Source organism: Holzapfeliella floricola DSM 23037 = JCM 16512, assembly GCF_001436605.1.
Classification (GTDB): domain Bacteria; phylum Bacillota; class Bacilli; order Lactobacillales; family Lactobacillaceae; genus Holzapfeliella; species Holzapfeliella floricola.
In genome coordinates this window covers 57,672-106,543 of the sequence record NZ_AYZL01000010.1, presented here as the reverse complement: position 1 = coordinate 106,543, position 48,872 = coordinate 57,672, and the positions used below count along the sequence as shown (strand labels likewise).

The window sequence follows — 48,872 nt, the reverse complement described above, 5'->3', positions numbered from 1 at the left end:
CAACCTGACGACTTAATTACTATACCATGTTATCTTTTGCTTTGCAACTCTTTTTTTAATCTTTTTTGATTTGTTTGATTTGCTTAGCTATCGCTTTTCAACGACAAAGATTATCTTACCAGCTATCAACTAATTTGACAAGGGTTATTTTGAAAATCTTTTTAAAGCTTGATAAACCCAAGGGTTAATCTCTTCAGCAATCGTTGAAAATCCCAAATTCATTCGATAATCAGTCCAATAATGTTTGCGCTTACGGCGAGTTACTTCATTAGCATCTTGTAATACACGCACAGACAAACTAATTTGACGAGAGTATTCATCAATATCAATAATAACAGCTTTAATTACTTTGCCCACTTTAAATGCTTCTTCTACATTTGTCACAAATCCTTGTTTACATTCTGAAATGTGAATGAGACCTTGCTTATTATCTCCTAAATCGACAAATACTCCATACGGCTGAATACCATTTACTTTGCCTTCAACAACTTGACCTATTTTAAAATCCATTTATACAATTCCTTTCTTTACATTAATATCATGACAGATGTAATCTTATATTGGAAGACTAATTTATAAATAAGGTGTGTATATGATGACTAATTATGATGTTGCAATCATTGGGGGCGGCCCAGTGGGTATGTTCGCCGCTTCTTTTTCAGCCCTACACGGTGCTAAACCAATTCTACTAGAAAGCTTATCCGAAATTGGCGGACAACCAAAAATGATTTATCCAGAAAAAGATATCACAGATATCGCTGGTTTTAGCAGGATTTCTGGCGAAAAAATCACCCGACAATTGATTGAACAAGTGCAATCTTACGACATTGCTATCCAAACTAATTTTAAAGTTTCTACTATAGAAAGAGCCGACTCTTACATCTTAAAAAGTGAGCAAGGCGAATCCGTAAAAGCCAAATCCATTATAATTGCTACAGGTAATGGCTCTTTCAATCCCAAGAAACTGCCTATCAAAATCAAAGACACTACTATTGAAGACAAAATTCATTATACTGTCTCTGAGATTGAAACATTCACTGACAAAACCATTGCTGTTTTTGGTGGAGGCGACTCTGCAATTGACTGGGCTAATATGATTTCTGAGGTTGCTAAAAAAGTCTATGTCGTTCACAGACGTGATAGTTTTAGAGCGATGGCTTATAATGTTGACCAACTAAAAGCAAAGGAAAACGTTGAGTTTGTTACACCGTTTTTACCAAAAGACGTTGAACTAACCTCGACCAGTCAACTCGACTTCACTTTGAAACAACTCAAGCCTCAAACGGATCCTTACCATCTTATCTGTGACAACGCTATTGTTAGCTATGGTTTCAATACCACTAACCAGCTGCTTTCAGCTATTGACGTTGATACCGAAAGAGGCTTTATCTGTGTTGATGAAACAATGCAAACTAATTTACCACGTGTCTTTGCCATTGGAGACAGCATTACTCGTTCTGGCCACCTTCCATTGATTACGCTTGGATTTGGTGAAGCACAGGTGGCTGTCACAACACTAATGAAAGACTTATTTACAGATAATAATATGGCTGTTCACTCAACCAGCTTAAACAAACCACAATAACTCTCTTCATTAAAAACTGGTATACTAAGACAAGAAAACTAACATCTTAAGGAGTCCTTTATGCAACTGATTGATTTTATTTTGCACATTGACCATCATCTGGTTAATGTGGTGAACAGTCTTGGCATCTATAGTTATGTCATTTTGTTCCTAATTATTTTTATTGAAACTGGATTGGTCGTCTTCCCTTTCTTACCGGGAGACTCATTGATTTTTGCCGCAGCAGCAATGTGTGCCAATCCAAAATATTCACTCAATATTTTTATTTGTTACCTCATTTTCATTGTTGCCGCCGTACTTGGTGATAGCTTAAATTATGAAATTGGCCGTTGGTCGAGTGAAAAAAGTGAAAAGAGTCAATTTTTAAATCGATTTATCAATAAAGATAAACGACTAGCTGCCGAACACTTTTTTGAAAAGCATGGTGGCAAGACCATTTTACTAGCTCGATTTATTCCTTTTATCAGAACGTTCGTTCCTTTCGTTTCAGGGGCAAGTAAAATGTCTTATCCTCATTTCATCTTTTACAATGTCATAGGTGGCGTTTTATGGATTTCATTATTCTCAATTCTGGGCTATTTCTTTGGAAATATTCCACAAGTTCAAGACCACTTTTCGCTTATTGTCATTGCAATTGTCCTCATTTCTATTTTACCCATTGTTTTTATCTATTTCAAAAACAAAACAAAAAAAGCCTAACTCATCTGAGTTGGGCTTTTTTCTTTAGGGTAAACCATAATTGTACTTCATAAATTAACAGACCAATTGCAAATGTTGCCGCAAAGAATGTTTCTGGCAACACATTGATTATCGGATCTGTAGCTGGATCAAATAACCAGTCCTTATTACTAAACAATGTCTCGTGAAAAATGATAAAAAAGCTATCGAAGTTAAGGACTGCAAAAGGCACCACAATCAACGGCACAATCATACCTAAAATTAACACACTTTTAGATAATAATTTATCTTTTAGTATCCATCGATAAAAAATACCTAGCACAATGAAAACGCCTAATGCCAGTAAAAATAATACTTTCACATCTGCAAAATGTTGCGCCCCATTAACCGAAGTCGGAAAATCAGACATCTTTAGCACGGTTTGAAACGGCCAAAGCAAATAAATCATTAATTGGGTGTAGTTACCCATAATTGTTTCAGCACTAAAGCTAGTGATTTTAGTAATATCTGTTGTCTTCAAAAAGATATACAACAATGGGAAACTTGCAACAATAGCAAGTACCACAGCAGATGCTAATGAAAAAACAATAGCATACAAGCTTTTTAGCCAGCTCTTTACTGACACCATATTAAACTTCCCATTCAGACAAGGAATTAACAATATGTGTTGGTTTGTCTTTAACTGCTGCAATTTGTTCAGGAGTTGATACACCTGTATAAACTAAAATGGTATCTAGATGACTGTTAATCCCTGCCATAATATCAGTATTATAATTATCACCCACGACTGCAACGTCTGATTTATCCAATTGTAGTTGTTTCATCGCTAAATCAACTATGATTTTTTCAGGTTTTCCCATTACAACTGGTTTTTGTCCGGTAGCTGTTTCTACCATTTTCAAAATAGTTCCTGCTCCAGGAATTAGCCCTTCATGGCTTGGTAAATTAGTATCGGCGTTTGTCCCGATAAATTTAGCACCATTTGAAATTAATAATGTTGCTTTTTTGACTTTGTTGTAAGTTAAGTCTTGATCCATTCCAACAACAACATAATCAGGTGAGATTGGGTCATAAATGCATCCCGAATCTAACAATGAACGGTAAAGTCCCACTTCACCAATAATATAAACACGTGGATTTTCAATATCCTGATTTTGAATGTATTCGGCTGTTGCCATACTTGGTGTATAAATGTGAGTGACATCTGTATTCACACCATGTTTACCTAGTTTATCTACTACCATTTGTGGTGTACGTGTTGAGTTGTTAGTCAAAAAGATATGTGGAATATTTTTTTCTTGCAGGCGTTCAACAAACCTTTTTCCTGCTTCAATCGTTTCATTCCCACGGTAGATTGTGCCATCTAAATCAATTAAATATCCTTTATAGGTTTGGCTCATAGTCGTTCCCTCTTTCTTAGTACAAAGTTTTTTTGCGATTGTGTCTTTTTATTCTTAGTTCGATAGAACTTAGATTGCTTAACTTTAAGCTTTTGTTTAACGATTCCCGTTTTTTCTAAAACAAAGTAAGCTGCTCCCGGATTAACATATTCCATTAAATAGTCTTCAATTGTGTTGGCATATTGATCTAGGTGAGCTCGTTTTTTCTTACCAACGAAAAAACCCTTAAAGCGTAACTTATCATCAGCAATATCACCAACAACGTAATCATATTTTAGTAAAAATGGATCAAACCGCTCTTGCAACAATTCAACATCAATTGCATCATTATAGTTCATAGTAATATCATAAATCGCATCTTCAATTTTTAACTTATCATCTGACTGACGTTCAACGTTAGCCAGCTTATGATAGCGCTGTTTGACTTTTTCTTTTTCCTCTTTCACATTATCACCACTTATTCTTTTATAGGATAGGTTTCTTTCAAGTAATGGTTAACGCTGTCGCGCAAGAACTCGGGAAATAAAAATTCAACATCTCCTGTAATTTCAATTGTTGGGAAAAATGGAATAAAGAAGTAATGATCAACTGTCGTTAAAGTATAAATTTCTCCTAACTCTAGAGGCTTTCCTTTAACAAAGACCTGCTTGGTTTTTGCATCATACTCAATTCCTAAATATTTAATATCACCAAATATTTTCCCTCTAAATCCCATACCTTTCATTGGATAATGAGATAAGAACAGACGCATTTTTTCCATTTCACGAATTAATCGCCATAAATTATACCCGCTTAACTTCACACGAATCAAGTGCATTGGATGTGGCAACGATTGATGTAAATCATCATAAGTTATCATACCTGAGTTGAAAGGCGTAACTGCTAGTCCTGAATTCAAGATGGCTAAATCCGTTTCAGCTTGTTTAGCAACACCTTTTAGTAAAACTTGGTAAGTTTCTTCTGCATCTTCAAATTTTTGAGGCAATTCTGCTACTTTTTCTTTTTGTAGCTGTTTATGCCCTTTTGTTAACCACTCTTGTATTTGACCTTCATCGGTTCGTTTCTCAGATAAACTTTCAGTTGGAATTGTTTTGACTATTATGTTTGATACAGTGCCATCATCGGCAAAAGTCAGCTGAACATCCCCAATATTTTGACCATACTTACCTGCTGCTGCAAGCATTGTCCGGTTAACTTGTTCTCCTTGAGGAAGTAAGTGATGCGTATGTGAACCTAGAATTAAGTCAAGCTCAGGATAAGCTTTAGCCAGTCTTCTATCGGTTGGCAAACCTAGATGACTAAGCAAGATAATAGCCGACACTTTTTGCGCCTTCAGTTCAGCAATAACTCCAGGTAGCACCTCATCAACTTCTTTAATTGACCAGCCATTAGGACCATAGGTTAAAGGGTAACAAGCCGTCATACCAATAATACCAACTTTATGGTGGGCGTGTGTTTCCATAATCTTATAAGGTTGTGCAAATTTTGGGCGTTGACCATTTTTTTGATAAAGATTATCTAAAATAACATCAAATTGCGCATGGTCAAACAGATGCTGCAGTTGATCATGACTATTACCGATTCCTTCATTATTACCAATAGTTACAGCGTTATATCCAGCCTCATTCATCAAATCAATATTGATTTGACCATCTGTTGCTTCGGTTAAAGGATGCCACTTATCCATGAAATCGCCGATGTCAAATAATAATAAGTCAGGGTCTTGTTCCCTAGCTTGTTTAATATACCTTGATATTTTAGGCCACTCTTCAAAATGCGAATGTAAATCATTTGTATGGACTACTCTAATTTTTTCCAAAATTTGTCACACCTTTCATTATTCGATATTATTTGATTTCAAAATTGTCTCAAATGCCTCCTTAATTTTACCTTCTGGTTTTTGCCATTCTTCAAACTCCGTCAATTCTGGTCCAGGAAAAGTATAATTGTCATTAATATATTGCTCATACGTCACCAAGCTTGGTGACCTTGGTATATTCAATTGAACAATTCTAACTTCTTGGATTAGATTCTCTATTGCGGCTTTTTCAGCTCGACCATTCATCGTAATGTTGGCAATCTCGTAATATTTAGAACCATCATTGCGGGTTATTTGTTCTATTAAATCAAAATATTGATAATCTTGCATCGTATTCTCTTCCTAATTAGCTATCTTTTGTCTTAATTAACTCTAGTTTATCACAATCTATTTTTAACACACTAGGATTAGATGACTTAATCATTTTTATATTCCTCGATTAAATATATGTTAAAATATGATTAATACCTTAAAGGAGGAACTGATATGACTTTAAATTACAAAAAATTAGCTAAAAAATACGAAGCTGATTTACTTGAAGACTTAAAAAACTTAGTCGCTATTGATAGTTCAAGAGACGTTGAACACAAAACGGATGAATTCCCTCTAGGACCTGGTCCTGCTAAGGGTCTACAACAATACTTAGACTATGCTAAACGTGATGGTTTTACATTCAAAAACGTTGACAATCTAGCCGGACGTGTTGAATATGGTGAAGCAACTGAAGACGATGTTTTGGGAATTATTGCCCATGCTGACGTTGTACCTGCTGGTGATGGTTGGGATACTGAGGCTTTCACTATGATTGAAAAAGATGGCAAACTTTACGGTCGTGGAACAGCTGATGACAAGGGACCTGGTCTTGCTGCTTACTACGCTTTAAAAATCTTAAAAGATGAAGGCGTTAAGTTATCAAAACCTGTTCACTTTATTATCGGAACTGATGAAGAAAGTAACTGGGAAGGTTTAACTCACTACCTTAAATCAGAAAGACGTCCTGATATTGTCTTTTCTCCTGATGCAGAATTCCCAATCATCAATGGTGAAAAAGGTATTGCAACCTTTATTGTTGATTTCAAAACTAACACACAAGATGGCGATGTAAAACTCATTTCTTTTGCAGCTGGTCAACGTACAAACATGGTGCCTCATACTGCTTATGCCACTGTTAGTGGACTTGACTTTGCAAAAGTTGAAGCTGACTTTACTGAATTCTTAAAAGCTAACCAATTAACTGGGGATGCAACAGAAGAAAACGGTCAAATTAACTTCACTTTAACAGGTAAAGGTGCTCATGGTTCAGAACCTGAATTAGGTCGTAACGCTGCTACTTACTTAGCAGAATTCTTAGTTAACTTTGACTTCTCAGGTCAAGCTAAACACTACCTAGAATTCGCTGCTAATACTTTACATGAAGACTTCAAAGGTGAAAAAGCTGGAATTGCTCATCACGATGAACTAATGGGAGATGCTTCTTCTTCTCCTAACATCTTTGCTTTCAATGAAGACAACCAAACAATTGCAATCAACGTCCGTTACCCTCAAGGAACTAGCGATGACAAAATCACTGCTGGTTTACAACAAACTATCGGTGATGCTGCAACTGTTTTTGTTGATGGTCACGCTCAAGAACCTCACTACGTTTCAAAAGATAGTGAACTTGTACAAACATTGTTACGTGTTTATGAAAACCAGACTGGTAACAAAGGTCATGAACAAATCATCGGTGGTGGAACTTACGCTCACATTTTCGATAATGGTGTGGCTTTTGGTGCTCAACCAGAAACACAAGAAAATGTCATGCACCAACCAAATGAATATATGCTAAAACAAGCGTTATTCGATGCAGTTGCTATCTACATGGAAGCCATTTACGAATTAGCTAAATAAGCTATTGATTTAAAAGTCTTGGTAACAATCCAAGGCTTTTTTATATTGCCTCAAAAGCATGTTATACTAAAAACTCATTACGCTACTTGGGGGGGATTTATTATCACTTTAATTACTACACTCTTTTTTAATTACAAAGTAATTGATAAAAAATTGATTATAGAAGGAATCGTAGGACTGGGGATTATTTATATTTTGAATATGTTTACTTTTTCAAGTTTTTACCATCTTTACCCTTTAGCAATCAATGCTATTTTGTCAGGAATCAAAAAGTATTGGGATGATGAGGAAGATGCATTAGACTGTCGCATTTCTGATAAATATTACTTACGTCATCCCTTATTTTTTGTTACTGGGATTTTGACATTTCTTTGGATACCACTTTACTGGTGGCAAGTAGAAAATTTCTATATTCCACATAATGAAAATAATTCCATTACCTATATTTTTTTGATTATCTCTGGGGTTATATTTCTCTATAAGGGAACTGAGTTGATCAAAGACAATTAAGCTACTTTATAAATAACTAGGAGGATTATTATGAAAACAATTTTCAAAACTTTTTTTACGAACTATCAAATAAAAGATAAAAAATATATTATAGCTGGGGTTGCCATCTTATTGGTTTTTGGTATTCTTGACTATTTAACAGCTTATTCTTCAACATCTATCGTGATGTACTGTTTAGGGACATACGCTATCACATCAGGATTAATTAAAAAGAAAAGTGACTACTATCAAATTTCAAAAAATTATTATCTTAAAAATCCACTCTTGATTTTACTAAGTGTCATCTTTTTAGTTTCAATACCGCTATATTTACTTTTTGCTTATCAACATCTTCCTTTATTATCTTGGAGAAAGATTCTTGACCTATTATTCCTACTTACTTGGGCAATTTACTGTTTCTTAAGTGCTTTTTCATTCGGCAAGAACTAATTTAGGAGGACTTTCATTATGAAAAAAATTTACAACTGGTTATTTGCTAACTATAAGATTACGGATAAACCCGGACTTGTTGCGACCATTTTCTTAACCTTTGCTATCATTTACTTTTCAATACAGATGCATGACCTGTTTCTTTGGCCATATCCTATTATCTTGTTTTCATTATCACGATCTATCAAGCGTGATTGGTCTGATCAAAAAGAACGCTATCATTATCGCCTTTCAAAAAATCATTACATCTGTGAACCCGTTATATTTTGTTTAAGTGTCATAGTTTTGATGACAGGAGTTATTTATTGGCTAATGCTGCCAGACTTTAACATCTCAACAGTAACTGCGATGATGACAGTCATTAATACTTTAATTTATGGTACTGTTACTTTATTTACCAGCATTAGAAGACTGCAATCAAAAAAATAACCTTGATCTATAATCAAGGTTATTTTTTATTGGTCTAGCTTTTTAACCATCTGCCTTCTAAAAGCAACATAGCCAATCAAACAAGATCCTAGAAACAACAGACTAAATTCAGCTAAATTTGTACCTAGGTTAGTACTTGTAAAAGTGGCAACCGGCATGTAAGGAATGAATTCCCAAATACCAATGACCAAAATCGCAAAGGAACTCCCACCAATAAAAATAGCTAGTGCGATTAAAATGGCAGCCACTTCACTATTGAACAATTTGGTTATAGCAAAGCTTAGACAACCATATACAAATTCAAAAATACCAAAATTGATAATCGTGGTTATTAAGTAAAGTAACGGACTAATTTCAATTATTTGGCTAAAAAACATTAGTGTTTGTGGAACGCCATTAGTACCATCGACAATACTTGCAATAATCGCTAGAACAACCGCCGGTATCAAGTACGCTAGAGCACTTGTTAAGCCAGCTTCTAAAAAAGCTATTTTAAATTTTGTATCTACTCTTTTGGATTCATCTTTTGAACTTAAAAATATAGCTATTGTTGGCACAAGTACAGCTAAATAAGCTAAAGCAGAACTGCTATTGCCATACAGTCCGTCAAAAAATAAAGCATAACTCTTACCAGATAATCTTTCAGCCAAAAATTATATTAATTAAAATAATCGCAATCAAGGAAAGTTGAACCCCTATAAAATAGTTCGGTCGCACTCTTGATTTTAAATTTTGAATAAGCTCACCCATATGACCTCCTAGTTATCGGCTATTTGTTTAGTAACTAATAGTCCATACTTAACCACTTTTAATCTAAATGAGAAAGTGCATAATTAATTTCTGAGTCAGTAAACTTCATATTAGTCAAAGTTTCTTTGATTTCATTTTTAGGAGCTTGGGCATGTTGCATTGTTTTGGCTGATCTTAGTGCAATTTTTGAAAAATCAATCTGACTAGCATCTAAGATTCTTGCTATAAAACTCTCGTATCCTTTAGTTTGATCAATAACAGATTGTCTCGATTGTTGAATGAAGTTGGGATTATCTTTGTTTTCATTAACTTTTTTTAGAAAAAACCGATAATCGACTTCGTCATCTATACGACTTTCAGGTAATGGTTCAAGCGTTTGTACTGTCTTTTGCTTTCTGCTATTTTCTGAAATCAATTCAACTGATGAACTCCCAATCCAGGTATTATTGCCAACATTGTAGTAAGACTGATTGTCGCCAATTTGTCTTGCAAAAACCTTCCAAGTTGTTCCACGTTTAAAATTACCGCTTTCAGCAGCATCAGCTTTAACTTGAACAATTCCATCCATTTCCTGTTTAGCTGTTTCATTTCCTAAATCAAAATAGTTACTATCAACGTATTCATTATTACCTACCTTATACCATAATTTTTCGATATCGCCTACCTTTTCTGACTCTATATCAATGATTTTCCAAGCAGAGTCCGTTGGTAAATAGTGTCCCGTAGGCTGAAAATGATGATTACTATCTAATTGCCATGTTGAAACCCCGAAACCTTTGACATAATTAGCTGTCGCTGTTTTATCAAAAATTTCTCTAGCTTGTGTATCTGAACCTATTTGCGTAAAACTTAACCCAATAGCTGCAGTTGCTACTGCCAATCCTGAAATAATCGTTGTTTTCTTGATATATGTATCCTCCTTATTTATCCTAGTTGCTAGCGTAACGGATAACCTAAGTAGTTAAAACCTACTACTAACAAGCTTTATTAAAAGTTAATGAACTTTAGAAAAAATAAAAAAGCTAACTGACCTTGAGGTCAATTAGCTTTTTGGACTTATTTTGTTTGCGATTGTTTTTGTTGTTCAATCATTTGATTTACTAATTCATTAGCTTGATCAGCAGGTACATTTGATTGAACCAAGTAATTGTAAGCCTTATCTTTATTGATTGTGCCGTCTTCATTTAAAAATTGGCTGGTCACTTGGTTCATTGATTGTTGCACTTGCTTTTGGATTTGTTCTAAAAAGTTTTGTGAACTTGCTTGAATCGAAGCTTGAGATTGTTTCATTTGTTCAGTAAATTGTTTAGCTTCTTGTTCTGGCATCCCTGCTTGAATAGCATAATTATAAACCTTTGTTTGATCAACATTACCGTTTTGATCTAGCAATTGTTTTGAAAATGATGTCATCACTTTATTAAAATTGTCAGTCAAACTATTGTTAGCTAGGTCATCTTTAGATAAGTTGATATTATCAACTACTAATTTAGCTGTTTGTTCTGGCATTGAAGCTTTGCGTAATAATTGATAAATTTTATCTTTGTTCAAGTTACCGTCTTGAGCAGTGAATGATTTGGTAATTGCTTGAGATAGTTGCTTCATTGTCCCTTCAGGATCTTTTTCTAATTGTCTTAAAGTTTGTGTTGTCACATCTGGTAATGAAGGTTCAATTTGGTTTTTGAATCTAGTTAACATAGTTGAAATAAAGTTGTAATCGATTGTATCATCTTCATTTGAAGTTAACGGTGTAAATCCTGCAAACCCTTTTTGACCACGTGAAGTTTCAGAAACAATACTTGCATCATTGGCACTAACCCATTGATTAGGTCCGACTAAATAGAAAACTTGACCATTATTAACAAAACGCATTGAGGTTTGCCATTCACTACCTGCTGGCAATGACCCAACGACTTGTTGTGTGGATGAGACTAACGGTGCTTGACCTTGTTTGGTCACTTTCACAACTGCGTTTAATTCTTGGTATGAAATCTCATTACCTAAATCAAAGTATTGGCTATTTGCATATTCCCCATTGCCAACACCATACCATAGTGAGTAATTATCTGGTGAAGTGATTTCAGTTACACGCCATTTGGTCCCGTTGTTTAAATAATGACCACTAAGTTCAAATTGACCATTAACAGATTTCCAAGTTGCTGGGCCAAAACCATCCACGTAGTTTGATGTTGCTGTTTTATCATAAACTGCCTTAGCTTGTGCTTCTTGTTGAGGTTGAGATAAAGTCAATCCAAAAGCTGCAGTAGCCAGTGCTAATCCTGATACTAAATACGATTTTTTCATTTTATTTCCTCCAATAGTTTAAGTTGTGACGTAGTATAACAAACTGAGTTTAATCTCGAAATATTATTTTTAAAAATTTAATAATTATAGACGTTTAAGCTAAAAATCATGACACTTAAGGTGTTCTTGTTCAATTGTGCTTACTATCCGTTACAATATAACTATAATGACTACATGGAGGATTTTATGAAAAAACTACGTCAACTGATTCAATCATTAATTGTATTTACTGCATTTGTTGCAACTAGTATTGTAACTTTAATTTATTCAAATAGTTGGTTTCAAGTAGCTCTTTGTTTAGTTGCTATATTAGGTAATGGATTCTTAGCCTATACATTTGGCAAAAGTATTTTTGAATGGATTCAAATCTTGCATGACAATTCTGAGTCCCTTGAAGCTTATTCCACACAACTAAGTGATGAGTATCAAACCGTTAGTCAGTTTAAACATGACTATAAACATATAATGGCATCCCTTTCACATTTTGCTGATAAACAAGATAACAATGAACTGAAAGATCACCTTAACCGGTTTAACCAATACAGCAAAACTCAACTCCAAACACCAGCTTTTGATCATTATAAAGATATCAAAAACATTCACGTTCATTACCTTAGAAGCCTTCTTATTAAAGCTATTAATCAGAGTCAAGGAACCAATACAACCATTACTATCCACTGCCCTGACGAAATTTTCGAAATTCCAATGGAAGAGTTTGATTTCTTACGAATCATTGGCAATTGGTTATCCAACGCCAATCAGGTAGAGCTTGATAAACAAAAAATTGATATTAAAATTGATCAGCTTGATAACCAGCTTACACTCAGTATCACAAACCAAATACCACAAAGTCAGATAATAAACTTACAACAAATTCGAAAAGCTCACTTTACAACTAAGCCGAACCACAAAGGCTATGGTCTACCATTAGTTGACAGTATCAGCAAGCATCATAAAAATGCTTTGATTGACTACACTATCTCAGATACTACTTTTACAGCTCAAATGACACTTACTCAACTCTAGGAGGAATTATGTCTATTTCGATTTATATTTGCGAAGATAATCCAACATATTTAACACTTATTGAATCGATTATTTCAGATTACTTGCTCTTTCACGAACACCGCTTTAACTTAGCATTAGTCACTTCAAATCCTGATGAATTTATTCATACACTTAAATCAACCCAAGCTCAAAATAGTTTATACTTCCTAGACTTAGAATTAAATCACAAACTCACAGGATTAGATTTAGCTAAAGTCATTCGCCAAAATGATCCTGAAGGTAAGATTGTTTTTATTTCAAATTATGATTCAGTCATTACACAATCTGTTCATCAACATATTGAACTACTTGGATTTATCGACAAATCCTTATCTCAAACTGTACTAAGGGCTGAAATTTTTAAACTAATGGAGTTAGCCGAAAATCGAATTTATCAGCAACTTCAAAACAAACAACAGCTATTCTCATTTAAAGTTGGCACAATGCTTTATAATCTCAATTTTTCTGAAATTCTATTTATTAAGTCGGCTAATAATCATCAACTTACCCTTCAAGCAAAAAATAGTTCCCACTCTTTTTATGGCACTTTAAAAGAAATTCTTAGCCAATATCCTGAACTTTTAAGAATCAGTCGTACAACTTTAGTTAATCCACTCAATATTGCACAAATTGATTTTTCAAAAAGAAAACTCTTTTTTGATAATCAAATTTCTTGTAAATTTTCGATTCGATACACCCAATCAATCAAAAAATTCTTTTTAAAATAATTGTGGCTTTAAATTTTTAAGTGTATGATTGAACCAATAAAATTGAATAATCGAGGTGCGACAGATGAGAATTAATGTTTTACAACATACACCAAATGAGGGGATTGGCTCTATTGGGGCTTGGGCAAAAGAAAATCACCATGACCTTTTTATCTACCACCCTTACTTTTATAATGGTGTGTTACCAACAGCTGATGAAACAGACTTACTAATTATTCTAGGTGGTCCAATGAGTCCAAATGATAATGACGATTGGATTATGACAGAAAGAGATTTAATCAGAACGCTCATTAAACAACAAAAACCTATCTTCGGTGCTTGTTATGGTGCTCAACAAATCACAAAAGCATTAGGCTACACGGTAACTAAAGCGCGAGTTAAAGAAGTCGGCTGGGATAAAGTATATCTTGAATCTAACATTATCCCAGATATTCCAAAAGAATTAACTGCCCTTCACTGGCATGAAGAAACATTCCAAATTCCACACGAAGCGGAATTACTTTTCTCAAGCCAATATTTAACTAACCAAGGATTCATTTTAAATAACAATATTATTGGACTACAATTCCACTTTGAACCCGAAGATGTTAATGTAAAAGAAATGGTTACAAATGATTTTGATTACATTAAAGACTCTGTGCTTGAACAAGACGCCGAAGCCATATTAAATTTTGATGTGCCAAAAGAAAATAAAGAAGTCATGTTTAAACTACTTAACTTTATTACAAAATAAAAACGCTATCTTATTGATAGCGTTTTTTATTTTGTGCTTTTTCGATTAATAATTTCGTGAGGTAAAATCACTTGCTGATCTTGTACGACTTCTTTTTTCATTAGTTTTGTAAGCATTCTCATCGCAACGGCCCCCATATCGTATAATGGCTGACTGATGGATGATAACTCGGGTCTTGCCATTAAAGCTAATTTAGTGTTCATAGCAGACATTACTTCAAGTTCTTCTGGAATTTTAATACCTTGATCACTTGCTGCGTTTAAAATACCGATAGCTACACTATCATCGGTGGTTAAAATAGCCTGTATTTTTTTTGCTTTTACTTCATTAAAGACAGCCAAACCATTTTCGTAGCCATAACCTGCTCTGATAACTTCAAACTGAATCTTTGGATATTTTTTTGCTGCTTCTGCCATACCTTTACAACGAAAATCTTGATTAACATTAGTATTTTTATCTTGTACAACAAGCGCTATTGAATTATATTTTTGAGCAAATCTTTCCATAACCTCAAAAGTTGCTGCTTTATAATCAATGTTAACTGATGGTAGTTGTCTTTTATAATCTATAACTCCTGCCAAAACAGTTGGAATCCCTTTTTCATACAACAAATCACAAACTTCATCTGAAATATCATATGACATGTAGACAATACCATCTACCTGTTGAGAAAATAAACTTCTAAGTACATCTTTTTCGTTTTGGTGACTAATACTTGAACTCATTAAGATAATATTATAATTGTAGAGCTTCGAAACATCATCTATCCCCTGTGCTAATTCATTAAAATAAGCATTATTTAAATCTGGTAAAAATATGCCAATCGTTGTTGTCTTTTGACTGGCTAGTCCTCTTGCGACAGCATTAGGATGATAGCCCATATCCTCTATTATTTGTTGAACCTTTTGTCTTGTTTCTTCTTTTACTTTTCCTGTACCATTGACTACTCTTGAAACGGTTGCCATTGAAACATCGGCTTTTTTTGCTACATCATATATGGTGATTGTACTTTTTTTCATAAACTTATCCTCACGCTATTCATCACGACTTCCTAGTTTAAAATTAGCAAATTTAAGTACTTTTTGCAAACGCTTACTTTATTATAAAAATATTAAAAAATGTGCTATAATCAAAAACAAACTTAAAAGAAAAGAAGGTACGTCATTCATGCAAAAAATTGATCAACTAAAGAACTGGCTATATGACAACAATATTGATGTTGCTTATATTAGTAACCCTAAAAATGTTCACTACTTTACAGGATTTGAATCACATCCTGAAGAAAGAATTTTGGGGCTTTTTGTCTTAAAAAATGCAGATCCTTTCCTATTTACACCACAATTAGACGTAGAAGTAGCCAAAGCCTCCGGCTTTAAATACGATGTATTTGGTTACCTTGACCACCAAGATCCATTTGCTTTGATTGCAGATCATATCAAGGATCGTCAAAAAGAAAATGTTTCGTGGGCAACTGAAAAAGATAGCTTATCAGTTGAAAAACTTGAAGCAATGCAAGAAGAATTTCCAAATGCACAATTCAAATACAGCTTAACTCGCTTTATTCAAGAAATGCAGTTATACAAATCACAAGATGAGCTTGATTTAATGATTAAAGCCGGCCAAGATGCGGATTATGCTTTTCAAATTGGTTTCAATGCATTAAGAAATGGTATTAGTGAAAAACAAGTTGTTGCTGAAATTGAATATGCACTTCAAAAACGTGGTGTCATGCATACAAGTTTTGATACCATTGTTCAGGCGGGTAAGAACGCTTCAAATCCTCACGGCGCACCAACAGATACCCAAGTTGAACCAAATCAACTTGTTCTTTTTGACTTAGGAACAGTCAACCAAGGTTATATGAGTGATGCATCCCGTACAGTTGCTTATGGTACACCAAGTGAAAAAGAACTTGAAATTTATCAAGTTGTACTAGAAGCACAACTTGCTGCACAAAAGGCTGCTAAACCAGGTGTTTATGCTTCAGAGCTTGATAAGATTGCGCGTGATGTTATTACTAAAGCTGGCTATGGTGAATACTTTGTTCACCGTTTAGGCCATGGAATTGGTACTTCAACTCATGAATATCCTTCACTAATGGAACATAACAATTTAGAACTTAAAGCTGGCATGGCTTTTTCAATTGAACCAGGTATTTATATTCCTGGTGTAGCTGGTGTTAGAATCGAAGATTGCGGTTACCTAGATGACGAAAAATTCAACTCATTTACCCATACACCTAAAGATTTAACAGAAATTATGGTTAGAGATTAAATTAAAAACATCTTACTTTTGTAAGATGTTTTTTTGTGTCCAAGAATCAATCATCTTGTAAACTTCTTGCTTTTCTTTTTCAAATAAAAGTTCATGACGTAAGTCTTCAAAAAGCTTAAGTTCAATAGAATGAACTCCTGCTGTGCTTAACTCATCAGCAACTTTCTTTGGACCCTCGCTATAGTCCCCTACTGGGTCGTTTGCACCACTTATGATTAAATAGTCAGCATCCGGATTAACTTGTTTGGCCCAATTTTTTTGAGTAGCATTAGCTATTAATTTAAATAATGTATAAAAACCATTATTAGTAAAAGTAAATCCCATCAAGTTATCTTGCTCATATGCTCTTACATTTTTTTGATTTTTGCTCAACCAATTATATAAGCTATCCTCAGTAAAACTTTTTGCATAGTTTCCAAATACTATTTTATCGAGTAAATTATTAGTTTTTGTAGGTGCTAGCTGATTCAAAACAGTAGAAATAAATCTAGCAAAACCTAAAAACCTGGGTTTTTTACCAGTTCCCATTAAAATAATTCCTTGATTCTTTTGAAAGTTATTTGGCATTTGTAAGTAGCTCCTAATAGCAAATGATCCCATACTATGCCCTAAAATAATGTGAGGAATACTTTCAAAATGCCGTTCTATCCAAGATGTTACCTGTTCGATATCATCAATTACAACTTTACTAGAATTGTGAGATGTAAAATAGCCGTATTGCGGACTGAGTTTGTCAACAGACCAGCCATGCCCCAAATGGTCATGGCCAATAACTGCATACCCTCGTTTTGTAAAATACTCAGCAAATTCACCATAGCGTTCACTATACTCAGCCATGCCATGAACCAATTGAATCGTGGCTATTGGGGAGGTTTCTGGTAGCCAATAAACCATGTGGATCCCTGTCTCTTGATCCGCTGATAAAAAAGTTAACTGTTTCATCTGACTCTCTTTCAAATAAAAAACGGCAAAAGCCTTAGCTATTGCCATTAAATAATAAATTATTTTTTGATTTCACGATCAATATCGTTAATCATTTTTTTTGAAGAATCTTTTGCTTCATTAAATGCTTGTTTACCGTCAATCACGATATCATCGAAATCTGTGATTTCTGAATTATCATTTTGATTTGTACGACGTTTGATTTGATCTTTTAGTGCATCTGTAGATTGATCGTACTTGTCTTTCATATCTTCAAACTTATCTTGAGAAGTTGCTTTTAGTTCTTCAGCTTTATCTTTTGCTTGGTTAGCATAGTCTGAAAATTGTTCTGATGCTTGTGTTGCATAATCTGATGCTTTTTCTTTTAAGTCTTGACCCTTTTTAGCTAACTCGTTTTTTGTTTCATCTGAAACCATTGCTGAAGCAGCAAATCCGGTTGCAGCACCTACTAAAAATCCAAAAATAAATTTACCTGTACTCATCATTTTGTCCCCCTAATTTAATTGAAGTTATTTTTTCTTTTTGTTTCTAAAACGTTTGAATAAACCACCAGCCACTGTTGCTTTACCCATATTTTTAGTCAACCCTGAAAAACGTGAAGCCGCATTTGATGTGCTCTCATTCAATTTTGAAACACTAGTTCCTAGCTCTGCTGCAGCTTTAAATACGGGATCTAATTCACGTGTCTTGTTATTAACAGTTTGTAACAAAACATTAGATTTTGCCATCAAGTTTTCTGCTTGAATAGCAATTAAATCTACATCGTCTGTTACGTTAGACAATGTTTTTGTTGTTTGCGCTATTGTTTCGTCTACTTTTTTTAGTGTTTGCACGAGTCTCATTAAAAAAATCCCTGCAAATACAACTAAAAGTAAAAATGCAATAGCAGCAATTAACCCGGCCATTTCACCATATGTCATTACTATTACCTCCACATTTCACTTTTATGTTTTACACCTAAAGTTTAGCATTTATTTATGTCAACAGCAATTTAAAGATGTTAAAATATATATTAGGAGGAATATATTATGCAAAAATTTTATTTAGCTAATGTGGCTGGTCTTTTTGACTGGAATAAAATCTTAGATTCTTTGATTAGTATCGGAACTCAGGTTGTTATTACCTCAATCGTTTTCTGGATAATCTGGAAAGTTGGCATTCGTTTAATCAATCTAGCTTTTGCTAGACAAGGTAAACTAAAGATGAAAAAGAGCCGTCAAAAAACAATTGAGTCTCTTTTAGGAAACGTTTTTAAATACTTCGTTTTATTTTGTTACCTTTATGGGGTTCTTAAAATTATGGGACTACCTGTTGATGCCCTTCTTGCCAGTGCCGGAATCTTAAGTGTGGCTATTGGGTTAGGTGCACAAGGATTCTTCAATGATGTTGTAACCGGTTTCTTTATTTTAGCTGAACAACAAATTGATGTAGGTGATTGGGTTACAATTGGTGCTGTTTCTGGAACCGTAACATCTGTTGGAATTAGAACGACACAAGTTCAATCGGTTGATGGCACTTTAAATTACATCCCTAATCGTAACATTACCATTGTTTCTAATAGCAACCGCGGTAATATGCGCGGAATTGTAAACTTTGACCTACCCACTGATATTAATATCGACGATGTTAAAAAAATGGTGGAACACGTTCACTCTGAAATGACACCTAACTACACCGATATTATTGGTGAACCACGATTTGTAGGTGCTATTAAACAAGCAGGTAATATGGTCACTTATCGAACATTGATTGATGCAAAAGCAGATACACAATGGCAAATTCAACGTGACTTTTTATCAGGATACCTTAAAGAATTTTCATTAAATGGAATTGTTATTCCTGAATCAAATAGCGTCACTTTATCTTAGTCAAGCAAAAAAGACTGTTTTCATAAAAACAGTCTTTTTTATTATCTTTTATAATTAATTAAAAGAGAAGGTAGCAAATCCCCTTCTTGATTATAAAAATCAACCAGATAGTTCTGAGTTGTTATTGTCAAAATGGCATATGTTCCGGTTGCTTTAAGCCTAATATCTCGTGACTTAGCTAGTGACCCTGGGTTAAGCAATAATAAATCATCAAAGTAAGAAGCAAACGGCTGGTGTGTATGCCCAAATACTAAAACATTTGTTTGATTTTCTAAGCCCTTAAATTGTAATCTCATTGGACTATAGGCAATGTTCTCGTCTAAATGACCATGACATAACAATAACCTTGTATCATCAATTTCAAGTGTTTTTTCATCTGGTAACTTAATCTCTTCAGCCATATTTCCACAAACAGCTATCACGTTTGTAATATCATCACTTGAAGCAAACTGGCCATCACCTGCATGGATAATTTTGTCAACTTCAGCACGGTGTCGCTTAATGACATCGTGCATCAATGCGGTCTGACCATGAGTATCACTCATAATTAAAACTTTAGTCATTATTTTTGACAGTCCTTTAACCATTGCGGCAATTTTTCTGCTAATTGTTTAAAAGCTATCCCTCTATGACTAATTTCATTTTTTTCATCAAGTGTCATTTCTGCTAACGTTTTTTGTTTGTCTTCCACGAAAAACAAAGGATCATATCCAAATCCACCATCACCTCTTGGAATAGCAGTGATTTGTCCAGATAACTCACCTTCAACGACCAAGTCATTTTCAGGCTGGTTCGGAAAACTGACAACAATTGTCGTGTGAAAACTTGCTTGGCGTTTTTCGTCTGGAACCCCACCCAGTTCACTCAATAACTTTGCGTTATTTCTTGCCGGATTTTGAGGCTCGCCTGCATATCGAGCTGAGAAGACTCCGGGTGCATTATGTAATGCCTTAACGCATAATCCAGAATCATCTGCTATAGTTGGCATTTGACTGTATTCTGCTAGAGAATGAGCCTTTAACTTGGCATTTTGTTCAAATGTTCGACCTGTTTCTTGTACATGAGGTGGGTTTTCTAAATCTGCTAAAGATACAATTTCATAATCCGCATCTTTTAATAACTGATTTAATTCTTTTACTTTACCTTGGTTAGTTGTTGCAATTAGTAGCTTTGTCATTTTGAATCCTCTCATAACTTAACTTGTTTAATTTTGTCAAAAGTCTGGCCGAGCCATTTTTGAGCAGCTTGTTCAAAAGCTTCTTTTGATCCTGTTGTGTAGCCATAGTTAAAGTGCGCATTATGACTTGCAAATGCGTCGTGCTGTTTAAGTAACTGTGTAATTTGTTGGCAGATACCTTCTGCTGGATCAACCACTTCAATATGTTGTGAGGTAAGCTCTTGGGCAATTTGATTTTGAATTAAAGGATAATGCGTACATCCTAAAATCAACGTATCAAAACACTTATCTTGAAGTACTTGTAAGCTTTCATGAATAACAGGTTGCAAATCAAGAACATTGTTTTCAATCGCTGGTACTAATTGTGGCGTTGCTAGAGAAATAACCTCACACTGGTTATTAACTAATTTTAATGCTTTTTCGTAAGCCCCTGATTTAATGGTTGCTTGGGTCGCAATTACCGCAATTTTATTGGTTTTTGTTTGTGCCGAAGCAATCATACTACCTGCCGAAATCACGCCGATAATCGGAATATCTACTTGTTGCTGTATAGTCGTCATAGCTGTTGCTGTCGCTGTGTTACAAGCAAAAACTATCAGTTTAACATCTTTTTTGATTAAAAAGTCGACTAATTTTTTAGTTAACTGAATAATTTCATTTACACTTTTATTTCCGTATGGCAAATGAGCTTGATCGCCGATATATATAGTTGATTCGCGAGGTAATATTTTTTTCACTTGTTTCAAAACACTCAACCCACCTAACCCCGAATCTAATAATCCAATTGGTCGATTATCCAAAAAATCACCGTTTCTATATTTATTTTTGTGACAATATTTCTAATTGATTTAAAATCTTGCTAGGCGTTTGCCACAGCTTCTCGTCATAATCATTGGCTGAAATATCTAATCCTAACTGATTATTAAACGCATAAATGAGTTGAACTGTTTTTAAGTCATCTAAAATATGACTTTGATAAAGATTAACATCAGGCGATTCTTGCAACCGAGGTTGTCTGGTAACTTGATTTAAAATCTTATAAAATTTTTGTTTGTCTATCATTGTGTCAATCCCCCTGCTCATTTCATTATACAAAAAAATCCCTTATAAAATCATTATAAGGGATTTTTTGTATTTAGAAAACTAAGCAGTATATTCTTCTAGTTTTGAACGTAATTGTTCTTTAGCTTGGTAACCTGTTAACTTTTCAACAATTTCACCATCTTTTTTGATCATCAATGTTGGAATTGCCATAATACCAAATGATTGTGGTGTTTTAGGATTTTCATCAACATCCATCTTAGTGAAGTTAACGTTATCCATTTCTTCAGCTAAATCTTCAATAACTGGAGATTGCATACGACATGGACCACACCAGGTTGCCCAAAAGTCAACTAATGTTACACCGTTATCTGTTTCTTGTGCAAAATTTTGATCTGTTATTTCTTTAACCATAATCTTTTTGCCTCCTAATTTGTTGTTACACATAGTTTACTCAATCCACTTACTTTTTGCAAGTAGAAATTATTATTTAAATTCGACAATCGTAGCACCGGAACCGCCGTTACCTTCTGGTGCATATCCAAAGTTTTTGACATGTGAATTGCGTTTAAGATATTGATTAACACCACTTCGTATAGCACCGGTTCCGATTCCATGAATAATTGTTACACTATCAAAGTTTGAAAGCAAGGCCTCATCGATATAACGATCTAAGTTCATCATTGCTTCGTCATAACGTTGCCCACGCAAATCAAGGGATGCACGTGTTGAGCGCAAGTTGATGGAGCGTGTCTTTTTAATTTTTTGTTGTTTGGGTTGTGATGACTTAGCTGCTTTTGATTGTGATATTTTTTCTAAATCTTTTGAAGATACCTTTACTTTTAAAACACCAATTTGAACTTCAAAATGGTCATTCCCTAATAATTTGGTTACAGTTCCAATTTGCCCATATGCTAGTACTTTAACTTGGTCGTTTTGTTTAATGACTTGTTTTTTCTTTTCTCTTCTTAAAACTTTATTTTGCTTTAAGTTACTATCGCGCAATTGGTTTAACTGACCTTTAGCTGCAATTAGCTGATCTTCTTTAACATCTACTTTCGATCTAGCTTGTTGTTGATAAACTTGTAGCGTTTTTATAATATCATCAGCTTGTTGCTGGGCTTTTTTAAGCCGTTCATCTGCTTTTTCTTTAGCTTGTTCAATTTCACGGTTAACATTACGATGATAGAAATCTAATCCTTGGTTTAATTTTTCATAGATATCTTTTGACTCTTCGACTTTTTGTTCGAAGTCTTCTTTTAGTTCCGTCGCTTTTTTAGTTTCATCAGCTAATTTTTTGATCATATCGTTTAAATCACTACTTTGGTCTTGACGTAAGCTTTTAGCTTGTTCAATAACGTCTATCGGCATTCCTAGTCTCTTAGCAATCTCAAACGCGTTACTATAACCTGGAACCCCCAATAGTAAGTGATAAGTTGGGCTAAGTGATTCAACATCAAACTCCATGCTGGCGTTGGTTGTTCGATCGCGGTTATACGCATATAGTTTCAACTCAGGATAGTGAGTGGTTGCCATCAGTTTCACTTGCAACTTCTTAAAGTGATCTAGAATTGAAATAGCTAAATCTGACCCTTCTTCTGGATCCGTTCCTGAGCCTAACTCATCAAGCAAGATTAAACTGTCTTGATTAGCTTCTGACATAATATTGATAATGTTATCCATGTGTGAAGAGAATGTACTCAAGTTTTGCTCAATAGATTGTTCATCACCAATATCAGCAAAAATTTCGCTAAATACACCAACTTCACTATATTCTTTTGCGGAGATGAATAAGCCTGATTGTGCCATCAGTTGCAATAAACCAACAGTTTTTAAACTAATGGTTTTACCACCAGTATTTGGTCCAGTAATCAACATAAAATCGTAATCTTTCCCTAAAATAATATCATTAGCTACTACTTTTTCAGGGTCAATTAACGGATGTCTAGCTTTATTCAGCTTAATTGCATGTTTATTATTAATGATAGGTTCAACAGCCTTCATTTGATTGGCTAATAAGGCTTTTGCTTGAATAAAATCAAGTGAAGCAATTTTTTCGTCAATCGTTTGAATATTTATCATTTCTTCACGAGTCCAATTAGTTAACTCATCTAAGATACGACGAATTTCCATTTTTTCTCTAGCCGTTAATTCTTGTAGGTTATTATTCAAGTCGACGATTTTACCGGGCTCAATAAATAAAGTCTGTCCGGTTGCACTTTGGTCATGAACAATCCCTCCGAACTTACCACGATAACTTGCCTTAACAGGTAGCACTAAACGATTATCACGAATTGTGATAATTGCTTCACTTAAATAGTTCGCAGTACTTCCTTTTAGATAAGCTTCCATTTGCTGACGGATATTATCTTCAGTTTTTTGATAATGATGACGGATAGACTTAAGTGTTTGACTAGCTGTATCCAATACATTACCTTCACTATCAAATGTTTTTTCAAGTCTTTTGGTTAATTCAAGAGGTAATTCAACATCTTCAATTAGCTCCATCAAAGCATTTAATCCTAGTTCATAATCTTTTGGGTTGAAATTTAAAAAGGTTAAAATATCTCTCATGATTAAAAGAAGTAAGCTAATTGTCGACAGTTCTTTGGCATTTAACGTTGCCTTTTCTAGTTTCAAGCGTTTGATAATTGGTGAGATATCTTGATACGCAACAATAGGTAATCGTCCTTTTATTCTAAGCAGATTAACAGCATCTAATGTTTTGACCAGCTCGTCTTTTACACCTTGATACGTTTTATGAGGTAATAAATTTCGGGCTTTATTTTGAGCATTATCTGTTACCGTTAATTCACTTAATTGACTTGTAATTTTATCAAATTCCAGCGTCTTTAATATTTTTGAGTTCATAACAGTTCCTTCCAAAAAAGAATAGGCCTAAAACAGGCCTATTCTTTACTTATATTCATTTAATAATTGTTTCACTACACTTGTTAATTTTAGCGATGATTATCCTAAAGTGCAATAGCTAAGCACTAAAAGTTAGTAACTAAGATAACCCTACTTTTTTGAAAATATCATCAACATGACGCAAGTGATAATTATAGTCAAATGCATCATCTAAATCTTTTGTAGTTAAGTGTTTTGTAATATCTTCAGTTGCTTCAACTAAAGGTCTAAACTGTTTCTTTTCATCCCATGATATTGCTGTAAGTGGTTGAACTAAGTCGTAAGCTTCTTCACGTGATAAACCTTTTTCAACTAATTTCAGTAACAAACGTTGACTGTAGATCAAACCATATGTTTTTGCCATATTTTCTTTCATTGTTTCAGGGAAGATAGTTAAGTTTTCAACAATATTTAAAAAACGATTCAACATATAATCAAGTAACGTCGTCGCATCAGGTAAGATAATACGTTCTACAGATGAATGTGAAATATCACGTTCATGCCACAATGGCATATCTTCCAGTGCTGGTTGAACATATCCACGGATTACACGAGCTAATCCACTGATGTTTTCTGATCCAATTGGATTACGTTTGTGTGGCATTGCTGAAGAGCCTTTTTGTCCTTCATTGAAAAATTCTTCTACTTCATGAATTTCTGAGCGTTGTAAACTACGTACTTCAGTTGCAAAAGTTTCAAGACTTGTCGCAATTAAAGCAAGTGTTGACATATAGTCAGCATATAAATCACGTGGTAACACTTGACTTGCAATATCCATTGGTTTTAAACCAATTTCTTTCATCATGGATTCTTCAACTTGTGGTGGCACATTGGCATAAGTTCCAACAGCACCACTAATTTTACCTACAGCTACTTCTTCAGCTACTCGAACAAAACGAGCACGTTGACGTTTCATTTCTGAATACCAGCGTGCAATCTTTAACCCAAACGTCGTTGGCTCAGCATGCACACCATGGGTTCTTCCCATCATAACAGTGTCTTTATATTTTAGTGCTTGTTTTCTTAGAATTTCGATAAAACGATCTAAGTCATCTAGCAAAATTTTATTTACCTTTTTTAGTATTACCCCATTGGCTGTGTCCACAACATCTGTGCTTGTTAAGCCAAAATGTACCCATTTTTTCTCTGGTCCTAAATATTCTGAAACATTACGAGTGAAAGCTACAATATCGTGGCGTGTAACTGCTTCGATTTCTGCAATACGTTCTACTGAAAAATCAGCATTTTCTGCAATTTTTTTAGCATCTTCTGCCGGTACTTCACCAACAGTTACCCAAGCATTAGTGGCAGCTACTTCAACTTCAAGCCAAGCTTGATAACGTGCTTTTAATGACCAAATGTCCATCATTTCTTGACGCGCGTAACGTTCTAACATATCAATTAATCCTCCCAGATATCTTTTAGTACCATTGTTTGATCACGATCAGGTCCAACAGAAACTGTGAATAAGTCAAGTCCTGTTAGTTCACACAACCTTTTCACATAGTTCTTAGCGTTTTCTGGTAGATCTTCAAAACGCTCAACTTTTGTAATATCTTCATACCAACCTGGCAATATTTCATAAATTGGTTCAACTTTTGAAAGCTCAACTAAACTTGCTGGGTAGTAATCGATTTCTTCCCCATTTAAACGGTAACCTGTTGCAATTTTTAGTGTGTCGAAACCAGATAAAACATCTAATAAGTTTACACTTAATTGCTTCAATCCTGACACACGAACAGCATGTCTTAATGCAACTGTATCTGCCCAACCAATACGACGTGGACGTTTTGTAACAGTACCGTATTCACGACCAATTTCACGAATCTGGTCACCAATTTCGCCTTCAATTTCTGTTGGGAAAGGACCTTCTCCAACACGAGTTGAGTAAGCTTTTGTAACAGCTACAACATTGTCAATTTCTTGTGATGATACACCTGAACCAACAATAGCACCACCAGCTGTTGGGTTTGAAGAAGTCACATAAGGATACGTCCCATGATCAACATCAAGCATCACACCTTGTGCCCCTTCAAATAATACTTTTTTATTTTCATGTAAGGCTTCTGTAATTAATACAGACGTATCGACAACATAATCTTTTAATTGCTGACCATAGTCATAATAAGCTTCAAAAATTTCATCAAAATTAAGTCCAGATTTCTGGTATAGCTTTTCAAATAGTTCGTTTTTTTCTGCTAGATTTAATTTAAGTTTTTCGTAAAAAACATCTTTATCTAATAAATCAGCCATTCTAATTCCAACACGACTCGCTTTATCCATATAAGCAGGACCAATACCATTACGTGTTGTTCCGATTTTTTGGTCTTGTCTTTTATCTTCTTGATATTCATCTAGTAAGATATGATATGGCAAAATAACGTGGGCACGATTAGAAATTCTCAAATTATCAGTCGTGATTGCATTTTCATTCAAATAATGCATTTCTTTAAGCAACGCTTTAGGGTTTACGACAACGCCGTTCCCGATAACTGCTAGTTGATCTTTTCCTAAAATACCTGAAGGAATCAAATGTAACTTGTAGGTTTTATCCTCAAAAACAATTGTATGTCCTGCATTATTTCCACCTTGGTAACGCACAACCATATCGGCTTGTTTACTTAGGAAATCGGTAATTTTACCTTTTCCCTCGTCACCCCATTGACTTCCAATTAAAACTATTCCTGACATTTGGCCACCTCATTTAACTTTTTAAACCGTAAATAAGTTTAGCAATAAGTTCTCAAATAGTCAAATTATTAACAGATAATAAATGATATTGTTATCTTTTTATTCGTTTTTTAATATTTTAATACATTGACTTTTGAATTTTATTTGCTTATATTGTTTAAGTAGCGAACATTTAAATTTTAGTTAAACAAAAATTAAAAATTTTGGAGGAATTATTTTGTATCCATTCGATTATGATGATATCCAACTTTTACCTAAAAAATGCGTTGTAAACAGTCGTTCAGAGGTTGACACGACTGTTAAATTAGGTAACCGTACATTTAAATTACCGGTTGTACCTGCAAATATGCAAAGTGTTATTGATGAAGAATTAGCTGTTTTTTTAGCTGAACGCGATTATTTCTATGTTATGCACCGTTTTGATCCTGAAACACGATTGGATTTTGTTCGAAAAATGCAAGAAAAAAACCTATTTGCTTCGATTAGTCTGGGGATTAAGGAATCTGAATATAAATTAGTTGATCAATTGGCTAACCACAATCTAACTCCTGAATATATTACAATTGACATTGCACACGGACATTCTGACTCTGTTGTTAAGATGATTAAATACATCAAAGAAAAGCTAGCTAAAAGCTTCGTTATTGCAGGTAATGTTGCAACACCTGAAGGTGTCCGCGATTTAGAAGCTGCTGGTGCTGACGCTACTAAAGTAGGGGTGGGTCCTGGTAAAGCTTGTATCACTAAACTAAAAACTGGATTTGGAACAGCTTACTGGCAACTATCCGCCATCAAGTGGTGTGCTGAAGTTGCAACCAAACCTATCATCGCAGATGGTGGTATTCGTCACAATGGTGATTTAGCCAAGTCAATTAAATTTGGAGCTACAATGATTATGGTCGGTTCTTTATTTGCTGGACACGAACAATCTCCTGGTCAAGTGATTAAAATTGATGGTAAATTATACAAACAATATTGGGGTTCTGCTTCAGATACGCAAAAAGGTAAATATGAAAATGTTGAAGGTAAACAAATGCTTATCGACTACCGCGGCGACATCAAACGCACCCTCAAAGAAATACAACAAGATTTACAATCAGCCGTTTCCTACGCTGGTGGTAATGAACTTTCTAGTCTAAAAGATGTTGATTATGTTATTTTAAATCATGGCATCGTTCAAAACTAAATAAAAACACCGTAGAAAATTTCTACGGTGTTTTTATTTGTTCATTTTGACAAATTAATACTAAGTCTTGTGGTAGTCGTGCCCGAACCTTAACTTTTTGCTGAGTTAACGGATGGTCAAAGCTTATCTGACTGGCATGTAGGGCTTGACGATTTAAATCGCTTGTTTGCCCACCATACAATTGATCTCCTAGTAAAGGGTATCCTAAACTCGCTAAATGTACTCGTATTTGATGGGTACGACCTGTTCTCAATTTTAATCGAACTAAACTATAGTTCAGTCCTTTTTGAACTAACTGATACTCCGTTTGCGATTTTTTTCCTTGCGTTGATACTTCTCTTTTGATTGCATCCCCTGGAACTCTTGCAATTGGACAATCGATAACAGCGGGAATCTGTTGTAATTGGCTATCAGTTTGAATCAAGGCTAAATAATATTTATCAAGCTTGCTTTGTTGGATAAAAGCATGACCTATCGCATCTTTTGCCACTAATAAACAACCACTCGTGTTTTTATCTAACCTTGTAATAACATGTGGCTTAGTTGTAATTGATTGCGCTTGAAAATAGCTTAGTAACCGATTAACCACTGAATCTGTTAAATCAGATTTAGAAGGCGTTGAAAGTAAACCGGCAGGTTTATTAATAATCAAAAACAAATCATCTTCGTATAAAATATTTAGTGATTTATCAACTGCCTTAACTTTTTTATTCTCAGGTTCTATTCCTGGAACAAAATGAATGACATCTCCTGCTTTAACTGCATAAGATGTCATTCTTCTCTTTTGATTGACTAAAATAAAACCACCATTATGACGGCAATTAATCAACGCACGTTTTGAAATCCCTTGTTTTCTCAGGTATTTTCCAACTGTCGTACTTTCTTCTTGAACAATAAATTTATAATAACGTATCATTTTTCTTCTTTTGTCCTAAAAATGAATCTTCTACCCTTGACCAAAAATGTGTATGACGATATTTTGCAAAATGAATTTGCTTATCAGATATCTTGTAGTTGATTTTACGAACAGAATGGTGCTTAATTTCTGTTGAATCTATTGTAACAACATAATCATCAACATGCTCTGGTAACAATGTAATCCATTCGTCTGGTGCAATAATTATTGGTGAAGAGAGTGTTCTAAACAATCTATTATTAATTGAGGCAATCTCTGTCAGCTGTAGTGTTTTCAGCCTTGGATGAATAACAGCTCCACCCAAAGACTTGCTATAAGCTGTTGACCCTGTAGGAGTTGAAATGCAAACACCGTCTCCCCTAAAACGTTCAAAAAATTCATTTTTGATGTAGATATCTGTTTTCAATGTTTGAGAAACACGCTTAATAGTTGATTCGTTTAAAGATAAATAATGTCTTGTACAAGCATTTTCTTCTTCAATATGAACTTCAAGTAACGGATAGCTAACTGATGTTGGCTCTTGTTCTACTATTGCTTTAACCAATTCTTTGATTTCATAGTTACGCCAATCGGTATAAAAGCCTAAATGTCCTGTATGAACACCAATGAAGCGAATATGATCGACCATTTGGGCATATTGATGAAACCCGCCAATCAATGTACCATCTCCCCCGACAGTAATCACCAAATCGGGATTTATTTGATCAAGTTGAACATTATTTTCAGTCAACTCAGATTTCAGCTCATCTACAACATTAACAGACACTTCTTTTGAGTTACTTACAATTGCGACTTTCAATAAAAAGCCTCCAATCTCATTGTTTTAAGTTTTTAGTTAATTCTTGTCTTTTATGTGAAGTCTCAATTTCTTCTCTAATAGCAGACATTTCAACATCAAGTTCATACGCTTTTTGCGCTACTTCTTTCAATCTGTCCTTGATTTCTGGTGCATAATCAGCAGGATATTTATAATTAAGACTATGTTCTAAAGTAGCCCAAAAATTCATTGATAAAGTTCTTAATTGAATTTCAGCCAAGACCACTTTTTTTTCTTCATTATATTGATAAACAGGATATTCAATCACCATATGATATGAGCGATATCCACTTGGCTTATCATTTTCAATATAATCTCGTTCTTCTACTACCGTCATATCTGTACGACTATGAATTACATCGATAACTTGATAGACATCCTCAATAAATGGACACATAATCCTGATGCCTGCAATATCTTGTAAATCCTGCTCAATTAGTTCTTCAGAAACATATCGTCTTGTTAGCTTTTCTTCTATACTTTCAACGGGTTTTACACGACCTGTCACAAACTCAATTGGCGAGTGATTTGTCTGGTCTAAATAACTGACGCGTAGGCCTCTAAATTTAACTTTTAATTCATTTACAGCCTGTTGATACGGCCATAAAAATTTTTTCCAGTTTTTTATCATAATTTATTCTTCCTCCAATGGGACTTTTTATTTTAGAATGTAGGTAACAATTAAAATTAAAGCGAGGTAAGCAATATGTCAGAAACAATCGAAACAGAATTAAAACTAATGCTCACACAAAAACAATTTAATCAATTACTATCAGCCTATACACTAAAAAAAACCATCAGACAAACCAATTATTATTTTGATTCAAAAGAGGCTTGCTTAAAAAATGCTAATTGTGGTTTAAGAATTCGACAATTCAAAAACACAGGCGAACAAACACTCAAAGTCCCTCTTCCAAATAATACCACACATTCATTACGTGAAATAACTGATCCATTACCTTTAACCAAAATTCAAAAAATGCTGTCAAAAAACACCGTTACTTTCCCCGGTAAAGTCGGAGAATATCTTGAAAATCATTTTAAAGACGAATCATTTTATCAATTGACGCAAGCACATACTCATCGTTACCTTTTGAATGGGCCTAAAAATATTGAACTAACACTCGATCAAACTGATTACTTAGATGAGACACGCGACTATGAGTTAGAAATCGAAACAGATCGGCTAAAAGATGCAAAAGAAACGATGGAATTTTTAAAAGAAACATTTAACCTAACTAGCACTATTCCTCAAAAAAACAAAGTTGCACGTGCTTTTGATCATCGGTCTCTCAATTAAATAATTCATGAAATTGCCAATTTTTCTTCTCTTCAATACGTTTACTATCAAGATGTCTTAATGTAATCGGTAAATAAACAACAATATCATTGGATATACCAATTTTAGCTTTGATTTTTTCAGTAGTTTCACTAGACAAAAAATAAGGCTGTCGATAACTTGTATAACACTCAGCTAATAATTTTTTAAAGTTGTATCCGTTAGCATAAGCCAGGTGTTTAATAGTTTCAAGTTCTTTTTGATTTTTGTGCCATTTTATTGGCAACTCTTGGTATCTTTTTATCCGTCGATCTTGTTTAACAAACTTAATTAATTGGTTTATTCCTGAACTATTTAAACCAAACACTTGCATATGATAATTAACTTTTGTTGACAAATCTTGCCTCATGATATGGTACTTCAATTTAATTTTTTGACTATTAAGATGAAGTTCGAATAAATGAAATCCTAAATTTTTTTGGTATCTTAAAAATCGGATATGTTTTTTTGCTAATCTCTGATGCAAATGAAGCTTTTCTCCGACTAGCCAAATATCTTTAATACTAAATTGGCGATAATAGTTATGCCGATACTCATGTATCTGTTCACCTAGCGGTGAACACTGAATTTCTATTGCTAATTTTTGTGTTTTTTGTTTTATCAAAATATCAGGCCTCACTTTATCAGATGAAATCGTCTTCTCAAGGAAAACTTCTGGATAAATTTTATTTAAAATATGATAAATCTGCTGTTTAAGTTGTCGGTGCTCATATGTTTCATCATTTTTTGAAACTTTTGAAAAATGCTTAAAATATGGTTTTTTACCTTTTGATTTAATAAACCGTACCATTCCCAAACACTTTGGACATTCTAATTTATTAGCTTTTTGTGGTTGATAGTTTACTGCATAAATAAGTTTCTTATTAACTAATGCTGCATACAAAAAAGACACCCCCGTAATTAGTTACGTAAAGTGTCTTTTTTTAATTGAAATAAGTTTTTAAGCTCTCTATAGCATTGTCTGTTAACACACACTTAGCGTTTGATAGCAATAAACCTGTTTCTCCTTGAATTAAATCACCAAATTCATTAACCATAATCCAAAAATCATCAATTGATAAGTCATAGGATTGGTGAGGATCAAATCTAAATGATAACAGATAAGTCTGACTCATTGAATCTGCATAGAGCTTTGTATCCACGCCACTAAGATGAGGCAGCTCTTTAGCTAGTTCAATTGCATCTTCAATGCTACTAAATTCATAAATACGGTAGTAACCACTCGTATCTTTTTTATCTTCATTTGCATCAACATGAGAAATTGACCCATCATCTAATGATTGTAATAACTCTTGTAATTGTTCTGCATTATTCTGTGACTCTTGCACCGATTGCTCAGAAGAAACAGCAGATTTTTTCATATTAGTTCGACTAATTAATAACTCTAACCCATCACTACTTGGCATAATTTGAAACGTAACCGCATCGTTTTGAGCAAAGGTATGATTTTCATCTACTTCTTCTAGAATAGTTCTAAAGAACTGTTCAATACGTCCCTGATTTCCTAGAAGATCCAACATGGTAATCCCGCGTTCTTCTAAATCTTCACTACCAAGAATCACTCGAATTGTGTTGTCGTTAATACGTTGCATTTCCATATTAATTCCACCTCTTGTAATTCTGAAGTTCTTTTTACGTAACTAATTTCACCGATTAAGGACTGTCTATATTTTAACTGATTTATAAAAAAAGAACCAGACAAAACTATCTGATTCTTAACTTGCTGCAAATGATTTAAAAGCCTTCCATCTTTTCGACTTCTCTTAACTCTTGTTGTCTAACTTTACGAGGCAAAAAGCGTCTGATTTCATCTTCATTAAATCCAATTTGTAAGCGTTTTTCATCTGTAATGATAGGACGAATCAATAGTCCTGGTTCTTGTACTAAAAGGTTGACTAACTTATCTAAAGACAAATCATCAAGTTCTACATCAAGGTTTTGAAAAAGCTTTGAGCGCTTTGAAATTAGCTTTTTTGTGCCTTCTTCAGTCATACTCAAAATCTTTTTGATTTCTTCTCTTGATAATGGATTTGCAAAAATATTTCTTTCAACATATGAAATACCGTTTTCTTCCAACCAAGATTTGGCTTTACGACATGATGTACAACTAGGTGATGTATATAGGTTGACCATTTTGACCACGCTCCTTTGAAATTTAATTTAGATAATCTCTTTAACAATTCGTAGTATACAACTTAATTTTGCACAATACTACTTAATTTTTAAAAATAAATTATATTTAATTAGACTTCAGCTTATAAACCTCGCCATTAAGGTCATTAAATAATTCTAGCAAGTTCATAAGTTTTTATTAATTTTAATTTAATTTTCATTGTTTCGTTTATTTGTTTTTTTCTTAAACTTTTTGAGTCAACCCTACTTCAGCAAGTTTAGTTTGTGACAATATTTCTTTTGCTTCGGTTAAAAGTTGTTGATGGCTAATAGTTTGAGGCAAGTGGCTCAACAATAACAACTTAGCTCCTGATTTTTGAGCTAACTGAGCTGACTCTTCAGAAGTCATGTGCCATTTGCGTCCAGTTTTATCTTTAGCAAAATTGGTGTCTGTCAACAGTAGGTCCGCATCACGACTAAAGTCAACTAAATCTTCAAAGTAAGCAGTATCAGCGGTAAACACAAAGACTTTACCTGTTGCTTTTTCGGTAATCCTCATAGCATAAGCTGGGACTGGGTGTTGTGTTCTTAAAAAACTGATTTCAAATGGTCCTAAATCAAGCGGTTGATAATCAAAATACGGATACCCCTTTGTAATACCATCCATGCTTAGATTTGCAAAGCTAATAAAATCTTGATTATGACCATAAATTGGTAATACTGATTGTCTTTTTTCACCTGGGTGTAATTGATAGTAATATTGCAATACCCCTATATCACTCGCATGATCATGATGATAGTGCGAAAGTAGTACTGCATCTAATTCGAATGGATTTAGATACTTTTCTAATGCCAAAAGTGAGCCACTTCCTGCATCAAGTAATAAGTTGAATCCGTCTTCTGATTGTAATAAATAAGATGAGCTAGCTGAACCTGCATAAGGATAGCCACCATAAATACCTAGTACTGTTAATTTCATAATTTGACTCCTTTATAACTAAATTTTTTGTTTAACTAAATACCAATAATTTTGATAAATTGCATAATATGATACTATTGTAAACCCTATCACAAGTCCGCATAAAGCAAAAAAAGCAGGATAACTCGTAAAATTCAAATAAACTATAAAGGGAATTAAGAGAAGAATCATATATGCCATAACAAATAGTGTTGGCATCAAAAAGTAATACGCTGTATATTTAAATACCAATCTTTTGATATCTGACTTCAAATTACCCAGTTTAACCAACGATTGATAATCAGCTATATTTTGCCTGAAATCAGTATTCAGCTTTAATAGCAAAATAACTTGTGTCGCAATAATTAGCAGGCCACTAAAAATAATTAAAATGAATTGTATGTTTGATAACGCATAAGATGAAGAAACTTGATTTTTGTAATAAGAGCTGTACGAAGAAAAATAATATGAATCATGGGTACTGTAGTAGCTATAATTATTTTCATTTATACTATTAGTTTCATTTTTTAACGCTAACTTACTTGTATTTGCATCTGCTATAATCTCTGGAGGAGAAATATTATATGAAACTAAACTAGTTAACATCTGTCTATAATTTTCGATTTGTTGCGGTTTAATATCATACGATATGATTTGATAAGTCAAATCTGCTTGGATTTGATTAAAATCAGAATCAGAAACCACTATATTTTGTGAAGGTAATGTTCCTTGAGGAAATGGGTTTGGTTTTTCAAATAAAAACGGTAGCTGATTAGTTTGAGCAAATGTTTTCTTTTGCCCGTTTTTTAAAGTTAAATCAATTTGATTATTTAAAAATGAATACGGTATTGTACTAAACTGACCTGAAATTAATCCCAATTCCTTAACACCGAGTTGTTCATTAGTCGTATTAGGCCGATTAGTTACTGGGTATTCTCTATTCAAAAAGCCCTTCTGGATAGCCTGATTATAATCAGACTGTGAGATCATACCAAACATGGCACTTGAAAGATTAGTATAATAAAGTAATTTAATTGGTGCCACCTGCTGATATTGAATATCTAGCCCATTATCCTGCATTGCTTGTTCAACTTTTTTTTGTGAAAAACTAGTTGTTACAAATTCAGAAGGAGTTATTCTCACATTACTTTGAGCTAAACCATTATCACCATACGCAAAAATAAATAATCCAATTATGGCCAACATATTGATAATTCCAATGGCAATCGCTGTCCAACTACTATCAGACAAACTCCGTTTTAATTGACTATAGACAACAACTTTCAAATCATTTGCCCGTCTTTTTCGTTTTTTCTTCTCTAATACTCTAAAAATCCAACATCTAAAAAACACGATTAGAAATAAAAGACTCAAAAAAGCGTAAATAATTGGTAATCTCGCTAAATGAAATAAAGACCCCATAATCCCAATCAAAAGAAATAATTGTATAAATGAAACTAAAACATTGGGATTTCTTCTTAGTTTTCGTCTTTTAATCTCAGACTTTTTAGGATTAGCGTAGTTATCAAAGTAAGTTGGAGTCTTTATCAGTCTTGTTATCAGGTTTAAAATCAAAAATTGCATTCCAAAAACGACTATAAACGTTAAAAATGTTTCTTGTAAAGGTGCCCTAAGTACCATGCTCCACGTGCTATGCCATCCTAATAAGCGAATTAATACCAAATTCAAAAGTGGCGTACTGATAATGCCAATGATAATCCCCAGTATTAATGCACTAAAATGAATAATAGACTGCTGCAATGCAAAGAAGCGAACAATTTGACGTTTATTAAATCCGGCAATTAACAATTTTGCTAAATTATTCTTAGAAATTTTAAAAAATAAGATTGAGGTAATAATTAAGAATAGGACAATACAGACCAATTCTGAAATCTTAGTTATCATCGCAATCAAGCTGATACTCATTATATAAAAACCAGGAATTGTCTGAGAATCGGCAAACTGATAATTGGGGTTGTAAGATAGGTTAGAAAAGAAAAAATAAACGGCTACTGCTAGTGCCACTGCTATCGCATAAACTGTAAAATATCCTATGTTACTTTTGAGGTCTTTTAGTGCCAGTTTAAAAATCATAACCTTCACCCCCACCAACTGTCGCCTGCATTTCAACAATTGATTCAAAGAAGGCTTGCCGACTATCAACACGATTAATTTGAGCAAATAGTCGGCCATCTTTTACAAAAATAATTCGGTCACAATAACTCGCCGCAAAGGGGTCGTGAGTGACCATTACTAGACTATGATGCTCACGATTCAATTGTGTCAAAAATTGGAGCAAGTAAGTCGCTGACTTGGAATCCAAACTGCCGGTTGGTTCATCAGCTAAAATCAACTCTGGTTCTTTGATGATAGCTCTAGCTGCACTAACTTTTTGCTGTTGTCCAGGTGATAAGTCAAAAACATTTTGATCGAGTAAAGATTCAATATTTAACCGATTTGCAATATCAAAAACTTTTTCTTCAACATCTTTTCGGTTAACACGTAAAGCTAACAAAGATAACTCAATATTTTCTTTAACTGTTAACGAGCTTAATAAGTTAGGGTCTTGAAAAATAATACCCATCTTTTTTTGCCGATTTTTAGCACGCTGCCCATCAGAAAAATCTCTCAAGTCAGTGCCATCCATGGTGATTTTACCAAATGACAAATAATCGATTTGGGCTAATAAATTCAAGACTGTGCTCTTGCCCGAACCTGAGGGCCCCATAATACCTAGAAATTCACCTTTTTCCAACTTAAAGCTTAAATTATCAAGTGCTTGAACCTGATTAACACCATATCCATATAGTTTTGAAACTTGATTAAATTCTATATAACTCATACCAAACTCCCTTTGATTTTTTGACCCCAAAAACGTCATAATTTGTTATCCTTAATAGTAACTAAATTAAATGACAAGGTGAATAACTTATGTATAAAATAATGATTGTTGAAGATGACCGCACGGTAAACACGCTGATTGCTGAAGCCATTGAAAAGTGGCAAATGGACCCGATTATAGTTGATAATTTTAATGATGTTGAAAACCTCTTTTTAAAAACACAACCTCATTTGATTTTGATGGATATTAATCTTCCTGTATACGATGGCTTCTACTGGAATCAACGAATTCGATTACACTCTAAAATTCCAATTATTTTTATTTCCTCACGAAATACCAATATGGATATGGTCATGGCGATGAATATGGGGGCTGATGATTACGTTTCTAAGCCCTTTTCAACAGATGTTTTAGTCGCTAAAATCAATGCGTTACTTCGTCGTACTTACAATTATAAAGATGATCATCAAGATATTATTTCATTGCATAATGTTACTTTAAATTTATCAAATTCAACCGTTAAAGTGAATGACCAAGCAATTGATTTATCAAAAAATGAATATAAACTACTACAAGTTTTAATGAATCAAAGCGGCCAAATCATTTCAAGAGACCATCTATTACGAAGCTTGTGGGAAGATGAACGTTTTGTTGATGACAATACTCTAACCGTCAATATTAATCGTCTTCGCAAAAAAATTGAGGTTGCTGGTGCAAAAGACTTTATCAAAACTAAAGTCGGCCAAGGTTATTTGATTGAATAGTTAGGAGTAAGTTATGATCTTTCTTAAATTTTTAAGGGACCAGTTACCTTTTTTAGGGTTATTTATCACACTGATTGCCATCATTAACTTTGTTCTTTGGCTTGACCCCACTCAAAGTATCCACTGGTTTAATTTGCTTTACTTAGATGTTATTTGCCTTTTGATTTTAGTCAGCTTTATTGTCAGTTCTTACCTGAAAAAACGTTCTTTTTTAAAGGAACTTCATTTTCGAACGCAATACCCTCATAAAAGCTATAATCAAACACTCAACACTGGTAAAACACAAAGTGAGTTAATTTATCAAAAGGCATATAATACTTTGGTTGATTATGGTAAAGAAGAAAACTTAAAATTAATCAATCGCCAAAATGATCAAACCGAATATGTTGACTCATGGGTTCATGAAATCAAAATTCCGCTAGCTGCACTCCAGTTGTTACAAGAGAATATTCAAACCCAAATAAACAGCAACAAAAATCGTCAAATCAAAACCGAAATCAGTCAGATCAGTCATCTAGTTGACCAAGTTCTTTATTACTCTCGATTGGATAATTTTACACAAGATTACCTCATTCAACGTTATCGCCTCAAAAAAATTGTGAACCAAGTGGCTTTAGAAAACATGACCACTTTTTTAGAAAAGCATATTCAATTTGAGATTGAGGGCGAAGACACTCCTATTTTGACTGATCAAAAATGGCTAGCTTACATTTTGACTCAATTATTTTCAAACGCTTTGAAATACACACCTGATAATGGTTCTATCAAAGCTAAAATTATTCAAGACCACAAAGTCACTATCTTGCAGATTACAGATACTGGTGTTGGGATTCCAAAACAAGATATTTCACGAATTTTTGATAAAGGTTTCACTGGTGAAAACGGCCGTAAGCAAGACAAAAAATCAACAGGACTAGGTCTTTATCTCGCTCAAAAAATGGCTCAAAAATTAGGTCATGAACTAACCGTTAGTTCAACCCCTGGCAAAGGGACAACCTTTTCCATTCAGTTTCCCTTTTTATCTTATTATAATGATGAAAACCAAGATAATAACTTATCCTACAAAAAAAGAACAGAAGCCTAAGTAAGCTTTTGTTCTTTTTGTTTTTTAAGCTTTAAATTTTAAAGTCATAGCGTTAATCGCAACAATGATAGTAGACAATGACATTAAAATAGCTCCTACAGCTGGATTAAGCATAAAACCAATAGGTGCTAAAATACCTGCAGCCAGTGGTAGAGCTAAAATATTATAACCTGCTCCCCACCATAGATTTTCCATCATTTTACGCTTGGTTAACTTCGTTAATTCAAACAAGGCTAAAACTTTATCCAGTGATTGACTAGTTAATACGACATCTGCTGCATCAATAGCAACGTCAGTTCCTGAACCAATGGCAACACCTATGTCTGATGCAGCTAGCGTTGGGGCGTCGTTAATCCCATCACCAATCATCATGACACGGTGGCCTTTGTGGTGTAGTTGGTGAATATAGTCTAATTTATCTTGAGGCAACAATTGTGCCTGTACTTCTGTAATGCCCAATTGGTCAGCCACTTTTTGAGCAGTTAACGCATTATCACCTGTTAGCATAACGGGTGTAATATTTTGAGCTTTAAGTTTTTCAATAAATGATTTAGCTTCTGGTTTAATTTTGTCACCTGTAGCCACAACCGCTAACACTTCATGGTCGGCAATCAAGTAAGAAACCGTCAAACCTTGAGCGGCTAAATTTTGGTAACTACCTGCATCAACTGATAAGTTATGTTGATCTAGGTAAGATTTTGAAACAATCTGATACGTTTTGCCTGAAACGATTCCTGACAGACCGACACCTTTAATAGCACTCACTTCTTCAGGTGCATCAAAATGAATTTGTTGATCAGTTGCAAATTTAACAATACTTTTGGCAACAGGATGACTGGATTGTGATTCTAAAGCACTAGCAATTGCTAGTGCTGATTCTTTGGTTATATCATCAGATAAACTTTCAAAATGAGCCACTTCAAACTTACCATCTGTCAAAGTTCCAGTTTTATCTAGTGCAATATAATCAATTTGTGAAGTTAATTCAATCACGTCACGGTTTTTGATTAATAAACCATTAACGGCTGAAAGCGAAGTAAATCGAGCGGTCACAAGAGGAATTGCCAATCCCAAAGCATGTGGACAAGCAATCACTAAAACGGTAACTAAAACTAGGACAGCGTTTGATACTGTACCAAAGAATAACCAAGAAACAAAAGCCACTAAACCAACTAAAATTGCTGCATAAAATAGCCATCCAGCAACTTTATCTGCTAGCGTTTCAACTTTCGATTTATTTTGTTGAGCATCCATGACTAATTGTTTGATTTTTGAAAGGTAACCGCTGTTTCCAACACCAGTAACTTGAACAAAAATTGTCCCATCTTCATTAGTTGAACCCCCAATTACCGTTTCACCAGCTTCTTTAGCAACAGCTTTAGATTCACCTGTCACTAAAAATTCATTAACTTGAGTCGTTCCTTTTGTGATAACCCCATCAGCTGGAATGGTTTCTCCAGCTTTAATCATTAATGTTTGATTTTCTTTAACTTCAGATAATAACACATCATGAGCATGACCGTGTTCATCTACCAATTGTGCTTTTTCAGGTAATAATTTTGATAAATTATCAAGTGCATTATTAGCTTGCATCGTCGCATTCATTTCAATCCAATGACCAGCAATCATGATGACGATTAGCGTTGCCAATTCAAAGAAAAAGTTCATTGTGTGTTGATGGAAAAACTGATTAGCAAAAACTGAATACAAGCTATAAAAATAAGCAACACTAATTCCCATAGCAATTAAAGTCATCATAGCTGGTGATTTAGATTTTATTTCATCTTTAGCACCTAGTAAAAATGGTGATCCTCCATAAAAGTAAAGTACTGTTGACAAAATAGCCACTAACCATTGAGAACCTGGAAACTCAAACTGAAAGAACAAAGGCAAATCCATCATAGGTGACATTAAAATAACAGGAATTGCTAGTAATAGTGATAGCCAAAGCTTTTGCTTCATATTTCCCATATGTCCCATACCATGGCCATGGCCATGCATACTATGATCCATTTCACCATGCTCGTGGCTCATATGTGAGTGATCCATATGCATATGATTGTGATGTGACATTTGTGAGTGGTCCATACTCTCATGACTCATCTGGGTATCATTATCTTTATTGTGTTTCATACTTTTACCTCTTTCACTTAAACCAATATTATTTATATTTATTATACCATTTTCACTAACTTTTTGTAAGTTGGTATGTGAAAAAGATTACAAAAAAAGCATCAATAAAGATATTGATACTAAAAATAATCCAAATATTAAGTTATCTGAGCTTAAACAAGGCCTTCTTTTTTCATGGTTTCATCAATTGCATCTAAAGCTGCTGCAGCGTCATCGCCGTCAACACTAACAGAAACATCTGAACCTTGTCCAACACCTAAAGACATTACGCCCATGATTGATTTCAAATCAACACTTTTACCTTGATATGCTAAAGTAGATTTGGCATCAAATTTACTAGCAGTTTGTACTAATAAAGTAGCTGGGCGTGCATGAATTCCGGTTTCGGATGTAATGTGATAGTCGCGTTTTTCCATGTCTATCTATCTCCTTTTAAATAAAAATGGACTGAAGAATGCAGTCTTCTCCTACAATTAAAGATTATCATCTTTTAGATTAAATAACAATAAGTATATTCCCATTATAGACCGATTTAACTCGTGTTAATTATTTTTAGTAAGTAAATTACTTTTAGCACTTGAAATATAAGAGTGCCAAAAGTATAATGAACATATTCCTTTTGAAAGTCTATTATAACTTTCAAATTTTTGCAGAAAGGTGTGAATTTATATGGTTTGTCAAAATTGTCATCATAATGATGCCACAATCCATCTTTATACAAGTGTTAACGGTAGTCGTCAAGAATTGAATTTATGTCAAAACTGCTACCAAAAACTCAAAAAACAACAGTCTAATAGTGAATTCTCTAATTCAAGTCAAAATAATGACGATAACATTTTTGGATTCTCAAACTTTGATGATTTATTCGCACAACTTGGTCAAAGTAATTCTAATAACTCAAAACAAAAACAACAAAATCAAAATCCAGAAGATAATACTTTACTTGGTCAATTTGGAGTTAACTTAACTGATCTAGCTAGAAAAGGCAAAATCGATCCTGTTATCGGTCGTGATAAAGAAGTCGCTCGTGTTATCGAAGTTTTAAACCGTAGAACTAAAAATAATCCTGTTCTGATCGGTGAAGCGGGTGTCGGTAAAACTGCAGTTGTTGAAGGCCTTGCACAACAAATTGCTGACGGTGCTGTTCCTTCTAAGCTACAAAACCGAAAAGTCGTTCGTTTGGACGTTGTTTCTCTAGTTCAAGGAACTAGTATGCGAGGTCAGTTTGAGCAACGGATGCAACAATTAATGGATGAATTAAAACAAGATTCCGATATTATCTTATTCATTGATGAAATCCACGAAATTGTTGGCGCAGGTAATGCTGATGGTGGTATGGATGCTGGTAATGTCTTAAAACCTGCTCTTGCCCGCGGTGAAATTCAATTAGTCGGTGCGACAACTTTTAGCGAGTACCGCACAATTGAAAAAGATGCCGCTCTTGCTCGTCGTTTCCAACCTATTCAAGTGAAAGAACCTAGTGTTGATGAAACAATTAAAATTTTGCAAGGACTTCAAAAGAAATATGAAGATTACCACCATGTGAAATACGACGAAAAAGCAATTACATCAGCAGCTAATTTATCAAATCGCTACATTCAAGATCGTTTCTTACCTGACAAAGCAATCGACTTGCTTGATGAAGCCGGATCTCGCATGAACCTAACCATTCCTGCAGTTGATACGCAAACACTCAAAAAACGTATTGATGAAGCTGAAAAGTTGAAACAAGATGCACTTAAACAAGAAGATTATGAAAAAGCAGCCTATTACCGTGATCAAATTGAAAAATATCAAAAAATGAATGAAAGTAACTCTGAAGATCCTGATAAGATGCCTGTTATTTCTGAAAAAATCATTGAAAAAATCATCGAAGAAAAAACAAACATTCCTGTTGGTGATTTAAAAGAGCAAGAACAATCTCAACTCATTCATCTTGCGGGCGACCTAAAAGAACATGTTATTGGTCAAGATAAGGCTGTTTCTGAAGTAGCTCGTGCTATTCGCCGTAACCGTGTTGGCTTTAATAAATCTGGTCGCCCTATCGGTTCCTTTATGTTTGTTGGACCAACTGGTGTTGGTAAAACAGAACTTGCCAAACAACTTGCTAAGCAGTTATTTGGCACAAGAGATTCAATGATTCGATTTGATATGTCTGAATATATGGAAAAACAAGCTGTTTCAAAACTAATCGGTTCAGCACCTGGATATGTTGGTTATGAAGAAGCTGGTCAATTGACTGAAAAAGTTCGTCGTAACCCATATAGCTTAATTCTGTTAGACGAAATTGAAAAAGCTCACCCTGATGTCTTGCACATGTTCTTACAAATTCTAGATGATGGTCGTCTAACAGACTCACAAGGACGTACTGTTTCATTTAAAGACACGATTATCATTATGACTTCTAATGCCGGGCAAGCTGTTCAAGAAGCTAGCGTTGGATTCAGTGCTACTATGAACGATGACAATCATTCAGTTGTAAATCGCTTAACCGACTACTTCCAACCCGAATTCTTAAACAGATTTGATGATATTGTTGAATTCAAGCGTTTACCAAAAGAAAGTCTTATTAGTATTGTGAGCCTAATGATTGATGATACTAATGAAATGATTAAAGACAAAGGTCTTTCTATTCATGTTACCGAACCAGCTAAAGAAAAATTAGTTGATCTAGGTTATAACCCTGCTATGGGTGCACGTCCATTACGTCGTGTTATTCAAGAAATGATTGAAGACAAAGTAGCCGACTACTACTTAGAACACCCTCAAGACAAACAACTTGAAGCACGTGTTGAAAATGACGAAATCAAAGTCACAAAAGCAAATTAATATTACCTCAACAAAATAAAACAGACAGACAAAAAAGACACTAGCATAATTGCTAGTGTCTTTTTATTTGGATTTGTAAAACAAAAATATTCTAAGTATTTGTGTTCCACACCATGATCAACCCTTTTTTGAGGTATTAAGTTTTTTAAACTTCTTTTTCATTGAATCCCGCTTCAAGTTCAACATCTGGATATTTACCATGGAACCAACGCATCGCAAAATCGTTTTCAAATAAGAATAGCGGTTGATCAAATTTATCTTTAACCAATAAGTTACGCGAAGATGACATGCTAGTGTCAAGTTGTTCTGGATTGATCCAGCGAGCTGTTCTTGAACCAATTGGTGTCATCACCACTTCAGAATTATATTCGTTCTTCATACGGTATGAGAACACTTCAAACTGCAACTGTCCGACCGCACCTAGAATATATTCATTGGTTTGATAATTACGATAGAGCTGTACCGCACCTTCTTGAACTAGTTGTTTCATTCCTTTATGGAATGATTTTTGTTTCATCACATTCTTTGAAGTTACTTGCATAAATAATTCAGGCGTAAACTCTGGTAATTCAGGATATTCAATTTTATCCTTACCAGAATAAATACTATCACCAATTTGAAAATTACCTGTATCATACAATCCAACGATATCACCTGCGACAGAAGTTTCAACTTGTTCCCGTTCACTTGACATGAATTCAGTTGCATTATTCAAACGGATTTTTTGACCGGTTCTTGCTAATGTAATGTCCATTCCTTTACGGAACTCACCGGATTTGATACGTACAAAAGCAATTCGGTCACGGTGAGCTGGATTCATGTTAGCCTGAATCTTAAAAACAAATCCTGAAAATGTTTCATCACTTGCAGCAATTGTTTTTTCACCATTATTAACTTCTGAACTTTCAGGAGCTGGCGCATACTGTAAGAATTGATTTAAGAAACTTTCAACACCAAAGTTTGTTAAAGCTGAACCAAAAAATACTGGTGTTTGCTTTCCGTCTAGTACTTTTTCTTCATTAAATTGGTTACCGGCCTCAAGTAATAATGAAACATCTTCCATGGTTTGTTGATAGATTGATTCTTCTTTTAATGGTTGATTACCTTCTAATTCACCATCGCTATCTAGTTTCAAGAAACGATTTTGTCCTTCTTCTGGACGATAAAGTTCAACATGATTTTCACCAATATCATATAAACCACGCAGTCCTTTACCCATTCCAATTGGCCAATTCATTGGGTAACCTTCGATATTCAACAATTCTTCTAGTTCAGTAATTAAGTCAAGCGGTTCACGACCGTCACGGTCTAACTTATTAATGAATGTAAAAATGGGAATACCACGTTGTTTAACAACTTTAAATAATTTTTTGGTTTGTGGTTCAATACCCTTGGCTGAATCAATAACCATTACCGCAGCGTCAACGGCCATCAATGTCCGATAAGTATCTTCTGAAAAGTCCTCATGTCCTGGCGTGTCTAAGATATTAACGTGTTTACCTTCATAATCAAATTGTAAAACAGAACTCGTGACACTAATCCCACGTTGTTTTTCAATTTCCATCCAGTCACTGGTTGCAAAGCTTCCAGATTTCTTGGCTTTAACAGTCCCAGCCTTACGAATAACACCACCTTGCAGTAGTAATTGTTCAGTAATTGTTGTTTTCCCTGCATCGGGGTGAGAAATAATGGCAAATGTTCTTCTTCTATTAACTTGTTGCTGTAAATTATCCAAATTTTTCATCCTTATCATATTCTTTGTTACACACAAAGACATCGACCAAAGTCGATGTCAATTTTAATCTTTATCTTCTTCATTATCTGACTCATTTTTTTCTAGTAATTCCTTTGGAATATCTAATGTCAGATTTTCAAGACGCGACCCTTTTACTTTACCAGTTGTTAACTTCATACCATTATCTAATAAAACTTTATGATGTTCACCGTTAGATGGAATCATACCTAATTCAGTAATAACGTAACCCGCGATCGTATCAACATCATTGGCTTCAATATCGGTATCAAACTGTTCATTAAAATCATAAATGGGCATCTTACCTGCTAAAACGTATTGTGTATCAGACATCTTAGTAAAGAGCGTTTCTTGACGATCCGTTTCATCATCAATGTCTCCAACAATCTCTTCCAGTAAATCTTCTATTGTAGCTAGTCCGACAACTCCACCGTACTCATCAAGCAAGATTGCCATTTGCATTTGCGTTTTTTGCATTTCAAGCAGTAGCTCATCAATAGTAACAGTTTCAGGTACAAACATTGGTTCTGCCATAGCATCTTCAATCTTTAAGTTTTCAAATCCTACTTCTTTAGCCATCTTCAAGATAGTCTTAATATGAATAATACCTACAATTTTATCTTTATCATCTTGGTAAACTGGAATTCTTGAAAACGGTTGCTTCATAATTGCATCAAGATTAGCCTCTGTACCATCATCAATATCAATCATGAACGAATCCGTTCTAGGTACCATAACTTCACGTGCCATTTTATCGTTAAAAGAAATAATTCCTTCTAACATGTGATATTCATCTAAACCAATAACACCATTTTTACGTGAGTTTTCAATCAGTGTTTGCATCTCATCACGTGACATTCTTTCATCTTTTTGTGTGAAGTCAATAGGTACGACTTTCATCAACAAACCGGTTGATGCGGAAATTAACCACACAAATGGCTTTAAAACAAATCCAAATACTTTAACGAACCCAATTGTTGCCTTACATACGGCTTCTGGTCTTGCAATCGCAATTTGTTTAGGAAACAACTCACCAAAAACTAATGATACATAAGAAATAGCAATTGTGATTAAAATAACTGAAATATTGTTTCCCCAACTTAACCCGCCAAAAAACGGTTCAATGTACTGAACTAAACTGTCAGCAGCTGTCGCTGATGAGAAAAATCCAGCAAAAGTAATTGCAACTTGTATTGTTGCAAGATAGTCGGTTGATTCATTCATTACTACCAATATTTTTTTAGCTGATCGACTGCCCTCTTCTGCCTCAGTTTCCATCTTGTTCCGATTAACAGAGACAATTGCCATTTCTGCTGCCGCAAAAAAGGCATTAATTATTGTTAAAACAACGATCAGGGCTAATTGAATTAATAACGAACTAAAACTCCCCGGGTCACCACTCATATTCAAACTTCACTCTCTTTCAAAATAAAAAAATTATATTAATTTATATTATATCACATCATTAAAACACACGATGGGTCTAGCTAAATAATTCCATTTACCTTTTTATTGAAAAAAGGTACGATTAAGTAAATCACAACAAAAAGGATGTCGACATATGAAGAAATACCGCGTATTTTTTGTCTTTTTATTATTACTGTTTATACCTTACATTTGCAGTTTAGCTTTAATTGCGACTGCTTATAACGCCTTAGTCTTACATGCTGACGATATTTTCAGAACCTTAATCGGCGCATTAACTGGTGGGTTTATCTTATACGCTATGAAGGCAACTATTCAACGACCACTTGATTTGATTGGCGATCAAATTAGGCAACCATTTTTAAAACAATTCGTCCGCTTTTTCAGCATTCAAAGACGTCTTAAATTTAAAATTGCTAATTTGCTCCTAGATATCGTCTTAAGTGGTATTGCTACAATCTTGATTCGCGTACTCATTGATAAAAGTATTATTATGAATCAACTTGCTGGATACTTTTTAATTATCATGTTCTTTTCAACAGCTCTAGGTGCATATGTTGAGTATGATCACTTATCCGTTGACTCGCCTAATCATTAACGTTATCAATCACATTACTTAAATAAATTGAAGTCAACTTAGTTAAGGCGTTACTTGCATCCCCCACATAACGTTGTAAAAGATAAGGCTGTTCACTTAATCCAAGATTAGCAGGTATTTCAATACCTGCTTTTTTTGCGCTTGCAAAAGCTTGATTCACTTCAAAGTTTAGTGGCGTATGGAATTGATAACCAGAAATTTCTTGACTCATTGTGGCCACTGTTGATTCAGGTAAGTCATAACTCATTAACCCTTTAGGTAATTCAGCTAACTCTCCTTCATAAACAAGTCCTTGCCAGTACATATAGTTTTCCGGACCAAATACAACTAAACTTGATCGGTTTTTGGGTAGTTGGTTGTTTTCATCTAATTGATTCAGTACTTGGCTATCTTCTAGCTCTTGAAATTGACTATAAAAACTGCCATTTGCTTCAATCATTGAGGGCATTGATACTTTACCAATAAATTTTAATTGTTTTTGTTGTTGTTTTTCCATTTGTTAAAACTCCTTTTTAATTAGTTCTTCAAAGCACCCGTTTGATAATCAATCGTGTAACCTTCTTGAACGTTAAAAATATAAATATTAAATTGAATCTCTTTGTCTTCAACTGATTCAGCACGCATCCACATTCCGCGTGCTACTTTTTCATCACCACGATAAACGGGTTGAACATAGTATAAGATATGGTGCCCTGTTGATCTTAAATATTGTGCCATTTTATTCTCGTAGAAAGTCATCCCTGGATCATTAAGCGAACGCGTTCCTGTCATTAAGTTATTCAAATTATTATTTTGTCCCGTAAATTGGTACCCAATCAAGTGAGCACGGTTATATAACCAGCCTTCTTTACCGTTGATTGTAATTCGTTTGTTAATGTAACCGGTTGGATTAACCGTCAAACGTTCTCTTTGTT

Annotated in this window: 53 protein-coding genes (1 of these 53 only partly in view); 17 read left to right on the top strand and 36 right to left on the bottom strand. The window is 34.2% G+C overall.

Features of this window, described 5'->3' with window-relative positions:
- Nucleotides 1-144: 144 nt before the first annotated feature.
- Complete coding sequence (locus tag FC86_RS02240) at nt 145-510, bottom strand: CvfD/Ygs/GSP13 family RNA-binding post-transcriptional regulator (protein ID WP_056974403.1); 366 nt, start codon at nt 508-510, stop codon at nt 145-147.
- An 82-nt stretch (nt 511-592) separates the two neighbouring features.
- Between FC86_RS02240 and FC86_RS02235 the strand changes: the two genes are divergently transcribed.
- Both FC86_RS02235 and FC86_RS02230 read left to right on the top strand, forming a co-directional pair.
- Nucleotides 593-1,585, top strand: a complete 993-nt coding sequence (locus tag FC86_RS02235) for an NAD(P)/FAD-dependent oxidoreductase (RefSeq protein WP_082618829.1) — start codon at nt 593-595, stop codon at nt 1,583-1,585.
- Between the two features lie 60 nt (nt 1,586-1,645).
- Nucleotides 1,646-2,284 carry a VTT domain-containing protein gene (locus FC86_RS02230; protein WP_056974401.1) on the top strand — a complete coding sequence of 213 codons (639 nt, stop codon included), beginning with the start codon at nt 1,646-1,648 and terminating at the stop codon, nt 2,282-2,284.
- Nucleotide 2,285: 1 nt separating this feature from the next.
- On the opposite strand, the gene FC86_RS02225 is transcribed toward FC86_RS02230, so the two are convergent.
- The 5 genes from FC86_RS02225 to FC86_RS02205 are packed head-to-tail and all read right to left on the bottom strand — an operon-like array spanning nt 2,286 to nt 5,812.
- Complete coding sequence (locus FC86_RS02225) at nt 2,286-2,891, bottom strand: TIGR01906 family membrane protein (RefSeq protein WP_056974400.1); 606 nt, start codon at nt 2,889-2,891, stop codon at nt 2,286-2,288.
- Nucleotide 2,892: 1 nt separating this feature from the next.
- Nucleotides 2,893-3,663, bottom strand: coding sequence for a TIGR01457 family HAD-type hydrolase (locus FC86_RS02220; RefSeq protein WP_056974399.1), 771 nt, complete (start codon nt 3,661-3,663; stop codon nt 2,893-2,895).
- Nucleotides 3,660-4,109 carry a YutD family protein gene (locus tag FC86_RS02215; RefSeq protein WP_056974398.1) on the bottom strand — a complete coding sequence of 150 codons (450 nt, stop codon included), beginning with the start codon at nt 4,107-4,109 and terminating at the stop codon, nt 3,660-3,662. The genes FC86_RS02220 and FC86_RS02215 overlap by 4 nt, the downstream gene beginning before the upstream one ends.
- Before the next feature lie 11 nt (nt 4,110-4,120).
- Nucleotides 4,121-5,482, bottom strand: a complete 1,362-nt coding sequence (locus FC86_RS02210) for a bifunctional metallophosphatase/5'-nucleotidase (protein ID WP_056974397.1) — start codon at nt 5,480-5,482, stop codon at nt 4,121-4,123.
- Nucleotides 5,483-5,500: 18 nt separating this feature from the next.
- Nucleotides 5,501-5,812, bottom strand: a complete 312-nt coding sequence (locus FC86_RS02205; RefSeq protein WP_056974396.1) for a hypothetical protein — start codon at nt 5,810-5,812, stop codon at nt 5,501-5,503.
- Between the two features lie 156 nt (nt 5,813-5,968).
- Here FC86_RS02205 and pepV point away from each other — a divergent pair, with 156 nt between their 5' ends.
- The 4 genes from pepV to FC86_RS02185 are packed head-to-tail and all read left to right on the top strand — an operon-like array spanning nt 5,969 to nt 8,740.
- The gene (pepV, locus tag FC86_RS02200; protein WP_056974395.1) at nt 5,969-7,372 is read left to right on the top strand and encodes a dipeptidase PepV; all 1,404 of its coding nucleotides are present in this window, start codon (nt 5,969-5,971) and stop codon (nt 7,370-7,372) included.
- A gap of 18 nt (nt 7,373-7,390) precedes the next feature.
- Nucleotides 7,391-7,882, top strand: a complete 492-nt coding sequence (locus FC86_RS02195) for a hypothetical protein (RefSeq protein WP_156403324.1) — start codon at nt 7,391-7,393, stop codon at nt 7,880-7,882.
- Between the two features lie 30 nt (nt 7,883-7,912).
- Nucleotides 7,913-8,311, top strand: coding sequence for a hypothetical protein (locus FC86_RS02190; RefSeq protein ID WP_056974393.1), 399 nt, complete (start codon nt 7,913-7,915; stop codon nt 8,309-8,311).
- A gap of 18 nt (nt 8,312-8,329) precedes the next feature.
- A complete protein-coding gene (locus tag FC86_RS02185) occupies nt 8,330-8,740 on the top strand; it encodes a hypothetical protein (RefSeq protein ID WP_056974392.1) in 411 nt (136 codons plus the stop codon).
- A 26-nt stretch (nt 8,741-8,766) separates the two neighbouring features.
- Here the strand turns inward: FC86_RS02185 and FC86_RS02180 are convergent, their stop codons facing one another.
- The 3 genes from FC86_RS02180 to FC86_RS02170 all read right to left on the bottom strand — a co-directional run bounded on the left by FC86_RS02180 (nt 8,767) and on the right by FC86_RS02170 (nt 11,791).
- Nucleotides 8,767-9,390, bottom strand: a complete 624-nt coding sequence (locus FC86_RS02180) for a hypothetical protein (RefSeq protein ID WP_056974391.1) — start codon at nt 9,388-9,390, stop codon at nt 8,767-8,769.
- 158 nt (nt 9,391-9,548) lie between these two features.
- Entirely contained in the window at nt 9,549-10,370 is an 822-nt protein-coding gene (locus tag FC86_RS02175; RefSeq protein WP_056974390.1) for an SLAP domain-containing protein, read from the bottom strand.
- Between the two features lie 176 nt (nt 10,371-10,546).
- Complete coding sequence (locus FC86_RS02170) at nt 10,547-11,791, bottom strand: hypothetical protein (RefSeq protein WP_056974389.1); 1,245 nt, start codon at nt 11,789-11,791, stop codon at nt 10,547-10,549.
- Between the two features lie 186 nt (nt 11,792-11,977).
- Between FC86_RS02170 and FC86_RS02165 the strand changes: the two genes are divergently transcribed.
- From FC86_RS02165 to FC86_RS02155, 3 genes are all read left to right on the top strand, one after another.
- Nucleotides 11,978-12,817, top strand: coding sequence for a GHKL domain-containing protein (locus FC86_RS02165; protein WP_056974388.1), 840 nt, complete (start codon nt 11,978-11,980; stop codon nt 12,815-12,817).
- 8 nt (nt 12,818-12,825) lie between these two features.
- A complete protein-coding gene (locus FC86_RS02160) occupies nt 12,826-13,566 on the top strand; it encodes a LytR/AlgR family response regulator transcription factor (protein ID WP_056974387.1) in 741 nt (246 codons plus the stop codon).
- A 64-nt stretch (nt 13,567-13,630) separates the two neighbouring features.
- Nucleotides 13,631-14,299, top strand: a complete 669-nt coding sequence (locus FC86_RS02155; RefSeq protein ID WP_056974386.1) for a type 1 glutamine amidotransferase — start codon at nt 13,631-13,633, stop codon at nt 14,297-14,299.
- Between the two features lie 26 nt (nt 14,300-14,325).
- Here the strand turns inward: FC86_RS02155 and FC86_RS02150 are convergent, their stop codons facing one another.
- Entirely contained in the window at nt 14,326-15,318 is a 993-nt protein-coding gene (locus FC86_RS02150; protein WP_056974385.1) for a substrate-binding domain-containing protein, read from the bottom strand.
- A 148-nt stretch (nt 15,319-15,466) separates the two neighbouring features.
- On the opposite strand from FC86_RS02150, the gene FC86_RS02145 reads away from it, so the two are divergent.
- Nucleotides 15,467-16,573 carry an aminopeptidase P family protein gene (locus FC86_RS02145; RefSeq protein WP_056974384.1) on the top strand — a complete coding sequence of 369 codons (1,107 nt, stop codon included), beginning with the start codon at nt 15,467-15,469 and terminating at the stop codon, nt 16,571-16,573.
- Between the two features lie 12 nt (nt 16,574-16,585).
- Here the strand turns inward: FC86_RS02145 and FC86_RS02140 are convergent, their stop codons facing one another.
- Genes FC86_RS02140 through FC86_RS02130 form a run of 3 tightly spaced genes read right to left on the bottom strand, consistent with a single transcriptional unit; the run spans nt 16,586 to nt 18,435 of the window.
- Nucleotides 16,586-17,515 carry an alpha/beta fold hydrolase gene (locus FC86_RS02140; RefSeq protein ID WP_056974383.1) on the bottom strand — a complete coding sequence of 310 codons (930 nt, stop codon included), beginning with the start codon at nt 17,513-17,515 and terminating at the stop codon, nt 16,586-16,588.
- Nucleotides 17,516-17,574: 59 nt separating this feature from the next.
- Complete coding sequence (locus FC86_RS02135; RefSeq protein ID WP_056974382.1) at nt 17,575-17,997, bottom strand: YtxH domain-containing protein; 423 nt, start codon at nt 17,995-17,997, stop codon at nt 17,575-17,577.
- A gap of 27 nt (nt 17,998-18,024) precedes the next feature.
- The gene (locus FC86_RS02130) at nt 18,025-18,435 is read right to left on the bottom strand and encodes a DUF948 domain-containing protein (RefSeq protein ID WP_056974381.1); all 411 of its coding nucleotides are present in this window, start codon (nt 18,433-18,435) and stop codon (nt 18,025-18,027) included.
- Nucleotides 18,436-18,543: 108 nt separating this feature from the next.
- On the opposite strand from FC86_RS02130, the gene FC86_RS02125 reads away from it, so the two are divergent.
- Complete coding sequence (locus FC86_RS02125) at nt 18,544-19,383, top strand: mechanosensitive ion channel family protein (protein WP_056974380.1); 840 nt, start codon at nt 18,544-18,546, stop codon at nt 19,381-19,383.
- A 41-nt stretch (nt 19,384-19,424) separates the two neighbouring features.
- On the opposite strand, the gene FC86_RS02120 is transcribed toward FC86_RS02125, so the two are convergent.
- The 8 genes from FC86_RS02120 to FC86_RS02085 all read right to left on the bottom strand — a co-directional run bounded on the left by FC86_RS02120 (nt 19,425) and on the right by FC86_RS02085 (nt 27,202).
- Nucleotides 19,425-19,946, bottom strand: a complete 522-nt coding sequence (locus tag FC86_RS02120) for a metallophosphoesterase family protein (protein WP_162257567.1) — start codon at nt 19,944-19,946, stop codon at nt 19,425-19,427.
- Nucleotides 19,946-20,560, bottom strand: a complete 615-nt coding sequence (locus FC86_RS02115) for an XTP/dITP diphosphatase (RefSeq protein WP_056974378.1) — start codon at nt 20,558-20,560, stop codon at nt 19,946-19,948. Before FC86_RS02115 ends, FC86_RS02120 begins: the two co-directional genes overlap by 1 nt.
- 11 nt (nt 20,561-20,571) lie before the next feature.
- The gene (gene murI, locus FC86_RS02110; protein ID WP_056974377.1) at nt 20,572-21,360 is read right to left on the bottom strand and encodes a glutamate racemase; all 789 of its coding nucleotides are present in this window, start codon (nt 21,358-21,360) and stop codon (nt 20,572-20,574) included.
- A gap of 19 nt (nt 21,361-21,379) precedes the next feature.
- On the bottom strand, nt 21,380-21,622 hold the full coding sequence (gene dltC, locus FC86_RS02105; RefSeq protein WP_056974376.1) for a D-alanine--poly(phosphoribitol) ligase subunit 2: 243 nt from the start codon (nt 21,620-21,622) through the stop codon (nt 21,380-21,382).
- An 81-nt stretch (nt 21,623-21,703) separates the two neighbouring features.
- A complete protein-coding gene (gene trxA / locus FC86_RS02100; RefSeq protein ID WP_056974375.1) occupies nt 21,704-22,015 on the bottom strand; it encodes a thioredoxin in 312 nt (103 codons plus the stop codon).
- A 72-nt stretch (nt 22,016-22,087) separates the two neighbouring features.
- The gene (locus FC86_RS02095) at nt 22,088-24,472 is read right to left on the bottom strand and encodes an endonuclease MutS2 (RefSeq protein ID WP_056974374.1); all 2,385 of its coding nucleotides are present in this window, start codon (nt 24,470-24,472) and stop codon (nt 22,088-22,090) included.
- A gap of 139 nt (nt 24,473-24,611) precedes the next feature.
- Nucleotides 24,612-25,907 carry an adenylosuccinate lyase gene (purB, locus tag FC86_RS02090; protein ID WP_056974373.1) on the bottom strand — a complete coding sequence of 432 codons (1,296 nt, stop codon included), beginning with the start codon at nt 25,905-25,907 and terminating at the stop codon, nt 24,612-24,614.
- A 5-nt stretch (nt 25,908-25,912) separates the two neighbouring features.
- Nucleotides 25,913-27,202 (bottom strand): adenylosuccinate synthase, encoded by a 1,290-nt coding sequence (locus tag FC86_RS02085; protein ID WP_056974372.1) that lies wholly within the window; start codon nt 27,200-27,202, stop codon nt 25,913-25,915.
- A gap of 217 nt (nt 27,203-27,419) precedes the next feature.
- Here FC86_RS02085 and FC86_RS02080 point away from each other — a divergent pair, with 217 nt between their 5' ends.
- Nucleotides 27,420-28,388 carry a GMP reductase gene (locus tag FC86_RS02080; RefSeq protein ID WP_056974371.1) on the top strand — a complete coding sequence of 323 codons (969 nt, stop codon included), beginning with the start codon at nt 27,420-27,422 and terminating at the stop codon, nt 28,386-28,388.
- Between the two features lie 22 nt (nt 28,389-28,410).
- Here the strand turns inward: FC86_RS02080 and FC86_RS02075 are convergent, their stop codons facing one another.
- Genes FC86_RS02075 through FC86_RS02065 form a run of 3 tightly spaced genes read right to left on the bottom strand, consistent with a single transcriptional unit; the run spans nt 28,411 to nt 30,752 of the window.
- Nucleotides 28,411-29,304, bottom strand: coding sequence for an RluA family pseudouridine synthase (locus tag FC86_RS02075; RefSeq protein WP_056974370.1), 894 nt, complete (start codon nt 29,302-29,304; stop codon nt 28,411-28,413).
- On the bottom strand, nt 29,288-30,103 hold the full coding sequence (locus tag FC86_RS02070; RefSeq protein ID WP_056974369.1) for an NAD kinase: 816 nt from the start codon (nt 30,101-30,103) through the stop codon (nt 29,288-29,290). The genes FC86_RS02075 and FC86_RS02070 overlap by 17 nt, the downstream gene beginning before the upstream one ends.
- 16 nt (nt 30,104-30,119) lie before the next feature.
- Nucleotides 30,120-30,752 (bottom strand): GTP pyrophosphokinase, encoded by a 633-nt coding sequence (locus FC86_RS02065; RefSeq protein WP_056974368.1) that lies wholly within the window; start codon nt 30,750-30,752, stop codon nt 30,120-30,122.
- Nucleotides 30,753-30,827: 75 nt separating this feature from the next.
- On the opposite strand from FC86_RS02065, the gene FC86_RS02060 reads away from it, so the two are divergent.
- Nucleotides 30,828-31,421 carry a CYTH domain-containing protein gene (locus FC86_RS02060; protein WP_056974367.1) on the top strand — a complete coding sequence of 198 codons (594 nt, stop codon included), beginning with the start codon at nt 30,828-30,830 and terminating at the stop codon, nt 31,419-31,421.
- Here the strand turns inward: FC86_RS02060 and FC86_RS02055 are convergent.
- The 6 genes from FC86_RS02055 to FC86_RS02030 form a co-directional block, all read right to left on the bottom strand.
- On the bottom strand, nt 31,414-32,343 hold the full coding sequence (locus FC86_RS02055) for a competence protein CoiA (RefSeq protein WP_056974366.1): 930 nt from the start codon (nt 32,341-32,343) through the stop codon (nt 31,414-31,416). The genes FC86_RS02060 and FC86_RS02055 overlap by 8 nt on opposite strands.
- A gap of 40 nt (nt 32,344-32,383) precedes the next feature.
- A complete protein-coding gene (locus FC86_RS02050) occupies nt 32,384-33,058 on the bottom strand; it encodes an adaptor protein MecA (RefSeq protein ID WP_056974365.1) in 675 nt (224 codons plus the stop codon).
- Nucleotides 33,059-33,194: 136 nt separating this feature from the next.
- Complete coding sequence (spxA, locus tag FC86_RS02045) at nt 33,195-33,593, bottom strand: transcriptional regulator SpxA (protein ID WP_056974364.1); 399 nt, start codon at nt 33,591-33,593, stop codon at nt 33,195-33,197.
- A gap of 223 nt (nt 33,594-33,816) precedes the next feature.
- On the bottom strand, nt 33,817-34,551 hold the full coding sequence (locus FC86_RS02040; protein WP_056974363.1) for an MBL fold metallo-hydrolase: 735 nt from the start codon (nt 34,549-34,551) through the stop codon (nt 33,817-33,819).
- 18 nt (nt 34,552-34,569) lie between these two features.
- Complete coding sequence (locus FC86_RS02035; protein ID WP_056974362.1) at nt 34,570-36,624, bottom strand: hypothetical protein; 2,055 nt, start codon at nt 36,622-36,624, stop codon at nt 34,570-34,572.
- Nucleotides 36,614-37,372: an ABC transporter ATP-binding protein gene (locus FC86_RS02030; protein ID WP_056974409.1), complete on the bottom strand. Its 759-nt coding sequence runs from the start codon at nt 37,370-37,372 to the stop codon at nt 36,614-36,616. The genes FC86_RS02035 and FC86_RS02030 overlap by 11 nt, the downstream gene beginning before the upstream one ends.
- Before the next feature lie 89 nt (nt 37,373-37,461).
- Here FC86_RS02030 and FC86_RS02025 point away from each other — a divergent pair, with 89 nt between their 5' ends.
- A complete protein-coding gene (locus FC86_RS02025; protein ID WP_056974361.1) occupies nt 37,462-38,136 on the top strand; it encodes a response regulator transcription factor in 675 nt (224 codons plus the stop codon).
- Between the two features lie 13 nt (nt 38,137-38,149).
- The gene (locus FC86_RS02020; protein WP_056974360.1) at nt 38,150-39,220 is read left to right on the top strand and encodes a sensor histidine kinase; all 1,071 of its coding nucleotides are present in this window, start codon (nt 38,150-38,152) and stop codon (nt 39,218-39,220) included.
- Nucleotides 39,221-39,244: 24 nt separating this feature from the next.
- Here the strand turns inward: FC86_RS02020 and FC86_RS02015 are convergent, their stop codons facing one another.
- Nucleotides 39,245-41,353: a copper-translocating P-type ATPase gene (locus tag FC86_RS02015; protein ID WP_056974359.1), complete on the bottom strand. Its 2,109-nt coding sequence runs from the start codon at nt 41,351-41,353 to the stop codon at nt 39,245-39,247.
- Between the two features lie 152 nt (nt 41,354-41,505).
- Nucleotides 41,506-41,769, bottom strand: a complete 264-nt coding sequence (locus FC86_RS02010; protein WP_056974358.1) for a phosphocarrier protein HPr — start codon at nt 41,767-41,769, stop codon at nt 41,506-41,508.
- A gap of 253 nt (nt 41,770-42,022) precedes the next feature.
- On the opposite strand from FC86_RS02010, the gene FC86_RS02005 reads away from it, so the two are divergent.
- Nucleotides 42,023-44,182 (top strand): ATP-dependent Clp protease ATP-binding subunit, encoded by a 2,160-nt coding sequence (locus FC86_RS02005; RefSeq protein WP_056974357.1) that lies wholly within the window; start codon nt 42,023-42,025, stop codon nt 44,180-44,182.
- A 145-nt stretch (nt 44,183-44,327) separates the two neighbouring features.
- Here the strand turns inward: FC86_RS02005 and FC86_RS02000 are convergent, their stop codons facing one another.
- Together FC86_RS02000 and FC86_RS01995 are read right to left on the bottom strand one after the other, a co-directional pair.
- Nucleotides 44,328-45,917, bottom strand: coding sequence for a peptide chain release factor 3 (locus FC86_RS02000; RefSeq protein WP_056974356.1), 1,590 nt, complete (start codon nt 45,915-45,917; stop codon nt 44,328-44,330).
- 63 nt (nt 45,918-45,980) lie between these two features.
- On the bottom strand, nt 45,981-47,339 hold the full coding sequence (locus tag FC86_RS01995; protein WP_056974408.1) for a hemolysin family protein: 1,359 nt from the start codon (nt 47,337-47,339) through the stop codon (nt 45,981-45,983).
- Nucleotides 47,340-47,496: 157 nt separating this feature from the next.
- Here FC86_RS01995 and FC86_RS01990 point away from each other — a divergent pair, with 157 nt between their 5' ends.
- Complete coding sequence (locus FC86_RS01990) at nt 47,497-47,958, top strand: hypothetical protein (RefSeq protein WP_056974355.1); 462 nt, start codon at nt 47,497-47,499, stop codon at nt 47,956-47,958.
- On the opposite strand, the gene FC86_RS01985 is transcribed toward FC86_RS01990, so the two are convergent.
- On the bottom strand, nt 47,948-48,454 hold the full coding sequence (locus FC86_RS01985) for a hypothetical protein (RefSeq protein WP_056974354.1): 507 nt from the start codon (nt 48,452-48,454) through the stop codon (nt 47,948-47,950). The two genes, FC86_RS01990 and FC86_RS01985, sit on opposite strands and share 11 nt — an antisense overlap.
- Nucleotides 48,455-48,474: 20 nt before the next feature.
- Nucleotides 48,475-48,872: the 3' portion of a DNA/RNA non-specific endonuclease gene (locus tag FC86_RS01980; RefSeq protein ID WP_056974353.1), read on the bottom strand. Its footprint extends 421 nt past the window's final position; the window shows 398 of its 819 coding nt (coding positions 422-819); its start codon lies off the right edge, out of view; its stop codon occupies nt 48,475-48,477.

What these genes read in the sequence shown, in the direction of transcription:
- FC86_RS02240 (WP_056974403.1), bottom strand. Translation starts at nt 510, where the DNA reads ATGGATTTTAAAATAGGTCAAGTTGTTGAAGGCAAAGTAAATGGTATT.
- FC86_RS01990 (WP_056974355.1), top strand. Translation starts at nt 47,497, where the DNA reads ATGAAGAAATACCGCGTATTTTTTGTCTTTTTATTATTACTGTTTATA.
- FC86_RS02235 (WP_082618829.1), top strand. Translation starts at nt 593, where the DNA reads ATGATGACTAATTATGATGTTGCAATCATTGGGGGCGGCCCAGTGGGT.
- FC86_RS02040 (WP_056974363.1), bottom strand. Translation starts at nt 34,551, where the DNA reads ATGAAATTAACAGTACTAGGTATTTATGGTGGCTATCCTTATGCAGGT.
- FC86_RS02185 (WP_056974392.1), top strand. Translation starts at nt 8,330, where the DNA reads ATGAAAAAAATTTACAACTGGTTATTTGCTAACTATAAGATTACGGAT.
- FC86_RS02030 (WP_056974409.1), bottom strand. Translation starts at nt 37,372, where the DNA reads ATGAGTTATATAGAATTTAATCAAGTTTCAAAACTATATGGATATGGT.
- FC86_RS02190 (WP_056974393.1), top strand. Translation starts at nt 7,913, where the DNA reads ATGAAAACAATTTTCAAAACTTTTTTTACGAACTATCAAATAAAAGAT.
- FC86_RS02205 (WP_056974396.1), bottom strand. Translation starts at nt 5,812, where the DNA reads ATGCAAGATTATCAATATTTTGATTTAATAGAACAAATAACCCGCAAT.
- FC86_RS02050 (WP_056974365.1), bottom strand. Translation starts at nt 33,058, where the DNA reads ATGGAAATGCAACGTATTAACGACAACACAATTCGAGTGATTCTTGGT.
- FC86_RS02225 (WP_056974400.1), bottom strand. Translation starts at nt 2,891, where the DNA reads ATGGTGTCAGTAAAGAGCTGGCTAAAAAGCTTGTATGCTATTGTTTTT.
- FC86_RS02135 (WP_056974382.1), bottom strand. Translation starts at nt 17,997, where the DNA reads ATGAGTACAGGTAAATTTATTTTTGGATTTTTAGTAGGTGCTGCAACC.
- FC86_RS02025 (WP_056974361.1), top strand. Translation starts at nt 37,462, where the DNA reads ATGTATAAAATAATGATTGTTGAAGATGACCGCACGGTAAACACGCTG.
- FC86_RS02150 (WP_056974385.1), bottom strand. Translation starts at nt 15,318, where the DNA reads ATGAAAAAAAGTACAATCACCATATATGATGTAGCAAAAAAAGCCGAT.
- FC86_RS02140 (WP_056974383.1), bottom strand. Translation starts at nt 17,515, where the DNA reads ATGAAACAGTTAACTTTTTTATCAGCGGATCAAGAGACAGGGATCCAC.
- FC86_RS02015 (WP_056974359.1), bottom strand. Translation starts at nt 41,353, where the DNA reads ATGAAACACAATAAAGATAATGATACCCAGATGAGTCATGAGAGTATG.
- FC86_RS02170 (WP_056974389.1), bottom strand. Translation starts at nt 11,791, where the DNA reads ATGAAAAAATCGTATTTAGTATCAGGATTAGCACTGGCTACTGCAGCT.
- FC86_RS02065 (WP_056974368.1), bottom strand. Translation starts at nt 30,752, where the DNA reads ATGATAAAAAACTGGAAAAAATTTTTATGGCCGTATCAACAGGCTGTA.
- dltC (WP_056974376.1), bottom strand. Translation starts at nt 21,622, where the DNA reads ATGATAGACAAACAAAAATTTTATAAGATTTTAAATCAAGTTACCAGA.
- FC86_RS02145 (WP_056974384.1), top strand. Translation starts at nt 15,467, where the DNA reads ATGCAAAAAATTGATCAACTAAAGAACTGGCTATATGACAACAATATT.
- FC86_RS01995 (WP_056974408.1), bottom strand. Translation starts at nt 47,339, where the DNA reads ATGAGTGGTGACCCGGGGAGTTTTAGTTCGTTATTAATTCAATTAGCC.
- FC86_RS02220 (WP_056974399.1), bottom strand. Translation starts at nt 3,663, where the DNA reads ATGAGCCAAACCTATAAAGGATATTTAATTGATTTAGATGGCACAATC.
- FC86_RS02120 (WP_162257567.1), bottom strand. Translation starts at nt 19,946, where the DNA reads ATGACTAAAGTTTTAATTATGAGTGATACTCATGGTCAGACCGCATTG.
- trxA (WP_056974375.1), bottom strand. Translation starts at nt 22,015, where the DNA reads ATGGTTAAAGAAATAACAGATCAAAATTTTGCACAAGAAACAGATAAC.
- FC86_RS02020 (WP_056974360.1), top strand. Translation starts at nt 38,150, where the DNA reads ATGATCTTTCTTAAATTTTTAAGGGACCAGTTACCTTTTTTAGGGTTA.
- FC86_RS02165 (WP_056974388.1), top strand. Translation starts at nt 11,978, where the DNA reads ATGAAAAAACTACGTCAACTGATTCAATCATTAATTGTATTTACTGCA.
- FC86_RS01985 (WP_056974354.1), bottom strand. Translation starts at nt 48,454, where the DNA reads ATGGAAAAACAACAACAAAAACAATTAAAATTTATTGGTAAAGTATCA.
- FC86_RS02005 (WP_056974357.1), top strand. Translation starts at nt 42,023, where the DNA reads ATGGTTTGTCAAAATTGTCATCATAATGATGCCACAATCCATCTTTAT.
- FC86_RS02010 (WP_056974358.1), bottom strand. Translation starts at nt 41,769, where the DNA reads ATGGAAAAACGCGACTATCACATTACATCCGAAACCGGAATTCATGCA.
- FC86_RS02230 (WP_056974401.1), top strand. Translation starts at nt 1,646, where the DNA reads ATGCAACTGATTGATTTTATTTTGCACATTGACCATCATCTGGTTAAT.
- pepV (WP_056974395.1), top strand. Translation starts at nt 5,969, where the DNA reads ATGACTTTAAATTACAAAAAATTAGCTAAAAAATACGAAGCTGATTTA.
- FC86_RS02075 (WP_056974370.1), bottom strand. Translation starts at nt 29,304, where the DNA reads ATGATACGTTATTATAAATTTATTGTTCAAGAAGAAAGTACGACAGTT.
- FC86_RS02035 (WP_056974362.1), bottom strand. Translation starts at nt 36,624, where the DNA reads ATGATTTTTAAACTGGCACTAAAAGACCTCAAAAGTAACATAGGATAT.
- FC86_RS02085 (WP_056974372.1), bottom strand. Translation starts at nt 27,202, where the DNA reads ATGTCAGGAATAGTTTTAATTGGAAGTCAATGGGGTGACGAGGGAAAA.
- FC86_RS02130 (WP_056974381.1), bottom strand. Translation starts at nt 18,435, where the DNA reads ATGACATATGGTGAAATGGCCGGGTTAATTGCTGCTATTGCATTTTTA.
- spxA (WP_056974364.1), bottom strand. Translation starts at nt 33,593, where the DNA reads ATGGTCAACCTATATACATCACCTAGTTGTACATCATGTCGTAAAGCC.
- FC86_RS02155 (WP_056974386.1), top strand. Translation starts at nt 13,631, where the DNA reads ATGAGAATTAATGTTTTACAACATACACCAAATGAGGGGATTGGCTCT.
- FC86_RS02160 (WP_056974387.1), top strand. Translation starts at nt 12,826, where the DNA reads ATGTCTATTTCGATTTATATTTGCGAAGATAATCCAACATATTTAACA.
- purB (WP_056974373.1), bottom strand. Translation starts at nt 25,907, where the DNA reads ATGTTAGAACGTTACGCGCGTCAAGAAATGATGGACATTTGGTCATTA.
- FC86_RS02125 (WP_056974380.1), top strand. Translation starts at nt 18,544, where the DNA reads ATGCAAAAATTTTATTTAGCTAATGTGGCTGGTCTTTTTGACTGGAAT.
- FC86_RS02095 (WP_056974374.1), bottom strand. Translation starts at nt 24,472, where the DNA reads ATGAACTCAAAAATATTAAAGACGCTGGAATTTGATAAAATTACAAGT.
- FC86_RS02060 (WP_056974367.1), top strand. Translation starts at nt 30,828, where the DNA reads ATGTCAGAAACAATCGAAACAGAATTAAAACTAATGCTCACACAAAAA.
- FC86_RS02115 (WP_056974378.1), bottom strand. Translation starts at nt 20,560, where the DNA reads ATGACAAAGCTACTAATTGCAACAACTAACCAAGGTAAAGTAAAAGAA.